The organism is Vibrio sp. 1562 (assembly GCF_033340155.1).
GTDB lineage: Bacteria > Pseudomonadota > Gammaproteobacteria > Enterobacterales > Vibrionaceae > Vibrio > Vibrio alginolyticus.
Genome location: NZ_JAWOVY010000027.1, coordinates 1 through 51,501, shown reverse-complemented (window position 1 = coordinate 51,501; position 51,501 = coordinate 1). Strand labels below are relative to the sequence as shown.

The window sequence follows — 51,501 nt, the reverse complement described above, 5'->3', positions numbered from 1 at the left end:
GGAGCGACACACGAGGTTCGAACTCGTGACCTCAACCTTGGCAAGGTTGCGCTCTACCAACTGAGCTAGTGTCGCATCAACAACGTTTCCGCTGTTTAGGGCTGCGAATTATAAGAGCATTTTTTTGTGATGCAAGTCCTTCCTTCAAAAAAACTTTATTTTTTTACTGAACGACGAAAAAGCAATCAAAAGCGATATAAATTACAACAATTTGGATCGCAACCTTAACAGTTAAATCTTGAAAATAGTACCTCGATAGTACTTAAGTTCTGCGATGGACTCACGAATGTCGTCCAAGGCCAAATGTGTTCCCTGTTTTGTGAACCCATTTAGCACCTCAGGTTGCCAGCGACGTGCTAGTTCTTTAAGAGTACTAACGTCAACATATCGGTAATGGAAGAACTCTTCCAACTCAGGCATATGCTTGTATAAAAAGCGGCGATCCTGCCCAATGCTGTTACCACATATTGGCGACGCCCCTTTTGGCACCCATTTTTCTAAAAATTCAATGGTTTGTGCGACTGCGTCTTGTTCTGAGATTTGACTGTTTCGAACGCGCTCCACCAAACCGCTTGCCGTATGCGTATTAGTACACCAGTCGTCCATTTTCGCCAGTTCTTCTTCCGGCTGATGAATCGCTAACACTGGACCTTCAGCCAAAATATTTAGTTCGCTATCCGTGACAATAGAAGCAATTTCGATGATTTTGTGCGTTTCAGGATCAAGCCCTGTCATCTCTAAATCAACCCAAATTAGGTTTTGATCGCTAAAGGACATGGTTACGCCGCCTATTTGTTTATCGATAAAAGAGGTACTATACCTCAAAATACGAGAAACACGATACTCATACACGGAGCCAGGAGTACGGCTCAACCATTTGAGTAAATTCACATAAAGTACAGAATTGTGGCAAAGAAGAAAAAGTTAACCAAAGGTCAGGTGCGACGCGTACGTAGCAACCAACAAAAGCGTTTGAAGAAGCAAGAAGATTCCATCCAGTGGGATGAAAACATGCTAGGCGCCAGCAAGCAAGGTCTCGTGATCACTCGTTTTGGTCAGCACGCGGACATTGAAGACCTTGAAACAGGCGAAATTCAACGCTGTAACCTCCGCCGTGGTATTGAGTCTCTAGTATCTGGCGATCGTGTTTTATGGCGCGAAGGATTGGAGTCTATGGCGGGCATCTCTGGTGTTGTTGAAGCGGTAGAACCTCGCTCTTCAGTGCTCACTCGTCCAGATTATTACGATGGTCTAAAACCCGTTGCAGCCAATATTGATCAAATGGTCATTGTCTCTTCGGTATTACCAGAGCTATCGCTAAATATTATTGACCGCTATCTCGTTGCATCAGAAACACTGAATATTGCGCCATTGTTGGTCTTAAATAAGGTCGACCTTCTAGAAGCCGATGACCGTGCAATGTATGAAGAATGGCTCAAAGAATATGAACGTATTGGCTATAAAGTGCTTCTGGTCAGCAAGAAGTCTGGAGAAGGCATTGCTGAACTAGAAACCCTACTGCGTGATCGAATTAATATCTTTGTTGGTCAATCAGGCGTAGGGAAATCCAGCTTAGTCAATGCGTTAATGCCGGAACTAGAGAGCGAAGTGGAAGAAGGCGAAGTCTCTGAGAACTCTGGCTTGGGCCAACACACCACGACGGCTGCACGTTTATACCACATTCCAACGGGTGGCGATTTGATCGACTCACCTGGAGTACGTGAATTTGGTCTTTGGCATTTGGAAGCAGAAGAAGTAACAAAAGCATTCGTTGAATTTCGACCATATTTAGGCGGTTGCAAGTTCCGAGATTGTAAACACAATGATGACCCAGGCTGCCTTCTACGCGAAGCTGTCGAGAACGGGGAAATTAACGAAACTCGCTTTGAAAACTATCATCGCATTTTGGAAAGCATGGTTGAAAACAAAGCAAATCGTCAGTATTCACGTAATAAAAAAGCCGATCTGTAATTGAGTTAAGGCTGTAACTGTGTAAAAAGTCTTCACCTAATACTGACAAGCAAATTAAATTTCAGTAACATCACGCGCCCTAAAGCGCGAATCTAACAGAAGTATCGGAATTAAAGATGGACAAGTTTAAAGTTGGACTGCAGTACTGGATCCCACAACACGGCCTCACTCGCCTAATGGGTAAACTGGCTTCAGCAAAAGCTGGCGGTCTAACAACAGCAGTTATTCGTTGGTTTATCAAACAATACAATGTGAATATGGATGAGGCAAAGCACTCAGATCCTAAGCATTTTAAAACGTTCAACGAGTTTTTCGTTCGTGAGCTAAAAGAAGGCGCACGCCCAATTTCTGAAGGCGAAAACGTCATCACTCATCCAGCCGACGCTTGTGTTAGCCAGTTTGGCCCTATTGAAGATGGTCAACTTATCCAAGCAAAAGGTCATCACTTCTCAGCACAAGAATTGCTGGGCGGTGACGCGAATTTAGCGGACGAATTTAAAGATGGTTCTTTTGCCACATTGTATCTATCTCCGCGCGATTACCACCGTGTACACATGCCATGTGACGGCACTCTGCGCCAAATGATTTACGTACCAGGTGACCTGTTCTCAGTAAACCCTCTGACAGCAGAAAACGTACCGAACCTATTTGCTCGTAACGAGCGTGTGGTGTGTATCTTCGATACTGAGTTTGGTCCAATGGCACAGGTGCTTGTTGGTGCGACAATTGTTGGTAGCATTGAGCAAGTATGGGCTGGCACTATCACTCCGCCTCGTGGAAACACTGTCTACAAATGGGATTACCCAGCAGAGGGTGACAAGGCCGTGATCTTGAAAAAAGGCGAAGAGATGGGCCGCTTCAAACTGGGTTCTACTGTTATTAACCTGTTTGCCAAAGACGCGATTGAGTTTGACGCAAGCATGGAAAACGGTAAGCCAACCGTTATGGGCACACCTTACGCCTTGAAAAAATAAGTAAAACACCGTTAAAGAGCCCTTTATTAAGGGCTCTTTTTATTGATAAAAAGCAAAACTCCGTTCGAAATTTAGCCTCTATTTCTCAAACTCATACCTGCCTCTAAGACCCTCATTCCACAATCAATTATCCTGCGCTTAGAATGAATATTTAGAGGGGCAGCCAATGCCAAAGATGAGTGTAAACACGTTGGCGAAATTGCTGGTGTGCTTTTTAATTCCGCTCGGTGTTTTGATGATGCCGATTGATGCTATTCCTATTGACGATCTCACTTTAATTCAGCATCGCCTGTTGGCTATTTTTCTTCTTGCTGCCCTACTTTGGGTTCTCGAGCCGGTTCCCGTTTTTGCTACGTCCATTCTTATTATCGCTCTTGAACTGATCATGATATCGGATAAAGGTTTGCATCTATTTCGCAATCCACCAGCGGGGCATGATTTAGGAGAGTTAATTGCTTACACCGATATTTTCTCGGCCTTCTCTTCACCGATCATTATTCTTTTTATGGGTGGTTTTGCTCTTGCGATTGCGGCTTCCAAATACGAGCTCGACAACAACCTCGCCCGAGTTCTATTAAAACCATTCGGCACCCAACCTAAGTTCATCATGCTGGGCTTGATGTTAATTACCGCCGTTTTTTCAATGTTTATGTCCAATACTGCCACGACCGTGATGATGCTAGCCCTGCTTGGCCCCATCGTCGCTTCAGCACCTAAAGGGGATTTAGGCATTAAAGCACTGGTGTTGTGTATTCCAATTGCCGCGAATACAGGCGGCATTGCGACTCCGATAGGCACGCCACCTAATGCGATAGCGCTTCAATATCTCACTGGAGAAAACGCGATAGACTTCCTATCGTGGATGACAATGGGTCTACCCTTTGTGTTGGTACAACTCACTGTAGCTTGGTTCTTGTTGCAAAAGCTGTTTCCGTCTAGCGAACCAGAAATGAAACTAAAGCTAGATGGTACATTCAAAAGGAGCTGGCGTGCGATCGTCGTCTACATCACTTTTGCACTAACCATTGTGCTTTGGATGACAACGAAAGTGCATGGCATGAATACATACGTTGTCGCGATTATCCCACTAGCAGTGTTCACGTTAACGGGCATTATGGGAAAAGAAGAGCTCAAGCTGATTAACTGGGATGTTTTATGGCTGGTTGCCGGTGGTATAGCAATTGGTATTGCCTTAGACAAAACGGGCTTAGCCGAAGCATTAGCGCACGCCATTGATTACAGCCTGCTATCACCATTTGCCGTTGTTTTAGCCCTGTCAGTAGTGTGTTGGTTAATGGCGAACTTTATGTCTAATACCGCAACAGCAAACTTATTGATGCCTATTGCTGCCGCTATTGGTACATCAATGCCAAGCCTTATTGCGGTTGGTGGCCTACAAGGTTTACTGGTTGTCGTCGCCTTCTCCGCATCACTTGGCATGATCTTACCGGTTTCCACACCACCAAACTCTTTGGCTTATTCAACAGGCCTCATCGAGAGCAAAGACATGGCGAAAGTGGGGCTGATTCTTGGTTTGATTGGTCTATTTATCGTGTATGGCGCAGTTCTGGTGCTGTTTTAATCGATAAGCTCCGTGACAGAGCTTGTTGTCATGGAGCTGTTCGCCAACTATTGCCCTTGCAGAGCCGCTTTTACATCCATTAAATTTCGTGCATATTAAGACTCCTCTACTCTACAAGGACGTCGACACATCATGGGTTACGAATGGCTTGCTTTATGCGCCGCTTTTCTGTGGGCAGTTTCTAGCCTAATTTCGGTCATTCCTGCACAACACCTAGGCGCATTTTCTTACAGCCGCTGGCGTATGGGCTGCACAGCCGTGATCTTATCAACAATGGCCTGGATAACTGGCGGCTGGTTAACGGTTTCTTGGGAACATGTAACGCCAATGATGGCCTCAGGACTGATTGGTATTTTTATTGGTGATACCGCTCTATTCGCGTGTTTGAATCGTATGGGGCCAAGACAGGCCGGGTTACTATTCTCTTGCCACGCCGTGTTCTCTGCCATCTTGGGCTACTTCTTATTTAGCGAAGTCATGACCACAATAGAACTACTGGGCGCATCATTGGTATTTAGCGGCGTGGTGATGGCGATATTCTTTGGCCGAAGAGGTCAAGTGAATAACGTCTTGGAAGACATTAAAGGTAACATCTGGGTGGGTATTGGACTTGGCTTAACCGCAGCAATGTGCCAAGCATTGGGCGGCATCATCGCCAAGCCAGTAATGCAAACCAGTATTGACCCAGTTGCGGCTTCTGCTATTCGAATGATCAGTGCCTTTTTCGCCCACAGCATGTTGTTAATTCTAGGGGTCAAAGTCGCTCGCTCGACGCAACACATTACTTGGCGCGTATTTGGTATTACTGCACTTAATGGTTTCTTGGCGATGGCCGTCGGCATGACGCTAATCTTATACGCACTGCAAGAAGGAAATGTAGGTATGGTTGCACTGCTATCTTCAACCACGCCAATTATGTTGCTACCACTGCTCTGGATTTACACGAAACGCCGACCAAACCGATTTGCATGGTTGGGCGCAGCCCTAGCTGTGATTGGTGCGGGCATATTGGTTCAGTAACCTTACAGACCAGCCCTTACTGCCAGATACAAAAAAGCCCGAGTTTAAACTCGGGCTTTTGTCATTCGGAGCCGTTAGTTAATCATTTAACTAGTACTTCACCCGTCATTTCTGCTGGGATTTCTAGACCAGCTAGAGAAAGCATGGTTGGTGCAAGGTCAGACAGTTTACCGCCTTCTTTGAATTCAACCGCTTTGTCACCTACATAGATTAGAGGTACTGGTAGGTTAGTGTGAGCAGTGTGGATGCCGCCAGTTTCAGGGTCGATCATCATTTCTGCGTTACCGTGGTCCGCAGTGATCAATAGTTGACCGCCAACTTCTTTGATTGCTTCAACCACTTTACCCACACTTTCATCTAGAGCTTCGATTGCTTTCTCAGCCGCTTCATAAACGCCAGTGTGACCAACCATATCTGCGTTCGGGTAGTTACAGATGATGGTATCGAACTTACCTGACTTGATAGCCGCAACCATCTTATCTGTTAGTTCTGGAGAGCTCATTTCAGGCTGCATGTCGTACGTTGCAACTTTTGGAGAAGCAACCAATTGACGCTCTTCGCCTTCAAATTCGTTCTCAACACCACCGTTGAAGAAGAAAGTCACGTGTGCGTATTTCTCTGTTTCAGAGATACGTAGCTGAGTTTGACCTTGTTTAGATAGCCACTCACCGTAAGTGTTTTCTAGAGACGCAGGTGGGAATGCGATAGCTAGAGGGATATCAGCCGCGTATTGAGTCAGCATCACAAAGTTGATTGCTGGGAATACTGCACGCTCAAAGCCGTCAAATGCAGGAACGAATGCACGAGTGATTTGACGTGCACGGTCAGCACGGTAGTTCATGAAGATAACCGCATCACCATCTTGCATGATTGCGTCTTCTTGACCTTCTGCTTTGATAGCTGTTGCTTTAACGAATTCGTCGTTTTCTTCACGAGCGTAAGCCGCTTCTAGACCTGCAACTGCCGTTTCTGCTGTGAACTCAGCTTTAGCTTGAGTTAGAAGATCGTAAGCAACTTGGACGCGATCCCAATTGTTGTCACGGTCCATTGCGTAGTAACGACCTACTAGAGAAGCAACGCGGCCTTTACCTAGTTTCGCAAATAGGTCTTGGAAACGTTGTAGTGAGTTTTCAGCACTACGTGGTGGTGTGTCACGGCCGTCTAGGAAGCAGTGTAGGTAGATTTTCTCTGCGCCACGAGCCGCTGCCATTTCAACTGCAGCGTAAATGTGGTCTTCGTGAGAGTGAACACCGCCTGGAGACATCAGGCCCATGATGTGTACTGCTTTTTCAGCTTTCACAGCAGAGTCGATTGCTTCAACTAGCGCAGGCGTTTGTTCGAACTCACCATCCGCAATTGATTTAGTTATACGAGTCAGGTCTTGGTATACAACGCGGCCTGCACCAATGTTAGTGTGACCAACTTCAGAGTTACCCATTTGACCATCAGGAAGGCCAACATCCATGCCTGAAGCAGAGATTAATGTGTGTGGGTTATTCGCAATCAGAGCATCCATTACTGGTGTTTTCGCATTCGCAATTGCGTTACTTGCTGTGTCTTCACGGTAACCGTAACCGTCAAGGATAACTAGAGCCAGTGGCTTCTTAGCTGACATAGTGATGACCTCATCAAATTTAAGTAACTTTTGGCGTAGGGCCTCGCTGCCCTATCTAACCTTGAAACAAAACTAGCGTAATTTTACTACACTTTTTAACCAAAACTGTAGGTTAAGATCAAATAATGTTTGCGATTTATTGTTGCTATCTTACAAGTTAAGCGAACAACGAGTCAGTGCCGACAATCGTGTTCCACAAGCATAGTCATTTCTAATACGCTTTGTACACCCCAGTCTAAGTTCGGTTTTCTTACGCTTCTCATTCTTATTTTTGCACTTGAAACAGCGCTAATTTAAAGCAACATCAAACAAGATGGGTTAATACCTATTGTTCTCTTTTCTCAGTAAAACAGAAGTCACTTAAACCGATAAGTCCAATAGGCAAAAGCAATCAAGCTACCAGAGCAAAATGTACGGATAGTAAGGGCATAAAGGGTTTATAGAGATCTCAATTATTCGTTAGAAAATTTTAACCCTCTCGCCTAAGAGCCGTAACCTCGCTATACTCCTGCTTTATTTTTCCGCCAACAGCGTAAGAGCTCAAGACATGCAAGAGTACATTGAATTTTTCCAACAGAACATGATTCTATCTTTGGTTTGGGTAGGTCTTCTTGTCGCCTTTATCATGAACATCGTGAAGTCAGCGACAGCCGCATACAAAGAAATCAACGTAAACCAACTGACTCATCTTATGAACCGTGAAAACGGCGTTGTAGTGGATATCCGTACCAAGGACGAGTTCAAAAAAGGTCATATCACCGACTCACTTCACATTTTACCGTCAGACATCAAAGCGGGTAACTTGGGTAGCCTTGAAAACCACAAATCAGACCCAATCATTGTGGTATGCAAGACAGGACAGACCGCTCAAGAAAGCGCAAACCTATTAGTAAAAGCTGGCTTCGAAAAAGTGAGCCTACTAAAAAATGGTTTGATTGCGTGGAACGAAGCGAACCTGCCGTTAGTTCGCGGTAAAAAGTAGGAACGTGGCAAGAACGAAAGTTCGCGTTTAAACGCGCTTTTACCAAGCCTCGCGGACAAAAAACTGAGCAAATTGAAAGCAGTTGGAGCACTAAGTTGTGACGCTTTGCACGTAATACACGCTTCATCTAGTCAAGGTAGATTGGCTCAGTTAGTCTCAGGACATACCAGTTTTCTGAGCTTAGACGTTTCTAGGCTCAACAAATATTGATTTAAGGATTAAAAAATGGCTGAAGCAGCACCTCAAGACGCACAACAAAACTTCGCAATTCAACGCATCTTCCTAAAAGACGTTTCTTTTGAAGCGCCGAACTCTCCAGTAATTTTCCAGAAAGAGTGGAACCCAGACGTTAAACTAGACCTAGACACTCAAAGCCGTGAGCTTGGTGAAGGCGTTTACGAAGTTGTTCTACGCCTAACCGTTACTGTGAAGAACGAAGAAGAGACTGCGTTCCTATGTGAAGTTCAACAAGGTGGTATCTTCACTGCTGAACAAATGGAAGCTGGTCAACTTGCACATTGCCTAGGCGCATTCTGCCCGAACATCCTATTCCCATACGCTCGTGAAACTATCTCAAGCCTAGTCGTTAAAGGTACGTTCCCTCAACTGAACCTAGCGCCAGTAAACTTTGACGCGCTATTCATGAACTACCTACAACAGCAAGCTCAACAAGGCGAAGCTGAAGCGTAATTCACGTTTTGTAAGTGACGAATAGCCACAGTGCTGACGTCACCGACTCAAATAAAATGCACAGAGCGTCTACCATCCGATGCAATGTGCATTTTTTATTTCTGACAAAAGTTCCTAGTTCCTAATCGCCAGAAGGCGTAAAATTTGACGATTAGGAACTAGATTCTACTAGTAGCAAGACAATTAGGCGGTAGCATGACACAAGCAAATACAAACAATGCTTACGGTAAAGACATCGCAATGACTGTGATTGGCGCAGGCTCATACGGCACCTCTTTGGCAATCTCACTCGCTCGTAACGGCGCGAACGTTGTCCTTTGGGGACACGAGCCAGAGCACATGGCTCGCCTAGAAGCAGACCGAGCTAACCATGCCTTCTTACCAGGTGTTGATTTCCCTGAAAGCTTGATCATTGAATCGGATTTAGAAAAAGCCGTTCAAGCAAGCCGAGATTTGTTGGTTGTGGTTCCAAGCCATGTCTTTGGCATCGTGCTAAACAGCTGTAAACCATTCTTGCGCGAAGACTCTCGCATCTGTTGGGCAACCAAAGGGCTTGAACCTGAAACGGGGCGCCTACTGAAAGACGTTGCTTATGACATTATCGGTGAAAACTACTCACTAGCAGTATTGTCTGGCCCAACGTTTGCGAAAGAGCTCGCAATGGGTATGCCGACTGCAATTTCAGTTGCGTCTCCAGATTCTGAATTTGTTGCGGATCTACAAGAAAAAATCCACTGTAGCAAAACCTTCCGCGTATATGCCAATAGTGACTTTATTGGTATGCAATTGGGCGGCGCTGTGAAAAACGTTATTGCGATTGGTGCGGGTATGTCTGATGGTATTGGTTTTGGCGCCAACGCCCGTACTGCATTAATTACTCGTGGCTTGGCTGAAATGAGTCGCCTTGGTGCTGCGCTGGGTGCACAGCCAGAAACCTTTATGGGCATGGCAGGTTTAGGCGATCTTGTCCTGACATGTACCGATAACCAATCACGTAACCGACGCTTTGGCTTGGCATTAGGCCAAGGTAAAGACGTTGATACGGCTCAAGAAGAAATTGGTCAAGTGGTTGAGGGTTACCGCAATACAAAAGAAGTATGGCTACTTTCTCAACGTATGGGTGTTGAGATGCCGATAGTTGATCAAATTTATCAAGTATTGTATCAAGGAAAAGATGCGCGCTTAGCAGCGCAAGATTTACTTGCTCGTGACAAAAAAGCCGAAGGAAAGTAGCAATCTACCGCCCTTTGCAGCTCATCTGAGAAAAATTGAAGTTGTCGGGTCACGGAAGAACCACTCTGGATATTGAGAATGAAACACTGCGAAAAACAAAAAGTCTGGAACAAAATTGTCTCAGAAGCCCGTGAAATGTCAGAACAAGAGCCTATGCTGGCGAGCTTCTATCATGCCACCATTATCAAGCATGAAAGTTTGTGTGCCGCTCTGAGTTATATTCTGGCTAATAAATTGAACACCGCTTCCATGCCAGCGATGGCTGTACGTGAAGTGGTTGAAGAAGCCTTTGCAGCTGATCCAACCATCACTGACGGCGCGGCTTGTGATATTTGTGCCACGGTCAATCGCGACCCTGCTGTTTCAATGTACTCAATGCCATTGCTGTACCTAAAAGGCTATCACGCACTGCAAGGCTACCGAGTAGCAAACTGGCTATGGAAGCAAGGTCGTCACGCTCTTGCGACTTACCTACAAAATCAGATTTCGGTAGCATGTCAGGTCGATATCCACCCTGCAGCGCGCATTGGTAGTGGCATCATGCTCGACCATGCAACAGGCATCGTGATTGGTGAAACTGCCGTGGTCGAAAACGACGTGTCTATACTGCAAGATGTCACCCTTGGTGGTACTGGTAAAGAATGCGGTGATCGTCACCCGAAAATTCGCGAGGGTGTGATGATCGGAGCTGGTGCAAAGATTCTTGGCAATATCGAAGTCGGTGAAGGCGCGAAAATCGGATCTTGCTCTGTGGTATTGCAAGCCGTGCCTCCTCACACAACGGTGGCTGGCGTGCCTGCAAAAATCGTCGGACGTCCAAAAACGGACAAACCCTCTCTCGATATGGATCAAGGCTTTAACGGCAAGTCGCAAAGCTTTATCCATGGAGATGGTATTTAATCGTCAACAAACCTTTTTGACAACAACGTGGTAGGTAACTCTCAAGTGCGAAAACAAAATCACCCTGTTCTACGCTCGGCTATTTTATTAACTTGTGCTTTATCTGCCACTTATCCCATTACCTCCTCTGCTGTGAGTCAGCAAGAGCTCAAAGGCGTATCCAGTGAGATAAGCCGTCAGCGCAAATCGCTCTCTTCCCAAGAAAAGCAGCTCAATGAGTTACAGAAATCACTAAAAGATCAAGAGCTTGGTATTTCTAAGCTTGAGCGTGAAATACGACAAACCAAGTCTAACCTCGCACAAGCAGACAAAAACATAGAAAACCTGGAAGAGAAAATTGCCTTGCAAGAAGCACAGCGTCAAGAGCAAGAAGAAGAACTCAAACAGCTGCTGCAAACGTATTACGTAACCGAGCGAGCGAAGGCCAATGGTCACTTGTTAAATCAAGGTGTGGAAGAAGACCGCATGAGCCAATACTTCCAGCATTTAGCTAAAGCACGTGCTGAAGTGATTGATGCGATCACCAAAATAACCCAAGAATTAGCGCACAACAAAAACCAGCTCGAGCTAGAAAAAGAGCAAATCGAGACTCTGCTCAAGCAGCAATCCGAAAAACGTACAGCGCTAGCGAGTACACAATCCAAGCGTAAGCAAACCCTGAATAAAATTCAGAGCAGTATCAAGAATGACAAACGCTACTTAGCCGAGCTGCAACGCAACGAAACCCGTTTAAAAGCAGAGATCGCCAAAGCAGCGAAGCGTAATGCGGTGCCAATGGACGGACTCGGCAAACAGCGCGGTAAGTTGCCTTGGCCACTCAAAGGCAGTGTGTTACACAACTTTGGTACGCGACAAACCGGGCAGGTAAACTGGAAGGGCATGGTGCTGTCTGCCAACTATGGTCAACAAGTGAAAGCCGTTTATCCCGGAACTGTCGTATTTGCGGAGTATCTGCGCGGATACGGTTTAGTGGTATTGCTCGACCACGGCAAAGGTGACATGACCCTCTATGGTTACAACCAAGCCTTAACTAAAAAAGAAGGCGACCGAGTCACCGCCGGCGAAGTGATTGCTCTCGCGGGTGATACGGGCGGTCAAGACAGGCCATCGCTGTACTTCGAAATTCGTCGTAATAGTGAAGCGCAGAATCCGAAATCTTGGTTAAAGCGCTGATTATCTGACTTATTGACTTGTCATAAAAAAGGAGCCACTCGGCTCCTTTGTTGTATTCATGTTTTGGAAAATGCTATGCGTAGTAGGTTTCTACCGCATCAATAAAAGCATTCACATCATCTTTGCTTAACGCGTTGATTCCTGCCGCCGCCTCTCGCCCCCCACCTGTCGGGAACTGACCACACACGGCCACGGCACCTTGTTTATTGTTTAACGGGGCACGAAGTGAAACCGTATAAGTCCCATCTGCATTTTCAGTAAGTACCGCATGCGCAGAGTCAGGGTTTTGGTTTGCCAGCGAGTTGCCATAAACACCACTGATTCGGCGTGATGCCGCCGTGTTTGGTAACTCAAACAACTTCAGCTTACCACTCTCATGCATGGCAGGCACTGCGAGAGCCGCCTCCATGTCTTGTTGGTAAGCCGATTGCAATTGGTAGTATGGCGAGGCCTTATCTTCAATAGCTTCAAATGGCGACGTGTACTTCAGCAAAGCTCGGTACAGCTCCGCAGGATGAAAGTGTAAATCTTCGACCTTCGATCCGTAGCCGTTGTAGTTAATTAAAGTACCCAGCTCTTTTAGCTGCTCTTTCTGTTGCTGCGACAAGCCCGCGTTATTCGCTAACTCATCGGCTTTAGCAATCATGTTATCGCCATAAGCCGCCGTAATCGCCCAGTCATAAAAACGCCCATCAAGCAACTTATCGACAATCAACGCCGTGCACATGTTGGCATCGAGATCGATGTGCACATCCAAATTACCATGCTGAGGAATGTCACCCGCTTTGTGATGGTCGGCGTAAAAGACGTGAGCGCCTTGAGCCAAAGCTTGCTCTAGACCTGCCATGTTCTTTTCCATCGAAATGTCTAACACAGTCAGCTCATCACCCGCTTGCACGTCTACTTTTTCCACCAGCTTGATGTCGCGCTTTACACCAGTTATTAACTGGGCATCGACAGGATCAGCCAAACGTAATTGCAGAAGAGCAATGATGCCATCAGCATCACCATTAAAAATGTCGTAATTCATGGGGCGATAGTTCCTTTATCGAGAATCTTATCCCTGCAAGGGTTTTTAGCGTATGGGACTATTGTGCGTGGCATATTTGACAAGTCAACTCGAGCCGCGACTCGAAAATGAGAGTGACTCTCGAAATATTAAGCAGTTTGACGTTTAACTGTGTAGATTGCTAACCGCATCTTCTAATAACAGTAGCTGCTCTAAGCCCTGTTCAGTTGCTAATGGCTTAACGACATTAAGCATCTGCAACATCCCTTGCTTCACCATTTGCTCGGTAATGTTGGTTTTTGAAGCCATCGCGGATTGATACGCCAACCAACTACACGCAATCAAGTGCAATGTACATACCAATGACTTCAACTGTTGTTGATCGACATTCAACAGCTTCATCGTTACGAACTCTTGCATAATAGCAATGAGGTTCGCTTGCAGCTTCTCTTGCACATCGATGTACTGTTCGTGTAGCTGTTCATCTCGTGACAAGATTTCTGGTAAGTTTGCGTAGAAAAAGCGGTATTTCCACATCAAGGTAAAAATAGAGTCTAGGTAGCTCTTCAGCATAGTCAGGCTCTCTTGCGAACCTTGAATAGGGGTAAATCTTTCTAAAAGTTCTGCTGAATAAAGCGCAAAGATCTCACGAACGATTTCTTGCTTATTGCGGAAGTGGTAATACAGATTACCAGGGCTAATTTCGATGTGATCGGCAATGTGATTGGTGGTGATGTTTCGCTCACCATGTTGGTTGAACAACTCCAGTGCCGCGTAGACGATTTTGTCGCGCGTTTTCATTGTTATCGTGTTCCCTCTTCATTAACGAATCGAGTATAGCGACTTCACCAACCTAGGTCGATAGAGGCTCCAAATACGGTAACATAACAGACCAGTTAAGATGCCAGTTGAGTTGGCGACAAGGTCTAACCAAGAAGTTTGTCGCCCTACATACCCTTGCAACCACTCAATAACGGCGCTGAATAGCAAAATACCAATCGCCACCGCCCAACGTTGACGCCAACGCCACACGCAAAAGCAACCTAAAAACGCAAAGCCGCTATACGCCATAGCGTGCTGCATTTTGTCGAGATACGCAATATTGCCCCAGTCTTGCAGTTCACCTGAACTCAGAGATAAAAAAGCGATCAATATGGCGTAGCTAAAGATGACGAAACGTGCAGCCGTCAGGTTCATTGGACGTCCTTATGCAATTGGAAATGGAAAGGCCGTCACTTGATCAATGTGGTCACAGCCTAGCGCCAGCATGATCAAACGATCGATACCCAACGCGACCCCTGCACAATCTGGCAACCCTGCTTCCAGTGCAGAGATCAGATGATAATCGATCGGCTGTGGTTTTAAACCCATTTCGATACGCTTTGCGTTATCTTGTTCAAAGCGCGCTAATTGCTCTTTCGGGTTATCCAGTTCATGAAATCCGTTCGCCAGCTCTATCCCCTTAAAATACACTTCAAAACGATCCGCGACGCGATGATCTTGAGGATTGATTTTCGCAAGCGCCGCCTGTGATGCAGGGAAGTCGTACACAAAAGCCGGCACGTCCTGACCAATTTTGTTTTCTACTCCCACGCTAAATAGTAGTTGCAGCAGCGTATCGCGATCTTCTTCTGGCTCAGCAATGTCACTCAAACCCAGCTTGCTTGCCGCCGCTTTCAGCTCAGTCATCGAGCCTTCCAGTGGACACACACCCAACACATCAATGAAGGCTTGCTTATACGTCATGCGCTGCGCTGCGCCACACTTCAATACCAGCTGCAACAGGTCATCCATTTCATCCATCAATTTATGATGGTCAAAGCCAACGCGATACCACTCCAACATCGTGAATTCAGGGTTGTGGTAGCGACCATTCTCTTCATTACGAAATGCTTTGTTGATTTGATAAATACAACCGCTACCCGCAGCCAAAAGGCGCTTCATATGGAATTCTGGGCTGGTCATAAAAAACAGCTTACTGCCATCGGCATAGCCTGGGCCAACAAACTCGGTTTGGAAAGTATGCAAATGGATGTCAGTCACGGTTGCGTGACTCATGGCTGGCGTATCGACTTCCATCACCTGTCGGTCAGCGAAGAATTGTCGAATCGACGCGACTAACGTCGCACGTTGACGAAGTTGGTCAATGGAAGCAGTAGGTTGCCAGTTGGTTTGCATAACAAATCTCTCAAACTTTAATTCAGCGAGGAAAGTCTCATTCTACATGCTTTTTACTCTTCAAGAAGAGAGGAATATCCCTTCTTCTTTTTACTAATGAGCTCGCCAATTTGAGGCAAGCATTACTCGTGCCGCAGAACAAAAAACACTCAGTTAAAATCCTATTATCCATGCGGTTAATGTCACGCAACACAGGCTTAACATCCCTAATGTTAATGCTTGAGGGCCAAAACCTCGATGCCGTGATAGCAGTCACATAACCTATAAATTCTATGCCCTTAAGTGCATTACCGAAGCAAAAACCCAATTACATCAATTTTTCTGCCATGTGGCTCATCTACACTAACCCTACTACTTTTGGGGAGTTCTTTTTAAAGAGCGCCTCGTAATGACAATAACAAGCGGATTTCCGCAATCACACACTGGAGGATAACTGTGCAAATTATCACCACAGATATCGCAGTCATCGGCGCAGGCGGCGCTGGTCTTCGTACTGCTATTGCAGCGGCTGAAGCAAACCCAGACTTAGAAGTCGCTCTGATTTCTAAAGTTTATCCAATGCGCTCCCACACGGTCGCTGCAGAGGGTGGCTCAGCAGCAGTTATCAAGGATGAAGATAGCTTAGACAACCACTTCAACGACACTGTTGGCGGTGGTGACTGGCTATGTGAACAGGATGTTGTTGAATACTTTGTAGAGAACGCGACTCGCGAAATGATCCAAATGGAGCAATGGGGTTGCCCATGGAGTCGTAAAGAGAACGGTGAAGTCAACGTACGCCGCTTTGGTGGTATGAAGGTTGAACGTACTTGGTTCGCTGCAGACAAAACTGGCTTCCACATGCTTCATACGCTATTCCAGACATCAATGAAGTACAGCAACATCAAACGTTTTGATGAGTACTTTGTGGTGGATCTGCTTGTTGATGAAGGCGAAGTTCAAGGTCTGATTGCTATTCACATGTCTGAAGGCGAGCTTGTTACTATCAAAGCAAAATCTGTTGTTCTAGCAACAGGTGGCGCGGGCCGTGTTTACCACTGTAACACCAACGGCGGTATCGTAACGGGCGATGGTATGGCAATGGCTTACCGTCACGGCGTTCCTCTACGTGATATGGAATTCGTTCAATACCACCCAACCGGTCTTCCAGGCACAGGTATCCTGATGACGGAAGGTTGTCGTGGTGAAGGCGGTATCATCGTAAACAAGAATGGCTACCGTTACCTACAAGATTACGGCATGGGCCCTGAAACTCCAGTTGGCCAACCGAAGAACAAATACATGGAACTGGGTCCTCGTGACAAAGTTTCTCAAGCTTTCTGGCACGAACAACAGAAAGGCAACACCATCAAACACCCACTGGGTGACGTGGTGCACCTAGACCTTCGCCACCTTGGTGAAGAGTACCTACAAGAGCGTCTACCGTTCATCTGTGAGCTAGCAAAAGCTTACGTAAACGTGGACCCTGCAAAAGAGCCAATTCCAATTCGTCCAACCGTTCACTACACCATGGGTGGTATTGAAACGGACGGCGGATGTGAAACTCGCATTAAAGGCCTATTCGCGGTGGGTGAATGTGCGTCTGTTGGTCTTCACGGTGCAAACCGTTTAGGGTCTAACTCACTGGCTGAGTTCGTGGTATTTGGCCGCGTAGCGGGTGAAAACGCAGTGAAACGCGCAGCAGAATTCAAAGGTTGGAACGACGCGGCAATTGACGCGCAAGTCAAAGCCGTTGAAGAGCGCATCGCGAAACTGATGAACCAAGAAGGCGACGAAAACTGGGCAGAAATACGCACAGAAATGGGCCACACCATGGAAGCGGGCTGTGGTATATACCGCCAAGAAGATTTGATGCAAGCGACTATCGACAAAATCACTGAGTTGAAAGAACGCTACAAACGCATCAGCATCAAAGACAAAGGTAAAGTGTTCAACACAGACCTTCTATACGCAATCGAAGTGGGTTACGGCCTAGAAGTCGCAGAAGCGATGGTTCACTCTGCGATTCTACGTAAAGAATCTCGCGGTGCGCACCAACGTCTAGACGACGGTTGTACAGAACGTGATGACGTGAACTTCCTAAAACACTCACTTGCTTTCTACAAGCCAGAGTCAGCACCAAGTATCGATTACAGCAATGTGACCATCACTAAGTCACAACCAAAAGCTCGTCTATACGGTGAAGCAGCAGAAAAAGCCGCGGCTGAAGAGAAGAACGCAGAGGAGCAAGCATAATGTCAGCAAATCGCATTCAAAAAGTAGACATCCTGCGTTACGACCCAGAAAAAGATGCAGAACCATACAAGCAAACATTCGAAGTCCCATTCGATGAAACCATGTCTGTACTTGACGCACTTGGTTACATCAAAGACCACCTAGACAAAGATCTGTCTTACCGTTGGTCTTGCCGTATGGCGATCTGTGGTTCTTGCGGCATCATGGTGAACAACGTACCGAAACTTGCTTGTAAGAGCTTCCTACGTGACTACCCAGACGGTGTGACTATCGAGCCTCTAGCGAACTTCCCAATCGAGAAAGACTTGATTGTTGATATGACGCCATTCATCGAGCGCCTAGAAGCAATCAAACCATACATCATTGGTAACGATCGTAAACCAGAAGACGGTACGAACTTGCAAACGCCAGAACAGATGGCGAAATACAAGCAGTTCGCTGGCTGTATCAACTGTGGTCTGTGCTATGCAGCATGTCCTCAGTTTGGTCTTAACCCAGAGTTCATCGGTCCTGCTGCACTAACGCTAGCCCACCGCTACAACCTAGACAGCCGTGACAACGGTAAAGATGAGCGCATGAAGCTTATCAACGGTGAAAACGGTGCTTGGGGTTGTACGTTTGTTGGTTACTGTTCTGAAGTTTGTCCGAAGAACGTTGACCCAGCAGCGGCAGTAAACCAAGGCAAAGTGGAGTCTTCTATGGACTTCGTGATTGCTATGTTGAAACCTGATGGTTCACCAAAGAAAGTGGAGGCATAAGGATGAGCAATCGTAAACCTTACGTTCGTGAAGTAAAACGCACTTGGTGGAAGAACCATCCTTTCTACCGCTTCTACATGCTACGTGAAGCGACGGTGCTTCCGTTAATCCTATTCACTCTGTTCCTAACTTTCGGTTTAGGTTGCTTGGTGAAAGGTCCTGAAGCATGGCAAGGTTGGTTAGCGTTCATGGCGAACCCAATCGTAGTCGCAATCAACATCGTTGCACTACTCGGTAGCCTATTCCACGCTCAAACTTTCTTCAGCATGATGCCACAAGTAATGCCAATTCGTTTGAAAGGCAAACCCGTGGACAAGAAGATCATCGTATTGACTCAGTGGGCCGCGGTTGCGTTCATCTCACTGATCGTTCTCATCGTGGTGTAAGGAGCTGAGCAATGAAACCGAATTATAGTGTAAACACATCACCAAAACGTTCTGATGAGCCAATCTGGTGGGGTCTGTTTGGCGCAGGTGGTACTTGGTTCGCGATGATCACGCCAATCACTGTTCTTGTGCTAGGTATCTTGGTCCCACTAGGCGTGATTGATGCAGAAGCGATGAGCTACGAGCGTGTCTCTGCATTCGCAACCAGCATCATCGGTGCGCTATTCATCATTGGCACGCTAGCATTGCCAATGTGGCATGCAATGCACCGTGTACACCACGGCATGCACGACCTTAAGTTCCACACTGGTGTGATTGGTAAAATTGCATGCTATGCATTTGCAGGCCTCATCACTGCACTAGCAGTTATCTTTATCTTCATGATTTAAGAGACTAACCAAAAAAAGAAAAAGCTGGCTAAATGCCAGCTTTTTATTGCTTTGGGTTACCTATGATCTTTTTGCTTTTTAAGCTTTTGACCACCCATGATCTTATTGCTGTGCGACCTTCTTTGTCTGGTCCATAAGACCCAGAGCACCAAAGCCAGTAATCACATCTAGGTTTGTTTTCAAGCCCGTTTCGTCACTTCCACCAATGTAATTTTGTGGCATCTGAACTTGGAAGTTTTGCAAATTGTTGTACAGCGAGTTCGCTACGTCTCGATTCAATTCTGCCAAGTAAACTTCACGGTTTGCTCCTAACGCCGCATACTTACCTTTTAGGACTTCAGATTCTGCGCGACCTTTCGCTAATATCGCTTTCGCTTCAAACTCAGCAGAAAGTGCGTTCGCTTTTTGAATCGCTAAGTTAGCCTCTGCGATAGCTAGCTCTTTCTCCTTCTCGACCTCAGCAAGTCGTTTGGTTTTTTCCACTTCAACGATTTCACGCTCTGCAATCTGACGCGCCACTTCCACTTCTTTTTGTTGAGCAATAATTGCGAGTTCTTTACCACGCTGGGCGTCTTGCACCTCACGTGTTCGTTGAATCTCTTTGCGTAACTGCTCGGTCTCTGCCTGTGCTTTCGACGTTTCTTGTTCCTGAATCGCGCGAATACGATCCGCCACTAAACGCTTTTTATCTGCCAATAGCTGATCTAATTGCTTTTCTGGCTGCGGGTCACCAATGGTCACCTGCGTCACTTGAATACCGTATTGTTGTAACGGATTGTCTTGACGAATCGGTTGCCCGGTTTTGTCTACGACAGGTACGGTTTTCCAAACCAGTTGATTGGTGCGCTGTAATTGGTTCGGATTAGCTTGATTCGCCCCAACAGGCGCAAGATCCAACTCTTCCACTTCAACCTGACGTCGCTCTGTTAGATAAATCCCCTCTCGTAACTGATCGCCAAGTTTCGATTTGAACTGGTTCAAACCACCTTGGAAAAACTCTTCACCCGTGTATTGGGTTGCGGTAATCACCGTTACGTTACGTGCGTTCTTTACAAGCAGCGCATCGATCAAGTTACTGTTGTTGCGGAACTCTTTATGCATCTTCTTCACCGCTTCAGGGTCATTACTGAGCTTAAAGCGGAATGTTACGGGGATCTGACCAATATAGGTGTCGGCAAATCGAACCTGAATCGCATCAAGACGTTGATAAAAATCTTCGCCCTTGCTGTTACCGAATGACACGGTGATCACTTGGTCATACTTGGTGATTTTGGACAGAAATGGCATACGAAAATGAATGCCAGGTTCAGTAAACACATCCAACTCACCAGTAATATTATTCTGATGCACGTAGCTGTAACCCGCATCGGTCATCAGCACCGAGCTATTAATCGTTAAGCCTATTGCCAACAGCGGTACGCCAAATACGGCTGCTTTTAATCCTTTATGTAGTAACTGACGTCTTTCTTCCACCTTTAAACCCCTTCCTAAACCTCTGCTTTCCATTTTGTTCTCCTTTTTTGGATTGTTACTGAGTTAAATCGATAAAAATCAGATTGCTATGCAACTCAGCAACAAGTACTAATGTATCAAAATGTTACATTAAGGAATAATCGACAGATTCATGGAATAAATAAGATTTTTACGAATAATACAAAATCATCAAAAATTTGCGGAGGATATCGATGTTTTACGCAGAGGGATTAAAAGAGAAGAATCACAGGCAATAAAAAAGGCCGCCGAAGCGACCTTTCTAACAATCATATAAAGTGCTTACTTCACACGACCTACGTATTCAGCAGTACGAGTATCTACGCGAATCACTTCACCAATTGAGATGAACAGAGGAACACGAACAACAGCGCCAGTTGATAGCGTCGCTGGTTTACCGCCAGTACCTTGAGTATCACCTTTCAGGCCTGGGTCTGTGTCTACAACTTCTAGCTCAACGAAGTTTGGTGGAGTAACAGTAATTGGGTTACCGTTCCAAAGAGTGATCATACAAGTGTTGTTTTCTACCAACCACTTAGCGTTTTCACCTACCGCTTTTGCATCCGCTGCGATCTGTTCAAACGTTTCACTGTTCATAAAGTGGTAGAATTCGCCGTCTGAATATAGATAATCTAGGTCGATATCCATTACGTCTGCCACTTCACAAGTGTCACCAGACTTGAATGTTTTCTCTAGCACTTTACCAGAAAGAAGTTTACGAATTTTAACACGGTTGAACGCTTGGCCTTTACCTGGTTTAACGTATTCGTTTTCCAGAATTACACAAGGCTCGTTATCAAGCATTAACTTAAGACCGCCTTTAAATTCATTGGTGCTAACTGTAGCCATTTTTTCCTCTTACATTCTTAGAGCTAAATTCAATGCCGCACATAATAACCCGAAAAGTCGAATCTGTTGAGCAAAACTGGCTCAAACAGTTGGCGAATGGGATCTCTGATCCTGCAAAATTGCTCGAAATACTGGAAATTGATCCTTCACCGTGGCAAGACGGGTTTGCCGCGCGCAAGCTGTTTGCACAGCGTGTACCGCAAAGTTTTGTCGATAGGATGGAGAAAGGCAACCCTAAAGACCCTCTTTTACGTCAGGTTTTACCACTGAGCGACGAATTTGAGGTGCATCCGGGTTACTCCAATGATCCATTGGAAGAGCAGGACAATGAAGTCCCTGGCCTGCTACACAAGTATCGCAACCGCGCCCTGATGATTGTCAAAGGTGGCTGCGCGGTAAATTGCCGTTACTGCTTTCGTCGTCACTTCCCTTATCAAGAGAACAAAAGCGGGAAACAAGCCTGGACCAAGTGCTTAGAGTACATGGCACAACAACCAGAGTTGAACGAAGTCATCTTCTCAGGTGGTGATCCATTAATGGCAAAAGACGATGAGATTCATTGGCTTTTAGAGCACATTGCTCACATTCCTCACATCAAACGTCTGCGTATTCATAGCCGTTTACCTGTGGTGATTCCAGCTCGAGTCACTGATGAACTATGCCAACTTCTGCAAGCATCAAGGTTACAAATCATCCTCGTCACTCACATCAACCATGCCAACGAAATCAATGACGAATTTGCTGAACAGATGTTCAATCTCAAAAGAGCGGGCGTTACGCTTCTAAACCAAGGCGTTCTGCTGAAAGGCGTGAATGATTCGGTAGAAGCTCAAGTGGCGTTAAGTGAGGCCTTATTTGACGCGGGTATCTTGCCTTATTACCTCCACGTTCTTGATAAGGTGCAAGGCGCAGCGCACTACTTTATTTCGGACGAAGAAGCGAAAGCTATTATGCGCGGACTCATCACGCGTGTATCGGGTTATCTGGTACCAAAACTCACACGAGAAGTTGGTGGCAGGCCAAGTAAAACGCCGTTGGATTTGCATTTAGAATAAGCTCTGACACTCAATTAAATTTGTCGTCTAGATTGATTATTTTTGTTCGCTTTGCACGGTAAGTCTATGCATACTCCGCACTTTTGGAGGTCAAGATGCATACAGCATTCGAACAAATTTTCGATCTTGGCCCATTCAGTTGGCCTGCCCTACTATGCTGCGCCATTAATGGGCTCATGATCGGTATAGAGCGCCAAACTCGTGGTAAACCGGTTGGCATTCGCACAGCAATATTAATTATTTCAGGCACCTACCTGTTTATGTCGATGGCAGTGTCGTTATCGCCAAATACTCTTGATCAAGCACGAGTGCTTGGTCAGATCATTACTGGCGTCGGCTTCTTAGGCGCTGGCGTTATGATGACACTTGATGGAAAAATCCATGGCGTAACATCCGCGGCTGTAATATGGGTGCTAGCAGGTTTAGGTTTGATGATAGGTTTGGGTTATTTAACGCAGTCGGTGGTTATTACTCTCCTGACACTAACCGTGTTGTTAGGTGTGGATAAAGCAGAAAACCACATCAAAGCATTACGCCGCGGTGTTCATCAAAGAATTCAACAACGCAAAACTTCATCACGATTAATTAAATAGTTAACGCTCCGAGAAACTCGCTTCATCTCATCAGTAATTAAAGAGCCCTCGACGAACATCGAGGGCTTTCTGTATATAAAGATTCTGACTTTCTCAGGGATTACTTAGCAAAGTTGATGAGTGGGAAACACTTGAAGAAACCGTTATCCGCACAGTTCAAAAGACCAATTTGCACACCATCGATTTGATCGGTCATGTTGAAGAAACCAAACTGGAAATTAGACTTCTTAGAGATACTCGCTAAGCCCACATCCGCCATGGTGTAGCCTTCAGAATAGTTCACCGCGCTCCAGTTCAAGCCTTTTACGTTGTTCGTAATGTTAACAGCACCCAAGTTAACACCCGTCGTCTGACCTTGGTTCCAGTTAACTAAGCCTAAAGACGCGCCTTTCATTTCTTGATTTACTTTTGCTGCACCAAAAAACAGACCGAAGTTCACACCTGTCGTACGATCCGTTTCTGACATACCAAGCAGTGAAAAGTCGACACCTTTAACCTCATTTACCTGCCCATGCAACACAGCTAAACGAACGCCACCTACTGAAGAATTAGAGGGTGCGTTTGTGTTATCGATAGTAGAGAACATCACAGGTGTACTGTCGGCAAAAGCAACAGGTGATGCGATAGCGGCTGCAACCGCCAATGACGTCATAAGCTTTTTCATTTTCATCTCCATGATGGGAAGCAACAATTTACAACATAGTGTAATGTTCAGATTTTGCTCTGTCCCCGTTCAAAAAGTGTTAGCAATAGGTCAGATTTAACCATCTGACTCAAAAGAAAAAATATTTCTCTTCGATTTTTTGCTTCTGAAATGGCGCTTTTTACGCTCAAAAATCTCATGATAAGCCACTCCAGAACGTCATGTTTCTCAGGTGACACGCATAAAAAAAGTCGAGGCATCTGCCTCGACTTTTAAAGGTTTGGTCGGTTATCTTTCCGCTATAAGGGCTCCCTTAGAGCGATGAGATAAGCTGGCTTACATCATGCCGCCCATACCGCCCATGCCACCCATGCCGCCCATGTCAGGCATCGCTGGCGCGTCTTTTTGCGGTAGATCAGTAACCATCGCTTCAGTAGTGATCATCAGACCTGCAACCGATGCTGCGAATTGTAGTGCAGAACGAGTAACTTTAGTTGGATCTAGGATACCCATTTCTAGCATGTCGCCGTATTCGCCTGTTGCCGCGTTGTAGCCGTAGCTACCTTCACCCGCTTTCACGTTGTTCGCAACAACTGAGTCTTCCTCACCTGCGTTCTTCGTGATTTGACGGATTGGCGCTTCCATTGCACGTAGTGCAACGCGGATACCAACGTTTTGTTCTTCGTTGTCACCCGTTAGGTGAGCAATCTTAGATGCCGCGCGGATAAGTGCAACACCACCACCAGCAACAACACCTTCTTCAACCGCTGCGCGAGTTGCGGCTAGCGCATCTTCTACACGGTCTTTCTTCTCTTTCATTTCAACTTCAGTCGCAGCACCAACTTTGATTACTGCAACACCGCCAGCCAGTTTAGCTACGCGCTCTTGTAGTTTCTCTTTGTCGTAGTCTGAAGTTGCGTCTTCGATTTGTTGACGAATCTGAGCAACACGGCCAGAGATCATCTCTTCTTCACCGATACCATCGATGATAGTCGTGTTTTCTTTCGTGATAGAAACACGCTTCGCTTGACCTAGATCTTCTAGTGCAACTTTTTCTAGCTCTAGACCGATCTCTTCAGAAATCACAGTACCGCCAGTTAGGATAGCGATGTCTTGTAGCATTGCTTTACGGCGGTCACCGAAACCAGGTGCTTTCACAGCTGCAACTTTTACGATGCCACGCATGTTGTTCACAACCAATGTTGCTAGCGCTTCGCCTTCTACATCTTCTGCAATGATAAGCAGTGGACGAGATGCTTTCGCGACAGCTTCTAGCGTTGGAAGAAGCTCACGAATGTTTGAGATCTTCTTATCAACAAGAAGAATGAATGGGTTTTCTAGATCAACACTGCCTGATTCTTGGTTGTTGATGAAGTAAGGAGACAGGTAACCGCGGTCGAACTGCATACCTTCTACTACGTCTAACTCGTCTTGTAGCGCCTGACCTTCTTCAACCGTGATAACGCCATCACGACCCACACGCTCCATTGCTTCTGCAATGATATTACCTACGCTTGCGTCTGAGTTTGCAGAGATAGTACCAACCTGCGCGATCGCTTTTGTGTCGTTACATTCAACAGAAAGCTCTTTTAGTTGCTCAACTGCCGCAGCAACAGCTTTGTCGATACCACGCTTAAGATCCATTGGGTTCATGCCCGCTGCGACTGCTTTTAGACCTTCGTTAACGATAGATTGTGCTAGTACCGTTGCTGTTGTTGTACCGTCACCCGCTGCGTCGTTTGCTTTAGACGCAACTTCTTTAACCATTTGTGCGCCCATGTTCTGGAATTTATCTTCCAGCTCGATTTCACGCGCTACTGATACACCATCTTTAGTGATAGTCGGTGCACCAAAAGATTTGTCTAGAACGACATTACGTCCTTTAGGACCCAGTGTTACTTTTACTGCATCAGCCAGAACGTTTACACCTTCCAGCATTTTAACTCGTGCGTCATTACCAAATTTAACGTCTTTAGCAGCCATCTTTGATTTCCTTTCTAAAATTCTTTGTGTGTAATTTCGTAATTGAATCTGAGCAAAAAATTACTCAATGATTGCTATTATTCAACGATCGCCATGATGTCGTTTTCAGACATGACAAGCACTTCTTTACCGTCGATTTTTTCAGTTTTTGTACCGTAACCTTCAGCGAAGATAACGGTATCACCGACTTTAACGTCTAGTGGCAGTACGGTGCCGTTTTCTAGGATGCGGCCTTTACCCACAGCTAGAACAACACCGCGAGTCGATTTTTCTGCAGCAGAACCAGTCAGAACGATGCCACCAGCAGACTTAGATTCAACTTCTTTACGTTCAACGATAACTCGGTCATGTAATGGACGAATGTTCATCGGTCGTCTCTCCTGAAAATTTCCATGTTTATTTGATAATTGTCCTTAGGGACTGTAGCCCCAGACACGTGATCCCTATATAAGGGGTCGAAGCAGCGATCCCAAGGGGGTGGCACAAAATTTTTGTGACTTAGTTAAAATAACGAACAACTAGGCAACGGTTTGCGTTAGAAATGCTCACTCGCTCGGCATCTCGCTTTCTTGTATCCTTGCAGTTTGCTCACCAGATAGTTGTCACACATGCAGGAAAATAACAAGCTGGAACCCCAAGCGACCGATAAGCATGGTTTGTTGACCGCACCCATTCCTGAAACGCTGCGGAAAATGACCGTACCCATGACCATGGGCATGATCGCAATTTTGATGTTTAACTTGGTGGACACGTTTTTTATCTCGTTGCTTGGCACTCAAGCGCTAGCGGCTATCAGCTATACCTTCCCTGTCACCTTTGCGGTTAACTGCATTACGATGGGGATTGGGATGGGACTATCGACCAATATTGGTCGCTTGCTTGGGCAAGGTCATGCACCACAAGCTGCTCGGTTCACCACCCACGGTTTGTTGTTAGCCGTGTTACTTGTGGCTATCACGTCTTCTATTGGCTTTACCACCATTGCGCCATTGTTTCGTTTTCTTGGTGCGTCTGATGATCTCATCCCTCTTATTGAGCAATATATGCAGGTCTGGTATCTCACCATTCCTCTGCTAGTGATCCCAATGGCGGGCAACAGTGCTATCCGAGCTACTGGCGACACAAAAACACCAGCAAAAGTCATGATGTTGGCTGGTTTGATTAATGGCATGCTCGATCCATTGTTGATTTTCGGTTATGGCCCTTTTCCGGAACTTGGCATTCAAGGCGCAGCCATAGCAAGTGCCTTTAGCTGGTTAGGTGCTTTGTGTGGCTCATTCTATGTGCTAATTAAACGGGAAAAATTGCTTGCTCAACCCCAATGGGCTTTGCTGAAACAAGACTGGCAACAGACACTAAAAATTGGTACCCCTGCTGCGCTATCAAACGCGATGAATCCGTTGTCCGGTGCCATTCTGATGATGCTGTTATCCAACCATGGTACAGCGGCGGTTGCTGCTTACGGCGCAGCGCAGCGTATTGAGTCTATATTGATTTTAGTATTGATGTCGCTGACCTCTGCCCTCACACCGTTTATGGCACAAAATTTAGGAGCCAAACAACCGCAACGAGCCTTTTCCGGTTTATTTATTAGCATGCGTTTTGCAGTGGTATTCCAAGGGTTTATCTTCTTGATGATGGTGCCACTGAGCATTCCTCTGGCTGCGCTGTTTTCTCAGGAAGATGCGGTGAAAAACCTGCTTTGGCATTATTTACTGGTGGTGCCATTTAGTTATGGCTTCCAAGGCATAGTGATGATGTTAGTCAGTGGTTTGAATGCGATGCACAAGCCATTGCGTGCATTCCAGTGGAGCTTTATGCGGCTGTTCATTTTTACCTTGCCATCGGCGTGGATCGGGAGCCAAATCTACAGTATTGAAGGCTTGTTTATCGGTATCGCGGTTGGGAATACGTTGGGTGGGCTACTGGGCTACTTGTTTGCGCTGCGCGAGCGAAAATTAACGCTCATAGAGCAGAGCAGCGTGTCTTAACACTCGTCTATCGCTAGTTTCTTTTTGTTGATTCTCAAATACAAAAAACCGCGGAAAGCCGCGGTTTTGTTTATCTATTTCAAACTTGCTTAGAACAACTCTTCAGCAACTTTGTATAGATCGTTGCGTACTGGACGCTTCATGTTTTCGATTGCATCGATGATATCGTGGTGAACAAGTTGCTCTTTCACGATACCTACACAACGACCACCATGACCTTCGATCAATAGGTGAACAGCGTAGTTACCCATACGAGATGCTAGTACGCGGTCAAATGCAGTTGGACGACCACCACGTTGGATGTGACCAAGTACTGTTGCACGAGTTTCACGACCTGTCGCGGCTTCGATGTCACGTGCTAGTTCATTAGCATCCATCATTAGCTCAGTAAGCGCGATGATCGCGTGTTTCTTACCTTTAGCGATACCATCTTGGATGTTGCTGATCAGCTTGTCTTTGTCTAAACCAGTTTCCGGAGTGATGATGTATTCACAACCGCCCGCAATTGCAGACATCAGAGTCAAATCACCACAGTGACGGCCCATGATTTCTACAATTGAAATACGTTGGTGAGATGAAGAAGTATCACGTAGACGATCGATTGCATCGATAACGGTGTTTAGTGCACTTAGGTAGCCCACAGTGTAATCCGTACCTGCGATATCGTTGTCGATTGTGCCCGGAAGACCGATACATGGGTAACCCATTTCAGTCAGTTTCTTCGCACCCATGTACGAACCATCACCACCGATTACCACTAGTGCATCGATACCATGTTTTTTAAGGTTCTCAATCGCTTTTTCACGAACTTCCACTTGTTTAAATTCAGGGAAACGTGCAGAACCTAGGAACGTACCACCTTTGTTGATCACATCTGAAACGCTAGAACGATCTAGCTTCTCGATGCGGCCTTCGTATAGGCCTAGGTAGCCGTCGTACACACCGAATACTTCCAATCCTTCGGATAGTGCTGTACGTACTACGCCGCGTATCGCAGCGTTCATACCAGGTGCGTCACCGCCACTTGTTAAAACACCGATCTTCTTAATCATGCTCACCCTCGATCTTTGGCAATCAATTATTTAATTTTCTTTTAGGCCCCTTGTTACCAAGCAACCTGCATAATCCAGAACTGTGCGTTATGTTACATTTCCTCTACAGGATTACCAATGAAAACGCACTTTTTTATGTAACTTTTCTACTTATGTAAGAGTATTACAGTTTCTCTATGAAACTTTGTTGATTCATATCAGGATCACGAATCTTAATAAGTATTGATGGAAAGATAGTCAATAAGTACCTGTTTGTCGTCGGGCACTGATGGATTTTTCAAGCCTACCAATCTTGCGCTTTCTGCTCTTTCTCAGGTCCGAAAACGACAGACAATGGATCTTGATGGATCAGTACGTCCGCATCAGGAAACAGAGCCAATAAATTATCTTCCACTTTATCAGCAATGTAATGCGCCTCAATTAATCGTAAGTTATCGTCTAGCTCTAAATGCAACTGTATAAAGCGCGTCGGTCCGGACATTCGCGTGCGTAACTGATGCACGCCCAATACCCCTTTTACGCTCAAACAAGCTTGGTTAATTTGCTCAAGTTCTTCATCGGGCAACTTTCTATCAAGTAAGGTTTGAATCGCTTCGCTGACCATTTTGAAAGCGCTATAAAGAATGAAGACACCAATACCAATCGCAAACACAGCATCCGCTTGAGTCACTCCAAAATAACTGAGCCCCAGAGCCACCATGATCGCAGCATTCATATACAAGTCAGTCTGATAATGCAGAGAATCCGCCGCTATTGCTTGGCTCCCCGTCACGCGAACCACATGTTTTTGGAACATCACCAAGCCAAGTGTGACCACAATCGCAAACAGCGATACATACACACCTAACTCCGGTGCGTGTAAAGCATGTGGGCGGAAAAATCGGTCAATCCCGTTAAGAATCAAAAATACTGCCGAGCCCGAAATAAACATTGCTTGGGCTAGGGCCGCTAAGGACTCAGCTTTACCATGTCCAAACGTATGTTCGCGGTCTGCCGGTTGTAAGGCGTAACGAACCACCACAAGATTCACAACCGAAGCCGCGATATCTAACATGGAGTCAATCAATGACGCCAATAAGCTCACTGAGCCGGTTACCCACCACGTGATGACTTTTACTATCAGAAGAAGCGTCGCCACAATGGTTGCAGTCCAAGCGGCGGTCGTAACTAAACGTGCGTATTGCTGTTTCATAATCAAAGAGTTAACTAAAACCATACGTTGAGTATATTGAATGACCATGAAATAACCAGATCAAAAAGAGGCAACCAATGGCTGCCTCTTTATATAACATCAATTCATGACTTAATTATTGCGCGACTTTTCCATGCGCTTGTGCATTCTGTCGCCACACTCTTGCATACGTTCATTTTGTAGCTCAACAAATTTCGCTTTCTGCTCAGGTGTTAATACGCTAAGCATTTGGTGCTTTCTTTCTAGCATTTGCACGCGACGTTCCGTTTGGCGCTCAACCATCTCTTTTGCTAACTCGGTAGCTTGAGCTTCATCAAAATTATCCGCCAGCAAAAGCGATTGCACTTTTGCGTGATGCGCTTGACGCTCAGCCATACGTGCTTCTTTGCCATCAGCGAATTTTGCTTTCATTTCTGCTTTGTTTGCTTCACGCATTTCTTTTAGCTGATCTTTTTGTGCATCAGTCAGGTCTAGTTGACGCATGACACCTCGGTCCATACCCATGCCGCATTCGTCACGAGGACCTTTATGATGGTTTTTACCACCGTAAGCGAATGCGCTTGCGGCGCCAAGAGTAAGAGGTAGAACAACAGCAGCTAACACAAGTTTTTTTGCAGACTTCATAATACGATTCCTTACACAGGTGAGTGGTTCTTCTGAGCTGTTCTCACAGCGCTTGAGTATAGAATACGACCCGCTAGGTAAAGCGACGTATAGGGAGCGTAAAGAATCGTAAAGAGTGATTTTTCTCCTCTTCGTTGCGCATCATTCCAATGTAATATTAGGCTATCGGTAACTTACTATAGGTGCCCCCATGGCAAACATTCTTTTAATCGATGACGATATCGAGCTAACCAGCTTATTAAAAGAAGTACTCAGTTTCGAAGGGTTTGACGTCAGCGAAGCAAATGACGGTGAAGCCGGCTTAGCCGCGATCAATGATAAGATTGATTTGATTTTGTTGGATGTCATGATGCCAAAACTCAATGGCATGGAAACGCTGAAACGCTTACGTGAAAATTGGGAAACTCCCGTCTTGATGCTGACCGCTAAAGGGGAAGAAATTGATCGCGTGATCGGCTTGGAACTGGGCGCGGATGATTATTTACCAAAACCTTTTAGTGACCGAGAGCTGTTAGCGCGTATCCGCGCGATTTTACGCCGCACTAGCAGCACACAAAAAAATACCAAAAACAGCGATTGCATTGAGTACCAAGAAATCCGCCTCTATCCCGGTAAGCAAGAAGCGTATTGTGAGCAACAGCTACTCGATCTCACGGCAACCGAGTTTGCGCTACTCACCCACTTCGTACAAAACCCAGGACAAGTGCTGACCAAAGAGACACTGAGCTTAGATGTGCTTGGTAAACGACTCGCTGCTTTTGATCGCGCTATCGATATGCATGTCTCGAATTTACGTAAAAAATTACCAGATCAAAGCAATGGCAAGCCGCGAATCAAAACCCTGCGTGGTCGTGGCTACATGCTACTTGAGGAGGATTAATGCGCCTATCACGCATCAAACTGCCAAACATCAATAGCCTGTATGGACGCATCTTTGCCATTTTTTGGTTCACCATGTTATTAGTATTGATAGCCGTGCTATCACTGCCACATTTGGACCCACGCAAAGCTCGCGATATTCCAGAAGAACACTACAAACGTATGGTAGAAACGCGTGACTCAATCCAACAAAAATACAGCCAGCAAACAGATTTAGGCCGCATACTTTTTCGTATCGAGGGCAACCGCCACGGCAAGCACGACCCTCGCCCACGAGTGTTTTTTTCTGACTACAGCGGTAATGTTCTTACGACAGAAAAACGCAGCAATTTTCAATTGCGTGCAATGCAAAACTTTGTCACCAGTATCGAAGATTACAATAATCCAAAGCAGAAGCTGTATGGTCGATACATGATTGCGGGCCCAATTCCTATCACTTTGGCAGGTTCCGATATCTTGATGTACGTGGGCTTCAAATGGAATGAGCCACCACCTCTACTCCTGCGTCTGTTTGATCACCCATTCCAGCTCTTGTTTGCGGTCATGTTGGTTAGTACACCATTGCTGTTATGGCTTGCTTGGGCTTTGAGTCAACCAGCACGTCGTCTTGAAGCCGCTGCTCAACGTGTGGCGAAAGGTGAATTTGTCACAGACCCAAATTTAGAAAAAGGCACGGCGGAGTTTCGTCAAGCAGGTAGCAGCTTCAACCAGATGGTCGAAGCGGTTAATCAGATGATTTCAGGACAACAACGTTTGCTATCCGATATCTCTCACGAGCTGCGCTCACCTTTAACTCGTCTGCGCATGGCAAGCGCATTAGCGACGCGTAAACAAGGCGAAAGCCCAGAACTGACTCGTATCGATACCGAAGCGCAGCGCTTGGAACAGATGATCAGCGAACTACTAGAGCTTTCTCGCATGCAGGCGAACAGTCATATGACTCGCGAAACACAGCCATTAGAAAGTTTATGGGAAGAGATCATTAAAGATGCGCAGTTTGAAGCAGAGCAAATGGGCAAACAGCTACACTATTCAGAATTACCTAAGCGCAATATTTCCGGTAACCCTAAACTGCTGATGAGTGCGGTGGAAAATATCGTTCGTAACGCCATTTACTACGGAAAAGATGAGGTACAAATCGACATCAAAGCCGATGACGATACGCTTCGTATCACGGTTGACGATAATGGAGAAGGTGTACCAGAAGAGGAACTGGCCGCGATTTTTCGCCCGTTCTATCGCGTTTCCACGGCACGCGATCGCCACTCTGGCGGCACAGGTCTCGGCCTAACCATTACCGAAAGTGCCATTCGCCAGCACAGTGGCACGATCGCAGCCAGCCGAAGTCCTTTAGGCGGATTGCGCATGAGTATCACCTTACCGATCAATTGTTAGTCTCAATTTGATGAACTAACAATAATTCGCACCATATTTCTAGAGTGAGTGATTCACAGCCCCACCCTCACTTTAGAAATTGGTGAGGCTTCTTAGAATACCCTTACAAAGATCAAAGTTGATAATAATTATCGTTAGCATTAAAGTAAATTTTCCAATTAAGGAGGATTTACTATGTCACATACATTTCCCGCTCTGCCTTACCCGTACGATTCACTAGAGCCGTACATCGACGCGAAAACCATGGAAGTGCATTACAGCAAACACCACAAGACGTACTTTGATAAGTTTGTAAATGCCGTTGAAGGGAGCGAGCTCGAAACTCAGTCATTAGACGAGATCTTTGACAATATCTCTAAGCTCAGTCCAGCAGTACGTAATAATGGTGGCGGCTATTACAACCACATCATTTATTGGAATTGCATGTCACCAAACGGTGGCGGAGAGCCTCAAGGCGCGCTTGCTCAAGCAATTAACGATAAATTTGGTAGCTTTGCGCAATTTAAAGAGGCATTTGCCCAAGCTGCCATCAATACCTTTGGGTCTGGCTTTGCATGGCTGATCGTAAAAGATGGTGAGATTCACATTACGTCCACCAGCAATCAAGATAACCCTCTGATGGACGTAGTGGATGTGCGCGGTGAACCAATCCTCGCATTAGACGTGTGGGAGCACGCGTATTACATCAGTTACCAAAACCGTCGCCCAGAATATATTGATGCGTGGTGGAACGTCGTCAACTGGCGAGCAGTTGAAGAAAACTATGCTCACGCTCTCTTATAAGAAGCATTAAGCCTTACGGTATTAACATCCGCGCTAATGCCTGCTTTCATACCCAGGTCAATCTTGCTGAATCTCGCATATTTCGGTGACTTGGGTATATACTGCCCCTCTCTTTGACCAACTCTATTTCAATACCATGTTTGATATCGCTTTATACGAACCAGAAATCGCGCCGAACACCGGCAACATCATTCGACTATGCGCCAACTGCGGTGCAAACCTTCACTTAATTGAACCTCTGGGTTTCGATCTTGAAGAGAAAAAAGTCCGCCGCGCTGGTTTGGATTACCATGATTTAGCTCGCGTAACGCGTCATAAAGATTATCAAGCATTCTTGGAATACTTAGAGAAAGAGAAGCAAGGCAACTACCGCCTGTTTGCGTGTACGACAAAGACCACAGGTCATCACGTTGATGCACAATACCAAGCGGGTGATGTTTTGATGTTTGGTCCAGAAACTCGTGGCTTGCCTGCTGAAATCATCGATAGCTTGCCAATGGAGCAGCGTATTCGCATTCCAATGATGCCAGATGCGCGCAGCCTAAACCTTTCGAATGCCGTTGCGATCATCGCTTTTGAAGCATGGCGTCAAATGGGCTTTGAAGGCGCATTGTAAGCGACACGAATTCCAAATACAGAAAAGGGCGCTTGGTGCGCCCTTTTGTTTTCTTTGCTGACTAACTCAATCAGTTGAGCTTGTTGCGATCATCATCGTCTTTACGCTCGTATTCCCCTTCGAAGGTATTGCCATTATCTGACTGGGAATCAAATGGGTCACGACGGAACGGGTCTTGCTCAAATGGCCCCTGGTTAGAGAAACCACCTTGGAAGCCACCGCCATGCATGGTTTTCACCACCATTTTGCTCATCAAGTATTTAGCTATCGCGGCGCGTGGCGCAGGAAGCAACACCAACATACCAAGGGCATCGGTCATAAAGCCCGGGGTTAACAGTAGCACGCCAGCCACCGCTAGCATTACGCCTTCAAAAATTTGCTGGGCTGGAATTTCACCTTGTTCAAGACGCCCCTGTACTGACATCAGTGTTTGTATACCTTGGCTACGAACCAACGACGCACCAACAAATGCAGTGATTAAGACTAGTGCAATGGTCGGCCATAAACCTAAAAAGCCGCCCACCTGAATAAATAAGCCGATTTCAATGATCGGAACAAAAATAAACGCTAATAATAAGATAGGAAACACACGCCCTCCTTTGTTTAATTCAGTGTAATGGTAAAAGCAGACTAAGCTCAAACGAATCGTTGTAAAAAAGCGTGTTCATACTGGTCTCCTTCTTTTTTAGACAAAGTAGCGGGAGCGCGTTTCATTCAATTGCATACCGATTTTTTCGTGCTTTTAAAGTGCTAATTTCGAACTCTAAAAACTCATGTTTGTCGAGGAAAATCGAGTACCCATAAAGGGTTATTAATAACCCGTTCATACTTTGCAAATTATTGACTCATGAAAAACGAAAAAGGTGATCTAGTTACTATTTTTATGCGCTAGGTGCAGTATCATGTGCCACATAAGTCAGGACGGATTTTCCAGCCAAAAATTCTGATGAATGGATTCTAGATTGCAGAAATGGCTAATAAATAACTTTATTATCAGAATTATCATCTAAGGATCCTGCTATGGCTACCCTATCTGATGCTCCAAAAACAGCAAACCCAGCCACTCGTATTGAAGAAGATCTATTAGGTCAACGTCATGTCCCTGCAGATGCGTACTACGGTATTCATACGCTACGTGCGATCGAGAACTTCAACATCTCCAATATGACCATCTCTGACGTACCAGAATTTGTACGCGGCATGGTAATGACCAAAAAAGCAGCAGCGTTAGCAAACAAAGAACTTGGCGCTATTCCAAAAGACGTTGCAAACTACATCATCGAAGCGTGTGATTTGATCCTAGAAACTGGCAAGTGTATGGATCAGTTCCCATCAGACGTATTCCAAGGCGGTGCAGGCACTTCAGTTAACATGAACACGAACGAAGTGATCGCAAACGTTGCGCTTGAGTTGATGGGTAAAGAGAAAGGCCAATACGAATTTGTTAATCCAAATGACCATGTAAACAAGAGCCAATCAACCAACTGTGCGTACCCAACAGGCTTCCGTATTGCGGTATACAACAGCGTACACAAGCTAATGGAAGCAATTGAGTACCTAAAAGGCGCATTCGAACTTAAAGCCGTTGAGTTTAAAGATGTACTGAAAATGGGCCGTACTCAGCTTCAAGACGCAGTACCAATGACAGTAGGTCAAGAGTTCCATGCGTGGGCGGTAACACTAAACGAAGAGATTCGTGCTCTAGATTACACATCTAAACTCCTCCTAGAAATCAACCTAGGCGCAACCGCAATCGGTACTGGTCTAAATACACCAACTGGCTACCAAGCGCTTGCAGTAAAACACCTAGCGGAAGTAACAGGCCTTGACGTTGTTGCAGCAGAAGACCTTATCGAAGCAACGTCTGACTGTGGTGCATACGTAATGACTCACGGCGCACTAAAACGCCTAGCAGTGAAACTATCGAAGATCTGTAACGACCTTCGTCTACTTTCTTCTGGTCCTCGTGCGGGTCTAAATGAATTGAACCTACCTGAAATGCAAGCAGGCTCTTCAATCATGCCAGCTAAAGTAAACCCAGTTATCCCAGAAGTAGTAAACCAAGTTTGCTTCAAAGTTCTCGGTAACGACAACACGGTTTCTTTCGCAGCAGAAGGCGGTCAGCTACAGCTAAACGTAATGGAACCAGTTATCGCACAAAGCGTGTTTGAGTCTATCTCTCTACTACACAATGCGTGTGTGAACCTACGTGATAAATGTATCGACGGCATCACTGTGAACAAAGAAGTTTGCGAAAACTACGTTTACAACTCTATCGGTATCGTCACTTACCTAAACCCATACATCGGCCACCACGAAGGTGACATCGTAGGTAAGATTTGTGCAGAAACTGGCAAGAGTGTTCGTGAAGTCGTGCTAGAGCGCGGTCTGCTTACAGCAGAGGAGCTTGATGAAATCTTGTCAGTAGAAAACTTCATGCATCCTACTTACAAAGCAAAACGTTACGAGTAATAACGAATCCGAAGGGGGCCACTCAGGCCCCTTTTTTAGGCTCTCATACGGTTAACCACATTTTTTATATGCTTTTATTGCCGCTAAACCACTAGGTTCTCATTCTCTGAGCATTTACTCCTGTTCCTGAGTGTTCAAAAAATCAGAATCAAATAAAAAACTAAAGAGGTATCAATATGGTCATGGTCGAACTCTTCGTGGTTCTGCTCTTCATCTATTTGGGGGCAAGAATCGGTGGTATCGGCATTGGTTTTGCCGGTGGTGCTGGGGTCATTGCGTTGTCTTTGATCTTGGGCGTACCAACAAGCCAAGCTTACATTCCCGTTGACGTAATTTTGATCATCATGTCTGTAATCACCGCTATCGCAGCAATGCAGGTAGCGGGTGGTTTAGACTGGATGGTGCAAGTTGCTGAAAACTTTTTGCGCAAGCATCCTGAGCGCATCACCTTTTATGCGCCTATCGTAACTTACCTAATGACATTAATGGCGGGTACTGGCCACACGGCATTCTCTACTTTGCCAGTGATTGCAGAAGTAGCGAAAGGCCAAGGCGTGCGCCCTTCTCGTCCACTGTCTATCGCGGTCGTAGCATCGCAAATCGCTATCACCGCATCACCAATCTCAGCGGCTGTTGTAGCGTTCGCGGCAATGCTGCACCCATTTGGCGTTGACTACCTAACACTACTAGCAATCTGTATCCCAACGACGTTCATCGCGTGCATGATCGGTGCGTTCGTGGCGAACTTCATGGGCTGTGAGCTAAAAGACGATGCTGAATACCAAGAGCGTCTAGAAAAAGGCTTAATCAAGCTAAATACAGAAGCAAAACGCGAAATCCTACCAACAGCGAAGAAAGCCACCTTCATCTTCCTAGGCGCAATCGCATTTGTCGTGTGTTACGCAGCAGCAATTTCTGGCTCTGTGGGTCTTATCGAGAACCCTGCTCTAGGCCGTAACGAAGCTATCATGACGGTAATGCTAGCAGCTGCGGCAGCTATCGTAATGAGCTGTAAAATCGATGCTGGCAAAATCCCAGCCGCAGCAACATTCCGCTCTGGTATGACAGCGTGTGTGTGTGTTCTTGGTGTGGCATGGCTAGGTTCTACGTTCGTTAACGCGCACGTTGACGGCATCAAAGAAGTGGCTGGTGCGCTACTAGCAGACTACCCATGGATGCTAGCACTCGTTCTATTCTTCGCTTCAATGCTGCTTTACTCACAAGGTGCAACCACTGTTGCGCTGATGCCAGCAGCACTAGCAATCGGTGTCGCACCACTTACCGCAGTTGCATCTTTCGCAGCAGTAAGTGCGCTATTCGTGCTGCCAACTTACCCAACGCTTCTAGCAGCGGTTGAGATGGACGACACGGGTTCAACTCGTATCGGTAAGTACGTATTCAATCACCCATTCTTTGTACCTGGTGTGGTAACCATCGCTTCTGCGGTAGCACTTGGCTTCGCATTCGGTGGTCTACTGATCTAGTAGAAACAGAGTCTTACTCGGGGAGCTTCGGCTCCCTTTTTTATTGCCTGTTGTCTTGATTTATGCTCAATAAATCTTCATTTTCATGAAACTTATTGACTCGCCTCCGGGTCTGATTGAGTTACACTAACGGCAATTATCTAAGATGAATTGACTCTTTTATGCGCGCATTACTTTCCGTTTTACTCTTAGGGCTCATTACCTTTTCCACTCCGTCTTTAGCTTTATTTGGCAAAGACCAGTTTAACAGTAGCCAGAACAACAGTTTTGGTAGCAGCAGCGACAGCTTTGTTCCGGTTGATCAGGCGTTTCCATTTAACTTCTACCAGCAAGATGACAAATTGATGCTCGATTGGCAGGTACGTGACGGGTACTACCTATATCAAGAGCGCTTGTCTGTAGCTGGTGAGAAAGTATCGCTAGGCGAACTGCAAATGGAAGACGGCACACCGCATAAAGATGAATTCTTTGGTGACGTGCATATCTATACTCAACCTCTCTTCGTTAATGTACCAATGCATGATTGGCAAGACGGTGCGCGCGTGGTGGTGCAATACCAAGGTTGTGCGAAAGCAGGCTTCTGTTACCCGCCAGAAACTCGCGTGATTCCTATCAGCGCGTTTACTTCGTCGAACTCAGATTCAACAGCGGCGACGACAATACCAAAAGCAGAACAAGCACCAACAGCAACGCCACCAGCGGCGCAATCATCTACGTCTGATGACACATCATCAGCGCCAGTAACACAGCAAGATAGCCTTGCAGCCAACCTTGCTGATAACTGGTGGACACCACTTCTGTTCTTGGCGCTTGGTGTGGGCTTGGCGTTTACACCTTGTGTGCTGCCGATGTACCCAATTCTGACCAGCATCGTGCTTGGCAGTGGCAAACTGAGTCAGCGCCGTGCGCTAGGCTTGTCGTTTGTCTATGTACAAGGCATGGCGCTGACTTACACCCTACTCGGCCTTGTGGTGGCATCTGCAGGTATGCAGTTCCAAGCAGCAATGCAACACCCTTATGTGCTGATTGGCTTGAGCGTACTGTTCATCGCACTCGCTTTGTCTATGTTTGGTCTGTACTCATTACAGCTACCAAGCAACGTTCAAACATGGTTGAATAACTTAAGTAATAAGCAACAGGGCGGCAGCAGTGCAGGCGTATTCGCCATGGGGGCGATTTCTGGACTGGTGTGCTCACCATGTACCACGGCACCTCTGTCTGGTGCGCTACTTTACGTGGCACAAAGCGGCGATTTGCTTACCGGTGGTATCGCGTTATACGCGCTGGCGATGGGCATGGGTATTCCGCTGATCCTTGTAGCGGTATTTGGCAACAAGTTGCTACCAAAAGCCGGCGGTTGGATGGACCGCGTGAAAACGCTGTTCGGCTTTATTCTGCTTGCCGCACCTATCTTCTTACTAGAACGCATCATGCCAGAAATGTGGTCAACGATTCTGTGGTCAGCACTGGGTATTGCTGCTTTTGGTTGGCTATACCACATCAAAAACAGTCTAGAGTTTGGTGGCTGGAAACAAAGTGCCGTGGGCATAATCGCCGTCTTAGGTTTGCTAGCCGCAGCACAACCTATCTTAAATTACTGGTTTGGCAACAGCACAACACAAACTCAGCAAGCCACTGTTAGCTTTACTCGCATTGCTAACGTGGCGGAGCTTGAAGAACAACTGGCACTTGCGAAAGCGGCAGGTAAACCCGTCATGCTCGATTTCTACGCCGATTGGTGTGTAGCATGTAAAGAGTTTGAAAAGTACACCTTCCATGACCCAAGCGTCGAAGCAAAACTGCAAGACTTCGTTCTTCTGCAAGCGGACGTGACCAAAAACCAAGTGCAAGACATCGAACTACTGAAGCACATGAATGTACTTGGTTTACCAACAATTGAGTTTTGGGATGCCAGTGGCGAACACGTTTCAAACGCTCGTTTGACGGGATTCATGCAAGCTGAGCCTTTCTTAGAGCATATCAAGCAGTTCTGATAACCAGATATTCAAACGCCAGTGATGTCCACTGGCGTTTTTTATTGCTCAGATTTGAATAAGAACATTGCGTTTATATGCAATTTTCCTAATAAAAGTCGATTTGGTTCAGACTTTTAGCGAATAAATATTGTCCACTCTCTCAAAGCTGGACAATAATAAATTTAACGAAATAGTCAAAAGTGTTTAACGTCATGGATTCGACCTACACCATCATTATTGCAGATGATCACCCACTCTTCCGGAATGCCTTGTTTCAATCTATCCACATGGCTATTAGTGGTGCAAATTTGCTGGAAGCGGACTCACTCGACGCACTTCTGGCTTTGTTGGAGCGAGAGGAAGAGCCAGATTTAGTGCTATTGGATCTCAAAATGCCAGGAGCAAATGGTATGTCTGGCTTGATTCATTTGCGAGCAGAGCATCCAGATTTACCTATCGTCGTCGTTTCAGCGAGTGAAGAGCCGGCGATCGTGACGCAGGTGAAAAGCCATGGTGCATTTGGTTTTATTCCCAAGTCCAGCGACATGCGCGAATTAGTGAACGCGCTCAATCAAGTGCTGAATGGCGACCCATACTTCCCTGAAGGGTTGATCACCAATAACGCGGCATGTAATGACTTAGCGGAAAAGATTGCTGCGCTAACACCGCAGCAATATAAAGTGTTGGGAATGTTGTCCGATGGCTTGCTGAACAAGCAAATCGCTTACGAATTGAATGTTTCGGAAGCTACCATAAAAGCGCACATGACAGCGATTTTCCGTAAGCTCGGTGTAAAGAACCGCACGCAAGCCGTGATTATGCTGACGGAAATGAGCGACTAGATTGACATCTTATCGTCAGACTTACTTTTTTCGTTTGGCAATCGGATACCGACTTTAGTGACCTGCTGATCAACAACATCAGCGACGATCCAATGCAAACCTTGCCACTCGAAATGGTCTCCCAATACTGGCGTGCTACCTAATTGCTCTTCGACAAGGTTTCTCAAACTTTTATCCAGCGGTTCATCCCCCAGATTCAAACCATACATCACGGCAATATCGGCAAGCTTCACTTCAATATCGAGGAAGAAGTCACCGAAGAATCGCGCTAGCGACGCTTTCTCTGGGGCTTCACTAAACAGTAAGCTCAGTGCATCTAAATCCTTTTCTTGTGCTAATACACACAAGGTATCATCTTCCTCAAGACGCGTACTGCCGGATGGGTGCAATAGCTCTTTACTGCGAAATACAGCGGCGATACGCGTTCCTTCCGGCATCGAAAGACTACGTAATGGCTCACCAATGCACCATTTATCTGCTTTAAGTCTATAGATAAACAGCTCCCACTCACTGGTCGGGTAAATCTCTACACCCGTACGCGAAATTGGCTCAGGCTTAGAAGGTAGCTCGACCTTTGCAAGAGACATCGCCTTAGTCAACGTGCCCCCTTGTACTATCAAAGACACCATTACTACAAAGAATGCCAAATTGAAGTACAGTTGAGCATCTGGCAACCCTGCCATCATCGGAAATACCGCGAGGATGATAGGTACAGCACCACGCAGTCCTACCCAAGAGACAAACCACTTTTCACGTGGCGTGAAACTCTTGAATGGCAGTAAACCAATCCAAACAGAGATTGGTCGGGCAAACAAAATCATCCCGAAAGCAAGCGCAAGACCTGGCAACGCAATAGAGAGTAAATTGGATGGCGTAACCAACAAACCAAGCACCAAGAACATACCAATTTGAGCTAGCCACGTCATACCATCTAAAACATGAAGAATAGAGTGGCGGCTGCGTGTTGGACGGTTACCTAATAAAAGACCAACAAGGTAAATCGACAAAATACCACTGCCACCCAAAGTGTTAGATAAAGCGAAAATAAGCAAGCCACCACTGACCGTTAAAATAGAATACAGCCCATCTGGTAATTGATTGCGATTGATAACTTTCCATAAGATCCAGCCACCAGCGAAGCCAAGTAACGCGCCAATACCAAACTGCTTAAGAAAACTGAACGCCAAAAAGCCCGCACTTAAATCTGCGCCAGGGTTCGCTAAAATAGCAATCAGAGTTACGGTCAGAAACACCGCCATTGGGTCATTGGTGCCGGATTCAATTTCCAGCGTTGAACCAACACGTTCGTTCAGGCTACGACTTTTGAGTAGAGAGAAGACCGCGGCAGCATCGGTGGAACCAACAATCGCACCAACCAATATGCCTTGCAATAAATCTAAGTCGAATAACCACGTTGCCATCAGCCCGGTCAAAATGGTGGTGATCGCAACGCCAAATGTCGCCAAAGAGACCGAGGGCCATAACGCAACCCTAAAGCTGGCGACCCGCGTTCTCATCCCACCATCAAGCAAAATGATGGCTAATGCGAGGTTACTAACCAAATAAGCGATCGAAAAGTTATCGAATAAAATGCCGCCTAAGCCGTCTTCCCCCGCTAGCATTCCAACGGCTAAAAATACCAAAAGAATTGGGATTCCCAACTTAGAAGACACTGGGCTTAAAAGAACGCTAAGTGCGATTAACAACGCACCTATTAGAAAAAAACTGTTAATGGTGTCTGCGTCCATTCTCACCCTCCCTTAATGAAAAACGATAATAATTGTGATGAGCAAGGCTACTTCGTTAATGAGGTAATGCCCTAATCTGCCTCCCCTTTACACCGTCTCAAAATGCGAGGTTGTACGAGAATGACTCAGTTATATTACTTTATTGTGCGTTAAAACGGTGATTTGATGCGAAAACTTTATGTAAATAAATTACTTGTGAGCTTTCTTATCTACGCCTTCTCTCTTTAAGAGCCACAAGATCACCACCAATACTTACACAGCATCTCCAAGTTCAATGAAGAAAAGATTAATGGCCCGTCTTAATCATGCCTGTTTATCCAATCAACCTTTAGACCTTTGGCTAACTTAACAGTTTATTAACATAACGTTTTACCCCTTTTTTCGCTGCAAAAGCCCATAATATGGGGGTTCTTCATTTTTAACACCCCGACTAAAGTTGAAAAGAGTTATTGCCAACACCTTGCTAATGTACATATTGAAACATTTCATTAACAACAATACCAATCGTAAGGAGACGGCAATGGCATTTGAAAGCGAAGAAAGAGCCAAAGCCTATTGGGACAAAAACGTGAAGCTCATGATCGGCCTAATGGTCATCTGGTTCGTCGTGTCTTTCGGCTGCGGCATTTTATTTGTCGACGTACTAAATCAATTTCAACTAGGCGGTTACAAACTCGGTTTCTGGTTTGCTCAACAAGGCTCCATCTATGCGTTCCTAGGAATTATTTTCTATTACGCATGGAAGATGCGCCAAATTGACCGTGAATTCGGCGTGGACGAATAAGGAGTCACTCAGATGGATTTGAAAACTATTACCTACCTGGTCGTTGGCGCCACGTTCATCCTGTACATCGGGATTGCTATTTGGGCTCGCGCCGGCTCAACCAAAGAGTTTTATGTTGCTGGTGGCGGTGTAAACCCGATTGCAAACGGTATGGCAACCGCAGCCGATTGGATGTCCGCAGCGTCGTTTATCTCAATGGCAGGCTTAATTGCCTTCATGGGCTATGGCGGCTCAGTATTTCTAATGGGTTGGACTGGTGGTTACGTTCTGCTTGCGCTGTTGCTAGCACCTTACCTACGCAAATTTGGGAAGTTTACGGTGCCAGAGTTCGTTGGTGAACGCTTTTACTCCAATACCGCACGTATCGTAGCGGTTGTTTGTCTTATCATCGCATCAGTGACTTATGTTATCGGTCAGATGAAAGGCGTGGGTGTTGCGTTTGGTCGCTTCTTAGAAGTGGACTACTCCACTGGCCTATTAATTGGTATGTGTATCGTTTTCATGTACGCGGTTCTTGGCGGCATGAAAGGCATCACTTACACGCAGATTGCTCAATATTGCGTACTCATTCTTGCTTACACTATCCCTGCAATCTTTATCTCTCTGCAACTCACTGGTAACCCAATCCCACAAATTGGTCTGGGGAGTACCATGGCTGGTACCGATGTCTATCTACTCGATCGGCTTGACCAAGTTGTGACCGAACTCGGATTTAGTGAATACACGACCCAAGTACGTGGCGACACACTTAATATGTTTGTCTACACCATGTCACTGATGATTGGTACTGCCGGTCTACCACACGTAATTATCCGTTTCTTTACCGTGCCGAAGGTTCGCGACGCACGTACATCAGCAGGCTGGGCTCTGATCTTCATCGCAATCCTTTACACTACAGCACCAGCGGTATCAGCGATGGCTCGTCTCAACCTAATGAATACGGTAAATCCAGCTCCGGGTCAGCACCTAGCGTATGACGAGCGTCCTGCGTGGTTCAAAAACTGGGAAACAACTGGACTACTCGGTTTTGACGATAAAAATGGCGATGGCAATATCCAATACACTTCAGATGCGTCCACCAACGAACTGCGCGTTGATAACGACATCATGGTATTGGCTAACCCAGAGATCGCTAAACTACCAAACTGGGTGATCGCACTTGTGGCAGCAGGTGGTCTTGCAGCTGCACTATCTACCGCAGCAGGTTTACTACTCGCCATTTCTTCAGCTATTTCCCATGACTTAATCAAAGGGGTTATCAATCCGAACATATCCGAGAAAAAAGAGCTACTTGCTAGTCGAATATCAATGGCAGTAGCGATAGCAGCCGCAGGCTATCTCGGTCTAAATCCGCCTGGATTTGCCGCAGGTACGGTAGCACTCGCCTTTGGTCTTGCCGCTTCATCCATCTTCCCTGCATTGATGATGGGCATCTTCAGCAAGAGCATCAACAAAGAAGGCGCAATCGCCGGTATGATTGCGGGTATCAGTATTACGCTGTTCTACGTATTCCAACACAAAGGCATCCTTTTCGTTGCTGATTGGAAGTATCTAGAAAGCTGGGGAACAAACTGGTTCCTAGGTATTGAGCCAAACGCGTTTGGTGCTATCGGCGCACTATTTAACTTCATCGTCGCATTCGCTGTCTCCAAAGTAACAGCAGAAACGCCACAAGAAGTAAAAGACCTAGTCGAACACGTTCGCGTGCCAATAGGTGCTGGTAGTGCAGTGGATCACTAAAAACTAATCAAAACCACAAAAGCCCCGCTTGGAACCAGCCGTCCGGGGCTTTTTTATTCTCACTTTTCAGTTACCATATTCGCAGTATGTCGTTGCAAGGAAGCCAAGATGTTCAAAAACAAGCACTTTATTCTCGCTCTACTGATTGCGCCAGTTCTCTCTTTGATCGCTTACTTCGGTACCGATATGGCCCTCAGCGAGAAACCCCACGCGGCGCAAGAAGGGGAAACTTACAAACTCGCGAGTAAGTCTAATTGTCGTTACACCAGTGGTCTGTGTGATATGGAAAATGGCGATTTTAAAGTGAAATTTCGCTCTGAAAAACTCACTAAAAATAACTTAGAATTGTCACTCAACGCCGCTTACCCACTCGAAGGGGTTAAAGTTTCTATTGTGAGTGACAAAGAGAAAAACGCTCAACCGATTGATATGAAGCCCGCCGATCAAGCAGGCCAAAGCTGGTACATCACCTTACCAAAGCCTGCATCTGCAGAAAGCTGGTTAAGAGTCGTCATTCAATCAGGCGGCACACTGTATTATGGTGAAACACAAACCGCATTTGTGAAGTACGAAACCTTATTTACTGAATAACGGCGACAAGCTAATTCACCGGTATTCAAACGACAGTGACTTAGTTTCACTCAGCATAAATGAATTCCTACTCAGCCGACGCCTTTGCGTCGGCTTTTGTTTCCGTAAGTCTTTCTTCAACAACCTCTTACTCTAAAAAGGGTTGCCAACCCACAACTTAATTGATAATAATTATCACTACATTTAATGAGAGGTGGTTATGGACAACAAACGGGACATCTTTAACGCATTTTTTAAAGCCCAAGATAGATTCCTTCTCGCCGCACCACATGGCTTTGAGCCAGACGTGATTCATGACTATATTCATTGGGGAATGGTGTTGTCTTCTTGTTATGAACACGATGCCGATGAAGAAAATCTATTGTTGTGTGAGCTGTTTTTACGTCAGGTTTATTTCCATTTACTAGACGCAATTCAAGACTCAACTCGCAGTCGTATCTTCCGTCGTGTCTGTCTCGATTCTATCCATACGCCATTATTTTGCCTCAAACGCTATTACTACCAGTTTGAACAAGGCGACGTGAAATTTCTCGCACTACAACAACAATTACGCCTGATTCAAATCTCACTCGATTAACCAAAAGGATCCCTACCATGAGCACCGAATTCCGCATAGAAACTGACAGTATGGGCGAAGTAACGGTCCCTGCAGATGCTCTCTACCAAGCCCAGACTCAACGCGCCGTCGATAACTTCTCATTCAGTCAACATAAAATGCCATCTGGTTTTATCAAAGCGTTAGCACACATCAAGCAGACTGCGGCACTCACCAACGCACAGCTAGGGCTGCTTGAGGGAGATATTGCCAACGCGATTGCTGACGCAGCTCAAGCAATTATCGAAGGCAATCATATTGAGCAATTCCCAATTGACGTATTTCAAACCGGATCAGGTACTAGCTCAAATATGAATGCGAATGAGGTAATTGCAACACTGGCCTCCCAGCATCTAGGCGGCACTGTCAGCCCTAATGATCACGTCAATATGGGACAAAGCAGCAACGATGTGGTACCAACGGCCATTCAAGTTAGCGCAGCATTAGCCATTGAAAAACAGCTCTTCCCGGCCCTGTCACACCTAAGCCAAACACTAGAGTCTAAGCAACAAGCATTGAAAGATGTTGTAAAAACCGGTCGCACCCACTTAATGGACGCGATGCCAATTACCTTTGCTCAAGAACTTGGCGGTTGGCAGTTCCAAATCGAGCATGCAAAACAAGCGATTGAACAAACACTTCCTGCTGTAAAAGCCTTAGCCCAAGGTGGTACGGCGGTTGGAACGGGGATCAATGCCGATCCACGCTTTGCAGACTTATTCGCTAGCAACCTAACCCAGTCAACTCGTATTCAGTTCATGGCCAGTGATAACTTCTTTTTCAATTTAAGCAGTCAAGATGCGATCGTCGCTCTGTCGGGACAGCTCAAAACAGCAGCAGTTGCGATCATGAAGATCGCAAATGATCTTCGTTGGATGAATTCAGGTCCATTGGCTGGTTTAGGTGAGATTGAATTACAAGGCTTGCAACCGGGTTCTTCCATCATGCCTGGCAAAGTAAATCCTGTGATCCCAGAAGCCGCAGCTATGGCATCAGCGCAAGTCATTGGTAATGACACCACCATTACCGTCGCAGGCCAAGCGGGCAACTTCCAGCTTAACGTCATGCTGCCAGTTATTGCTCATAACGTATTGGAGAGCATCGAGTTACTCTCTAACAGCGCAACCGCTTTAGCTGACAAAGCCATTGCGACGTTTGAAGTTCGCCAAGATAACTTGGATGTAGCACTCGCCAAAAACCCTATTTTGGTCACGGCTCTCAACCCGGTCATTGGTTACCTAAAAGCGGCAGAAGTCGCGAAAAAAGCCTACAAACAGGGACGCGCGATTATTGATGTCGCGGAAGAAGAAACTGATTTGGATAGAGCCACACTAGAGCGATTGCTTAATCCAGCCAAACTGACTCAAGGCGGCGTCGCAGAATAAGCGGCAAACTCAGCCTATCAACTAAGATTACAAACATCGAGACCTCCATTCGGAGGTCTCTTTTTATAGCGATTTTTCAAACACTCCAATCCTAAGCGACTCGATTGAGCACCGAACGCAGCTTAAGCGGCTTAACTGGCTTAGCAATAAAGCTGAACCCATTTGCTTTGATGCCATCAAGCATATCATCGGTACGATCTGCACTGATGATGACGCCTTCAAAGCTGTGGCCTAATCTTAGGCGGCATTGCTGTAGCACTTCTAAACCAGTACGACCATCATCAAGTCGGTAATCGGAGAAAATTACATCCGGAATCCAACCATCCTCAAGCGCTTGTAGACTTTCAACTAAATCAATCGCAACTCGTGTATCGCAGCCCCATCGGGAAAGTAAGTTTTCCATGCCGACTAGAATGTCAGGCTCATTATCGACACATAGGATTCTCAGATGACCAAGTTCAGATTGCTTACTCATTGCCACGTGAACTGGATGAGGCTGAACATGATCAGCTTTATCTAGGGTGATGGAAAAAACACTGCCTTTTCCAACCCAAGAGCGCATCGAAATTTCATGCCCAAGTACCTGAGCAATTCCTTTCGAAATCGCCAAACCAAGTCCGAGGCCTTGGTCGGAACGAACTTGAGTTCCGCGATTAAACTCTTCAAAAATCTCTTGCTGCTTCTCTTCTTCAATCCCCACTCCATTATCCCATACATCAATACGCACTCGCCCTTTCACGCGGCGAACACCGAGTGCGACTTTGCCATTCGGGTTATAACGAAACGCATTGGTCAGGAAGTTTTGCACCACACGGCGCAGCAGTTTGGGATCCGACTTAACCATGAGTGAGGACGGAATCATGGTGAACTCTATACCTTGCTGTTTGGCTAACGCACTAAACTCAGCATTCAAATTCGATAACACATCATTTAACGCAAAGCCATGCACGTTGACTTCCAACTTGCCCGATTCCAAACGCGAGATATCCAGCAAATCTCCAATTAAGTCTTCGGCAGCCTCTAAAGCACTTTCAATGTGTGCTGACAGCTTTTTGGCTTCGCTGTCTTTGGCGACTTCCGATAGTGAAGATGCGAATAGACGCGCCGCGTTGAGCGGTTGCATCAAGTCATGGCTTACTGCCGCCAAGAACCGTGATTTGGACTTCGATTCCAAATCAGAGCGCTGCGTCGCTTCCACCAGCTGCTTGTTGAGTTGTTCTAATTCTCGAGTCCGCAGACGTACCCTTTCTTCCAATGTCTCGTTGGCGTCTTTCAGTGCTTGCTCTGCATCACGGAATACGGTGATGTCGGTAAAGCTCATCACAAAGCCACCACCTGGCATTGGGTTACCTTGCACCTCTATCACGCGACCATCGGGACGAACCCGAGAAGAGGTGTGCCGAGTCCCTTGCTCAAGGTGATAAACACGGCGACGAACGTGGTCATCAGGGTCACCAGGGCCACACAACCCCTGCTCTGCATTGTGCCGAATCACATCCGCAATCGGTCGACCTACTTGAATCAGGCCTGGCGGAAATTCAAAGAGTTCTAAATAGCGTTGGTTCCACGCTACCAAGCGTAGTTGCTTATCGACGACCGCAATACCTTGTCCAATATGCTCAATCGCGCCTTGGAGTAAACCCCGACTAAAATCGTACAGTTCAGAGGCTTCATCGACGATAGTCGCCACCTCTTCAAGCTGCATGTTTCTTCCTTGCAGAGCAGAAGTAAGTACTAACTTAGCAGAAGATGCTCCAAATACCCCTGCTAGCACACGCTCCGTATGCCGAATCAGAGAAGATGGCGCTTGTTGATTCGGCATCAACTCTTCTCGTTGCTGGCTCCAGTAGGCTTGAAACGCCGCTTTAACTCGCGTTCGTCCTACAAATCTAGACGCTAGCATTTCCAGTTCTGCAACCGTAACGCGGCTCTGGTACAGACTCATATTTTCGCTTTCAGGCAGCGGTGTACCAACGAATGATGCCGATTGTAAGCGCTCACTTAGGCTTGGTCGGGTAGCCATAGAAACCACAACAAAACACACTGCATTAGCGACCACACTGAGGATCATCCCCCAATCTGAAATCGCGATATCAAAACTAGCCAATACCTCTGGTGGCGTAATCAACCAGATCAGGAAGTTATTACTGGCGTCTCCGGCAAGCATGTCTGTTTGGCTCATTAACGTAATCAACCAGGTAGCAAAACCCACCGCGAGGCCAACATACACACCTTTCTTATTCCCTTGACGCCAATACATACCGCCAACCAGCGCAGGAGCGAATTGCGTGATAGCCGCGAACGAGAGAAAGCCGATAGCAGACAGTGAATGAATAGTGTCCAACGCTTGATAGAAACACCACGCGCCAATCAACAAAACTAATATCAAACCACGGCGGATCCGCAGTAATAATTCAGAAAAATGGTGATGGTTACGCTGCGTCAGTCGCATGCGACGCAATAGCAATGGCATAACCAAGTCATTCGAGACCATGATCGCTAAGGCAATCGTCGATACGATAACCATGCCACTTGCCGCTGAAGTACCGCCTAGAAACGCAAGTAAGGCGATTTCACTCGCCCCTACCGACATCGGCACACTGATGACATAAGTATCAGGCGAAGCGCCACTCAAGAGACCTTGCCCTACCCACGCAATAGGTAAAACAAAAATCCCCATTAAGATCAGATAAATGGGGAACAACCAACGAGCCACGTGCAAATCTTGAGCACGTTCATTTTCCACAACCATCGTATGGAATTGTCGCGGAAGGCAAACGATCGCCAGCATCGTGAGTACAGTATGAATCAATATAGTCGGGATATTTGGTGACTGATACGTCTGTGCGGCAACATCAATTAAGCTCAAATTCTCGGTGTTCATCGCCAACCAAACAATGAAAACACCAACCACTAAAAAAGCCAGCAGTTTGATAATGGATTCGAAGGCAATTGCCATCATCATCCCACGATGGTGTTCCGTGTTATCAATGTGGCGGGTACCGAATAGCATCGTAAAAATCGCCAATGCGACCACAACAAACCACGACACGCTATCGTTTTGATAACCAAAATCAGTAGCCAGCTCCGGAGCAATGATTTCAAGCCCCATAGTGATACCACGCAGCTGTAAAGCGATGTACGGCAAAATTCCCGCAACCGCTATGAGCGTAACAACCACGGCCAAACCTTGGGATTTACCGTAGCGTGCTCCGATAAAGTCAGCAATCGACGTGATGTGTTCCCGTTTAGCAATCAAAATAAGCCGAGCTAAAACGCGCCATCCGATGGTAAACACTAAAATGGGAGCAATATAGATAGGCAAGAAAGACCAAGGATTACTGCTGGCCTGCCCGACCGTGCCGTAGAAGGTCCACGATGTACAGTACACCGCAATGGAAAGGCTATAAATCCAAGGCCGCCAGCGCGCTAGCCACCTTTTCTGAATGTCGCCGTACCACGCGATGATAAATAAAGCTCCCAAATACGCTAAAGAAACGGGAACCACCAGCCATCCTTGCATCCGATATCCTTTCTTGCCTTTCTTGCTACTTTTAAAGCAAGAGAGTAAATTACCACCTTCTAAAGAAGGTGGCTTTGTGTGAGCCCCCTAAAAGGGGGCCTTTGTTTAGTCCAGCGCCAA

46 protein-coding genes and 1 tRNA gene are annotated in these 51,501 nt (G+C 46.1%); 29 read left to right on the top strand and 18 right to left on the bottom strand.

Annotated elements, in window-relative coordinates; genetic code table 11:
* Nucleotides 1-2: 2 nt before the first annotated feature.
* Both R7Z49_RS20625 and orn read right to left on the bottom strand, forming a co-directional pair.
* A tRNA-Gly gene (locus R7Z49_RS20625) sits at nucleotides 3-75 on the bottom strand.
* 156 nt (nucleotides 76-231) lie between these two features.
* Nucleotides 232-777 (bottom strand): oligoribonuclease, encoded by a 546-nt coding sequence (gene orn, locus R7Z49_RS20620; protein WP_017635574.1) that lies wholly within the window; start codon nucleotides 775-777, stop codon nucleotides 232-234.
* 129 nt (nucleotides 778-906) lie between these two features.
* Between orn and rsgA the strand changes: the two genes are divergently transcribed.
* The 4 genes from rsgA to R7Z49_RS20600 all read left to right on the top strand — a co-directional run bounded on the left by rsgA (nucleotide 907) and on the right by R7Z49_RS20600 (nucleotide 5,547).
* Complete coding sequence (gene rsgA / locus R7Z49_RS20615) at nucleotides 907-1,971, top strand: small ribosomal subunit biogenesis GTPase RsgA (protein WP_005386419.1); 1,065 nt, start codon at nucleotides 907-909, stop codon at nucleotides 1,969-1,971.
* Between the two features lie 116 nt (nucleotides 1,972-2,087).
* A complete protein-coding gene (gene asd, locus R7Z49_RS20610; RefSeq protein WP_005381465.1) occupies nucleotides 2,088-2,945 on the top strand; it encodes an archaetidylserine decarboxylase in 858 nt (285 codons plus the stop codon).
* Nucleotides 2,946-3,111: 166 nt separating this feature from the next.
* Nucleotides 3,112-4,527, top strand: coding sequence for an SLC13 family permease (locus tag R7Z49_RS20605; protein ID WP_017635572.1), 1,416 nt, complete (start codon nucleotides 3,112-3,114; stop codon nucleotides 4,525-4,527).
* A 132-nt stretch (nucleotides 4,528-4,659) separates the two neighbouring features.
* A complete protein-coding gene (locus R7Z49_RS20600; protein WP_017635571.1) occupies nucleotides 4,660-5,547 on the top strand; it encodes a DMT family transporter in 888 nt (295 codons plus the stop codon).
* Nucleotides 5,548-5,629: 82 nt separating this feature from the next.
* Here R7Z49_RS20600 and gpmM read toward each other — a convergent pair whose 3' ends face one another.
* Nucleotides 5,630-7,162, bottom strand: a complete 1,533-nt coding sequence (gene gpmM, locus R7Z49_RS20595) for a 2,3-bisphosphoglycerate-independent phosphoglycerate mutase (RefSeq protein ID WP_005381471.1) — start codon at nucleotides 7,160-7,162, stop codon at nucleotides 5,630-5,632.
* A gap of 547 nt (nucleotides 7,163-7,709) precedes the next feature.
* Between gpmM and R7Z49_RS20590 the strand changes: the two genes are divergently transcribed.
* From R7Z49_RS20590 to R7Z49_RS20570, 5 genes are all read left to right on the top strand, one after another.
* A complete protein-coding gene (locus R7Z49_RS20590; RefSeq protein WP_005381472.1) occupies nucleotides 7,710-8,144 on the top strand; it encodes a rhodanese-like domain-containing protein in 435 nt (144 codons plus the stop codon).
* A gap of 225 nt (nucleotides 8,145-8,369) precedes the next feature.
* Nucleotides 8,370-8,834 (top strand): protein-export chaperone SecB, encoded by a 465-nt coding sequence (secB, locus tag R7Z49_RS20585; RefSeq protein ID WP_005386410.1) that lies wholly within the window; start codon nucleotides 8,370-8,372, stop codon nucleotides 8,832-8,834.
* Between the two features lie 195 nt (nucleotides 8,835-9,029).
* Nucleotides 9,030-10,067, top strand: a complete 1,038-nt coding sequence (gene gpsA / locus R7Z49_RS20580) for an NAD(P)H-dependent glycerol-3-phosphate dehydrogenase (RefSeq protein ID WP_005381474.1) — start codon at nucleotides 9,030-9,032, stop codon at nucleotides 10,065-10,067.
* A 78-nt stretch (nucleotides 10,068-10,145) separates the two neighbouring features.
* Nucleotides 10,146-10,967 (top strand): serine O-acetyltransferase, encoded by an 822-nt coding sequence (cysE, locus tag R7Z49_RS20575; protein WP_005381475.1) that lies wholly within the window; start codon nucleotides 10,146-10,148, stop codon nucleotides 10,965-10,967.
* Nucleotides 10,968-10,994: 27 nt separating this feature from the next.
* Nucleotides 10,995-12,140 (top strand): murein hydrolase activator EnvC family protein, encoded by a 1,146-nt coding sequence (locus R7Z49_RS20570; RefSeq protein ID WP_005381476.1) that lies wholly within the window; start codon nucleotides 10,995-10,997, stop codon nucleotides 12,138-12,140.
* Between the two features lie 73 nt (nucleotides 12,141-12,213).
* Here the strand turns inward: R7Z49_RS20570 and R7Z49_RS20565 are convergent, their stop codons facing one another.
* From R7Z49_RS20565 to epmA, 4 genes are all read right to left on the bottom strand, one after another.
* Nucleotides 12,214-13,170 carry a DHH family phosphoesterase gene (locus tag R7Z49_RS20565; protein WP_318111971.1) on the bottom strand — a complete coding sequence of 319 codons (957 nt, stop codon included), beginning with the start codon at nucleotides 13,168-13,170 and terminating at the stop codon, nucleotides 12,214-12,216.
* 144 nt (nucleotides 13,171-13,314) lie between these two features.
* Entirely contained in the window at nucleotides 13,315-13,950 is a 636-nt protein-coding gene (locus tag R7Z49_RS20560) for a TetR/AcrR family transcriptional regulator (RefSeq protein ID WP_005381480.1), read from the bottom strand.
* 21 nt (nucleotides 13,951-13,971) lie between these two features.
* Nucleotides 13,972-14,346, bottom strand: a complete 375-nt coding sequence (locus tag R7Z49_RS20555; protein WP_005381482.1) for a VanZ family protein — start codon at nucleotides 14,344-14,346, stop codon at nucleotides 13,972-13,974.
* A 9-nt stretch (nucleotides 14,347-14,355) separates the two neighbouring features.
* Nucleotides 14,356-15,327, bottom strand: coding sequence for an elongation factor P--(R)-beta-lysine ligase (epmA, locus tag R7Z49_RS20550; protein WP_149192320.1), 972 nt, complete (start codon nucleotides 15,325-15,327; stop codon nucleotides 14,356-14,358).
* A 435-nt stretch (nucleotides 15,328-15,762) separates the two neighbouring features.
* Between epmA and frdA the strand changes: the two genes are divergently transcribed.
* The 4 genes from frdA to frdD are packed head-to-tail and all read left to right on the top strand — an operon-like array spanning nucleotide 15,763 to nucleotide 19,095.
* Nucleotides 15,763-17,562, top strand: a complete 1,800-nt coding sequence (gene frdA, locus R7Z49_RS20545; protein ID WP_005381487.1) for a fumarate reductase (quinol) flavoprotein subunit — start codon at nucleotides 15,763-15,765, stop codon at nucleotides 17,560-17,562.
* Nucleotides 17,562-18,320 carry a succinate dehydrogenase/fumarate reductase iron-sulfur subunit gene (locus R7Z49_RS20540; protein WP_005381489.1) on the top strand — a complete coding sequence of 253 codons (759 nt, stop codon included), beginning with the start codon at nucleotides 17,562-17,564 and terminating at the stop codon, nucleotides 18,318-18,320. The genes frdA and R7Z49_RS20540 overlap by 1 nt, the downstream gene beginning before the upstream one ends.
* Nucleotides 18,321-18,322: 2 nt before the next feature.
* On the top strand, nucleotides 18,323-18,706 hold the full coding sequence (gene frdC / locus R7Z49_RS20535; RefSeq protein ID WP_005381491.1) for a fumarate reductase subunit FrdC: 384 nt from the start codon (nucleotides 18,323-18,325) through the stop codon (nucleotides 18,704-18,706).
* Nucleotides 18,707-18,717: 11 nt separating this feature from the next.
* Nucleotides 18,718-19,095, top strand: a complete 378-nt coding sequence (gene frdD, locus R7Z49_RS20530) for a fumarate reductase subunit FrdD (RefSeq protein ID WP_005381493.1) — start codon at nucleotides 18,718-18,720, stop codon at nucleotides 19,093-19,095.
* A 102-nt stretch (nucleotides 19,096-19,197) separates the two neighbouring features.
* On the opposite strand, the gene R7Z49_RS20525 is transcribed toward frdD, so the two are convergent.
* Both R7Z49_RS20525 and efp read right to left on the bottom strand, forming a co-directional pair.
* The gene (locus R7Z49_RS20525) at nucleotides 19,198-20,601 is read right to left on the bottom strand and encodes an SPFH domain-containing protein (RefSeq protein ID WP_005386397.1); all 1,404 of its coding nucleotides are present in this window, start codon (nucleotides 20,599-20,601) and stop codon (nucleotides 19,198-19,200) included.
* 267 nt (nucleotides 20,602-20,868) lie between these two features.
* Nucleotides 20,869-21,435 (bottom strand): elongation factor P, encoded by a 567-nt coding sequence (gene efp, locus R7Z49_RS20520; protein WP_005381500.1) that lies wholly within the window; start codon nucleotides 21,433-21,435, stop codon nucleotides 20,869-20,871.
* Between the two features lie 32 nt (nucleotides 21,436-21,467).
* Here efp and epmB point away from each other — a divergent pair, with 32 nt between their 5' ends.
* Nucleotides 21,468-22,490 (top strand): EF-P beta-lysylation protein EpmB, encoded by a 1,023-nt coding sequence (epmB, locus tag R7Z49_RS20515; protein WP_318111970.1) that lies wholly within the window; start codon nucleotides 21,468-21,470, stop codon nucleotides 22,488-22,490.
* Nucleotides 22,491-22,585: 95 nt separating this feature from the next.
* Complete coding sequence (locus R7Z49_RS20510; RefSeq protein WP_005381504.1) at nucleotides 22,586-23,083, top strand: MgtC/SapB family protein; 498 nt, start codon at nucleotides 22,586-22,588, stop codon at nucleotides 23,081-23,083.
* A 100-nt stretch (nucleotides 23,084-23,183) separates the two neighbouring features.
* Here R7Z49_RS20510 and R7Z49_RS20505 read toward each other — a convergent pair whose 3' ends face one another.
* The 3 genes from R7Z49_RS20505 to R7Z49_RS20495 all read right to left on the bottom strand — a co-directional run bounded on the left by R7Z49_RS20505 (nucleotide 23,184) and on the right by R7Z49_RS20495 (nucleotide 26,077).
* Nucleotides 23,184-23,747 (bottom strand): VC2662 family protein, encoded by a 564-nt coding sequence (locus R7Z49_RS20505; protein ID WP_005381507.1) that lies wholly within the window; start codon nucleotides 23,745-23,747, stop codon nucleotides 23,184-23,186.
* A gap of 315 nt (nucleotides 23,748-24,062) precedes the next feature.
* Nucleotides 24,063-25,709 (bottom strand): chaperonin GroEL, encoded by a 1,647-nt coding sequence (groL, locus tag R7Z49_RS20500; protein ID WP_005381509.1) that lies wholly within the window; start codon nucleotides 25,707-25,709, stop codon nucleotides 24,063-24,065.
* Nucleotides 25,710-25,786: 77 nt separating this feature from the next.
* Nucleotides 25,787-26,077, bottom strand: a complete 291-nt coding sequence (locus tag R7Z49_RS20495) for a co-chaperone GroES (RefSeq protein ID WP_005381516.1) — start codon at nucleotides 26,075-26,077, stop codon at nucleotides 25,787-25,789.
* A 240-nt stretch (nucleotides 26,078-26,317) separates the two neighbouring features.
* Here R7Z49_RS20495 and R7Z49_RS20490 point away from each other — a divergent pair, with 240 nt between their 5' ends.
* A complete protein-coding gene (locus tag R7Z49_RS20490) occupies nucleotides 26,318-27,700 on the top strand; it encodes an MATE family efflux transporter (RefSeq protein ID WP_064354383.1) in 1,383 nt (460 codons plus the stop codon).
* An 89-nt stretch (nucleotides 27,701-27,789) separates the two neighbouring features.
* Here R7Z49_RS20490 and pfkA read toward each other — a convergent pair whose 3' ends face one another.
* From pfkA to R7Z49_RS20475, 3 genes are all read right to left on the bottom strand, one after another.
* Nucleotides 27,790-28,752, bottom strand: coding sequence for a 6-phosphofructokinase (gene pfkA, locus R7Z49_RS20485; RefSeq protein WP_005381521.1), 963 nt, complete (start codon nucleotides 28,750-28,752; stop codon nucleotides 27,790-27,792).
* A 283-nt stretch (nucleotides 28,753-29,035) separates the two neighbouring features.
* Complete coding sequence (fieF, locus tag R7Z49_RS20480) at nucleotides 29,036-29,944, bottom strand: CDF family cation-efflux transporter FieF (protein WP_025768809.1); 909 nt, start codon at nucleotides 29,942-29,944, stop codon at nucleotides 29,036-29,038.
* Nucleotides 29,945-30,055: 111 nt separating this feature from the next.
* A complete protein-coding gene (locus R7Z49_RS20475; RefSeq protein WP_047104268.1) occupies nucleotides 30,056-30,568 on the bottom strand; it encodes a CpxP family protein in 513 nt (170 codons plus the stop codon).
* A 190-nt stretch (nucleotides 30,569-30,758) separates the two neighbouring features.
* On the opposite strand from R7Z49_RS20475, the gene R7Z49_RS20470 reads away from it, so the two are divergent.
* The 4 genes from R7Z49_RS20470 (at nucleotide 30,759) to trmL (ending at nucleotide 34,241) form a co-directional block, all read left to right on the top strand.
* Nucleotides 30,759-31,448 (top strand): response regulator, encoded by a 690-nt coding sequence (locus R7Z49_RS20470; protein WP_005382384.1) that lies wholly within the window; start codon nucleotides 30,759-30,761, stop codon nucleotides 31,446-31,448.
* Nucleotides 31,448-32,842 (top strand): envelope stress sensor histidine kinase CpxA, encoded by a 1,395-nt coding sequence (gene cpxA / locus R7Z49_RS20465; RefSeq protein WP_318111969.1) that lies wholly within the window; start codon nucleotides 31,448-31,450, stop codon nucleotides 32,840-32,842. The genes R7Z49_RS20470 and cpxA overlap by 1 nt, the downstream gene beginning before the upstream one ends.
* A 174-nt stretch (nucleotides 32,843-33,016) precedes the next feature.
* A complete protein-coding gene (locus tag R7Z49_RS20460) occupies nucleotides 33,017-33,625 on the top strand; it encodes a superoxide dismutase (protein ID WP_005382382.1) in 609 nt (202 codons plus the stop codon).
* A 136-nt stretch (nucleotides 33,626-33,761) separates the two neighbouring features.
* The gene (gene trmL / locus R7Z49_RS20455) at nucleotides 33,762-34,241 is read left to right on the top strand and encodes a tRNA (uridine(34)/cytosine(34)/5-carboxymethylaminomethyluridine(34)-2'-O)-methyltransferase TrmL (RefSeq protein ID WP_064354386.1); all 480 of its coding nucleotides are present in this window, start codon (nucleotides 33,762-33,764) and stop codon (nucleotides 34,239-34,241) included.
* 70 nt (nucleotides 34,242-34,311) lie between these two features.
* Here the strand turns inward: trmL and R7Z49_RS20450 are convergent, their stop codons facing one another.
* The gene (locus R7Z49_RS20450) at nucleotides 34,312-34,830 is read right to left on the bottom strand and encodes an FxsA family protein (protein ID WP_033907286.1); all 519 of its coding nucleotides are present in this window, start codon (nucleotides 34,828-34,830) and stop codon (nucleotides 34,312-34,314) included.
* A gap of 431 nt (nucleotides 34,831-35,261) precedes the next feature.
* Here R7Z49_RS20450 and aspA point away from each other — a divergent pair, with 431 nt between their 5' ends.
* The 4 genes from aspA (at nucleotide 35,262) to R7Z49_RS20430 (ending at nucleotide 41,015) form a co-directional block, all read left to right on the top strand.
* Nucleotides 35,262-36,713, top strand: coding sequence for an aspartate ammonia-lyase (gene aspA / locus R7Z49_RS20445; RefSeq protein ID WP_005382379.1), 1,452 nt, complete (start codon nucleotides 35,262-35,264; stop codon nucleotides 36,711-36,713).
* Between the two features lie 176 nt (nucleotides 36,714-36,889).
* Nucleotides 36,890-38,197 carry an anaerobic C4-dicarboxylate transporter gene (locus R7Z49_RS20440; RefSeq protein ID WP_005382378.1) on the top strand — a complete coding sequence of 436 codons (1,308 nt, stop codon included), beginning with the start codon at nucleotides 36,890-36,892 and terminating at the stop codon, nucleotides 38,195-38,197.
* Between the two features lie 161 nt (nucleotides 38,198-38,358).
* Entirely contained in the window at nucleotides 38,359-40,191 is a 1,833-nt protein-coding gene (locus R7Z49_RS20435) for a protein-disulfide reductase DsbD (RefSeq protein ID WP_054577279.1), read from the top strand.
* 194 nt (nucleotides 40,192-40,385) lie between these two features.
* On the top strand, nucleotides 40,386-41,015 hold the full coding sequence (locus R7Z49_RS20430) for a response regulator (protein ID WP_005382375.1): 630 nt from the start codon (nucleotides 40,386-40,388) through the stop codon (nucleotides 41,013-41,015).
* Here R7Z49_RS20430 and R7Z49_RS20425 read toward each other — a convergent pair.
* Nucleotides 41,012-42,763 carry a potassium/proton antiporter gene (locus R7Z49_RS20425; protein ID WP_318111968.1) on the bottom strand — a complete coding sequence of 584 codons (1,752 nt, stop codon included), beginning with the start codon at nucleotides 42,761-42,763 and terminating at the stop codon, nucleotides 41,012-41,014. The two genes, R7Z49_RS20430 and R7Z49_RS20425, sit on opposite strands and share 4 nt — an antisense overlap.
* A 520-nt stretch (nucleotides 42,764-43,283) precedes the next feature.
* Between R7Z49_RS20425 and R7Z49_RS20420 the strand changes: the two genes are divergently transcribed.
* From R7Z49_RS20420 to R7Z49_RS20400, 5 genes are all read left to right on the top strand, one after another.
* The gene (locus tag R7Z49_RS20420; protein WP_005382373.1) at nucleotides 43,284-43,547 is read left to right on the top strand and encodes a DUF4212 domain-containing protein; all 264 of its coding nucleotides are present in this window, start codon (nucleotides 43,284-43,286) and stop codon (nucleotides 43,545-43,547) included.
* Nucleotides 43,548-43,559: 12 nt separating this feature from the next.
* A complete protein-coding gene (locus R7Z49_RS20415; protein ID WP_054577281.1) occupies nucleotides 43,560-45,287 on the top strand; it encodes a sodium:solute symporter family protein in 1,728 nt (575 codons plus the stop codon).
* A 108-nt stretch (nucleotides 45,288-45,395) separates the two neighbouring features.
* Nucleotides 45,396-45,878: a hypothetical protein gene (locus R7Z49_RS20410; RefSeq protein ID WP_005382371.1), complete on the top strand. Its 483-nt coding sequence runs from the start codon at nucleotides 45,396-45,398 to the stop codon at nucleotides 45,876-45,878.
* A gap of 199 nt (nucleotides 45,879-46,077) precedes the next feature.
* The gene (locus R7Z49_RS20405) at nucleotides 46,078-46,455 is read left to right on the top strand and encodes a hypothetical protein (protein ID WP_005382370.1); all 378 of its coding nucleotides are present in this window, start codon (nucleotides 46,078-46,080) and stop codon (nucleotides 46,453-46,455) included.
* 17 nt (nucleotides 46,456-46,472) lie between these two features.
* Nucleotides 46,473-47,858, top strand: coding sequence for a class II fumarate hydratase (locus R7Z49_RS20400; protein WP_054577282.1), 1,386 nt, complete (start codon nucleotides 46,473-46,475; stop codon nucleotides 47,856-47,858).
* A 91-nt stretch (nucleotides 47,859-47,949) separates the two neighbouring features.
* Here the strand turns inward: R7Z49_RS20400 and R7Z49_RS20395 are convergent, their stop codons facing one another.
* Complete coding sequence (locus tag R7Z49_RS20395; RefSeq protein WP_054577283.1) at nucleotides 47,950-51,381, bottom strand: PAS-domain containing protein; 3,432 nt, start codon at nucleotides 51,379-51,381, stop codon at nucleotides 47,950-47,952.
* Nucleotides 51,382-51,501: the final 120 nt, after the last annotated feature.

Coding starts and splice junctions, on each gene's coding strand:
- orn (WP_017635574.1), bottom strand. CDS start 777: ATGTCCTTTAGCGATCAAAACCTAATTTGGGTTGATTTAGAGATGACA.
- asd (WP_005381465.1), top strand. CDS start 2,088: ATGGACAAGTTTAAAGTTGGACTGCAGTACTGGATCCCACAACACGGC.
- R7Z49_RS20605 (WP_017635572.1), top strand. CDS start 3,112: ATGCCAAAGATGAGTGTAAACACGTTGGCGAAATTGCTGGTGTGCTTT.
- R7Z49_RS20600 (WP_017635571.1), top strand. CDS start 4,660: ATGGGTTACGAATGGCTTGCTTTATGCGCCGCTTTTCTGTGGGCAGTT.
- gpmM (WP_005381471.1), bottom strand. CDS start 7,162: ATGTCAGCTAAGAAGCCACTGGCTCTAGTTATCCTTGACGGTTACGGT.
- R7Z49_RS20590 (WP_005381472.1), top strand. CDS start 7,710: ATGCAAGAGTACATTGAATTTTTCCAACAGAACATGATTCTATCTTTG.
- secB (WP_005386410.1), top strand. CDS start 8,370: ATGGCTGAAGCAGCACCTCAAGACGCACAACAAAACTTCGCAATTCAA.
- gpsA (WP_005381474.1), top strand. CDS start 9,030: ATGACACAAGCAAATACAAACAATGCTTACGGTAAAGACATCGCAATG.
- cysE (WP_005381475.1), top strand. CDS start 10,146: ATGAAACACTGCGAAAAACAAAAAGTCTGGAACAAAATTGTCTCAGAA.
- R7Z49_RS20565 (WP_318111971.1), bottom strand. CDS start 13,170: ATGAATTACGACATTTTTAATGGTGATGCTGATGGCATCATTGCTCTT.
- R7Z49_RS20560 (WP_005381480.1), bottom strand. CDS start 13,950: ATGAAAACGCGCGACAAAATCGTCTACGCGGCACTGGAGTTGTTCAAC.
- R7Z49_RS20555 (WP_005381482.1), bottom strand. CDS start 14,346: ATGAACCTGACGGCTGCACGTTTCGTCATCTTTAGCTACGCCATATTG.
- epmA (WP_149192320.1), bottom strand. CDS start 15,327: ATGCAAACCAACTGGCAACCTACTGCTTCCATTGACCAACTTCGTCAA.
- R7Z49_RS20540 (WP_005381489.1), top strand. CDS start 17,562: ATGTCAGCAAATCGCATTCAAAAAGTAGACATCCTGCGTTACGACCCA.
- frdC (WP_005381491.1), top strand. CDS start 18,323: ATGAGCAATCGTAAACCTTACGTTCGTGAAGTAAAACGCACTTGGTGG.
- frdD (WP_005381493.1), top strand. CDS start 18,718: ATGAAACCGAATTATAGTGTAAACACATCACCAAAACGTTCTGATGAG.
- R7Z49_RS20525 (WP_005386397.1), bottom strand. CDS start 20,601: ATGGAAAGCAGAGGTTTAGGAAGGGGTTTAAAGGTGGAAGAAAGACGT.
- efp (WP_005381500.1), bottom strand. CDS start 21,435: ATGGCTACAGTTAGCACCAATGAATTTAAAGGCGGTCTTAAGTTAATG.
- epmB (WP_318111970.1), top strand. CDS start 21,468: ATGCCGCACATAATAACCCGAAAAGTCGAATCTGTTGAGCAAAACTGG.
- R7Z49_RS20510 (WP_005381504.1), top strand. CDS start 22,586: ATGCATACAGCATTCGAACAAATTTTCGATCTTGGCCCATTCAGTTGG.
- R7Z49_RS20505 (WP_005381507.1), bottom strand. CDS start 23,747: ATGAAAAAGCTTATGACGTCATTGGCGGTTGCAGCCGCTATCGCATCA.
- groL (WP_005381509.1), bottom strand. CDS start 25,709: ATGGCTGCTAAAGACGTTAAATTTGGTAATGACGCACGAGTTAAAATG.
- R7Z49_RS20495 (WP_005381516.1), bottom strand. CDS start 26,077: ATGAACATTCGTCCATTACATGACCGAGTTATCGTTGAACGTAAAGAA.
- R7Z49_RS20490 (WP_064354383.1), top strand. CDS start 26,318: ATGCAGGAAAATAACAAGCTGGAACCCCAAGCGACCGATAAGCATGGT.
- pfkA (WP_005381521.1), bottom strand. CDS start 28,752: ATGATTAAGAAGATCGGTGTTTTAACAAGTGGCGGTGACGCACCTGGT.
- fieF (WP_025768809.1), bottom strand. CDS start 29,944: ATGAAACAGCAATACGCACGTTTAGTTACGACCGCCGCTTGGACTGCA.
- R7Z49_RS20475 (WP_047104268.1), bottom strand. CDS start 30,568: ATGAAGTCTGCAAAAAAACTTGTGTTAGCTGCTGTTGTTCTACCTCTT.
- R7Z49_RS20470 (WP_005382384.1), top strand. CDS start 30,759: ATGGCAAACATTCTTTTAATCGATGACGATATCGAGCTAACCAGCTTA.
- cpxA (WP_318111969.1), top strand. CDS start 31,448: ATGCGCCTATCACGCATCAAACTGCCAAACATCAATAGCCTGTATGGA.
- R7Z49_RS20460 (WP_005382382.1), top strand. CDS start 33,017: ATGTCACATACATTTCCCGCTCTGCCTTACCCGTACGATTCACTAGAG.
- trmL (WP_064354386.1), top strand. CDS start 33,762: ATGTTTGATATCGCTTTATACGAACCAGAAATCGCGCCGAACACCGGC.
- aspA (WP_005382379.1), top strand. CDS start 35,262: ATGGCTACCCTATCTGATGCTCCAAAAACAGCAAACCCAGCCACTCGT.
- R7Z49_RS20440 (WP_005382378.1), top strand. CDS start 36,890: ATGGTCATGGTCGAACTCTTCGTGGTTCTGCTCTTCATCTATTTGGGG.
- R7Z49_RS20435 (WP_054577279.1), top strand. CDS start 38,359: ATGCGCGCATTACTTTCCGTTTTACTCTTAGGGCTCATTACCTTTTCC.
- R7Z49_RS20430 (WP_005382375.1), top strand. CDS start 40,386: ATGGATTCGACCTACACCATCATTATTGCAGATGATCACCCACTCTTC.
- R7Z49_RS20425 (WP_318111968.1), bottom strand. CDS start 42,763: ATGGACGCAGACACCATTAACAGTTTTTTTCTAATAGGTGCGTTGTTA.
- R7Z49_RS20420 (WP_005382373.1), top strand. CDS start 43,284: ATGGCATTTGAAAGCGAAGAAAGAGCCAAAGCCTATTGGGACAAAAAC.
- R7Z49_RS20415 (WP_054577281.1), top strand. CDS start 43,560: ATGGATTTGAAAACTATTACCTACCTGGTCGTTGGCGCCACGTTCATC.
- R7Z49_RS20410 (WP_005382371.1), top strand. CDS start 45,396: ATGTTCAAAAACAAGCACTTTATTCTCGCTCTACTGATTGCGCCAGTT.
- R7Z49_RS20405 (WP_005382370.1), top strand. CDS start 46,078: ATGGACAACAAACGGGACATCTTTAACGCATTTTTTAAAGCCCAAGAT.
- R7Z49_RS20400 (WP_054577282.1), top strand. CDS start 46,473: ATGAGCACCGAATTCCGCATAGAAACTGACAGTATGGGCGAAGTAACG.
- R7Z49_RS20395 (WP_054577283.1), bottom strand. CDS start 51,381: ATGCAAGGATGGCTGGTGGTTCCCGTTTCTTTAGCGTATTTGGGAGCT.